Source organism: Streptomyces griseus subsp. griseus (assembly GCF_003610995.1).
Lineage (GTDB): Bacteria > Actinomycetota > Actinomycetes > Streptomycetales > Streptomycetaceae > Streptomyces.
The window spans coordinates 1,892,170-1,948,184 of the sequence record NZ_CP032543.1 but is presented as its reverse complement, the minus strand read 5'-3'; the positions used below and the strand labels follow the sequence as shown (position 1 = coordinate 1,948,184).

General features: G+C 71.9%; 53 protein-coding genes, 1 tRNA gene and 2 pseudogenes (2 of these 56 only partly in view). 32 read left to right on the top strand and 24 right to left on the bottom strand.

Annotated features, from left to right (window positions below):
* The 4 genes in view from D6270_RS09020 to D6270_RS09005 are tightly spaced (at most 59 nt apart) and all read left to right on the top strand, a layout consistent with a single transcriptional unit that may run on beyond the window.
* Nucleotides 1–10, top strand: the 3' end of a protein-coding gene (locus D6270_RS09020) for a pirin family protein (RefSeq protein WP_109165891.1). 647 nt of this gene lie to the left of the window's left edge; only the last 10 of its 657 coding nucleotides appear in the window; the start codon falls outside the window, past its left edge; it ends in the stop codon at nucleotides 8–10.
* A gap of 59 nt (nucleotides 11–69) precedes the next feature.
* A complete protein-coding gene (locus D6270_RS09015) occupies nucleotides 70–405 on the top strand; it encodes a hypothetical protein (RefSeq protein ID WP_109167532.1) in 336 nt (111 codons plus the stop codon).
* A gap of 27 nt (nucleotides 406–432) precedes the next feature.
* Nucleotides 433–642, top strand: coding sequence for a hypothetical protein (locus D6270_RS09010; protein ID WP_109165892.1), 210 nt, complete (start codon nucleotides 433–435; stop codon nucleotides 640–642).
* Nucleotides 639–839 carry a hypothetical protein gene (locus D6270_RS09005; protein WP_109165893.1) on the top strand — a complete coding sequence of 67 codons (201 nt, stop codon included), beginning with the start codon at nucleotides 639–641 and terminating at the stop codon, nucleotides 837–839. The genes D6270_RS09010 and D6270_RS09005 overlap by 4 nt, the downstream gene beginning before the upstream one ends.
* Nucleotides 840–974: 135 nt before the next feature.
* Here the strand turns inward: D6270_RS09005 and D6270_RS33925 are convergent.
* Nucleotides 975–1,019: pseudogene (locus D6270_RS33925) on the bottom strand (hypothetical protein); the annotation flags it as partial.
* A 308-nt stretch (nucleotides 1,020–1,327) separates the two neighbouring features.
* Entirely contained in the window at nucleotides 1,328–2,143 is an 816-nt protein-coding gene (locus D6270_RS08995; protein WP_109165894.1) for a serine hydrolase domain-containing protein, read from the bottom strand.
* 146 nt (nucleotides 2,144–2,289) lie between these two features.
* Between D6270_RS08995 and D6270_RS08990 the strand changes: the two genes are divergently transcribed.
* The 3 genes from D6270_RS08990 (at nucleotide 2,290) to D6270_RS08980 (ending at nucleotide 4,538) form a co-directional block, all read left to right on the top strand.
* Complete coding sequence (locus tag D6270_RS08990) at nucleotides 2,290–2,841, top strand: hypothetical protein (protein ID WP_109165895.1); 552 nt, start codon at nucleotides 2,290–2,292, stop codon at nucleotides 2,839–2,841.
* Between the two features lie 144 nt (nucleotides 2,842–2,985).
* On the top strand, nucleotides 2,986–3,498 hold the full coding sequence (locus D6270_RS08985; protein ID WP_109167533.1) for a MerR family transcriptional regulator: 513 nt from the start codon (nucleotides 2,986–2,988) through the stop codon (nucleotides 3,496–3,498).
* Nucleotides 3,499–3,512: 14 nt separating this feature from the next.
* Nucleotides 3,513–4,538 (top strand): aldo/keto reductase, encoded by a 1,026-nt coding sequence (locus tag D6270_RS08980; protein ID WP_204117222.1) that lies wholly within the window; start codon nucleotides 3,513–3,515, stop codon nucleotides 4,536–4,538.
* Between the two features lie 98 nt (nucleotides 4,539–4,636).
* Here the strand turns inward: D6270_RS08980 and D6270_RS08975 are convergent, their stop codons facing one another.
* From D6270_RS08975 to D6270_RS08945, 7 genes are all read right to left on the bottom strand, one after another.
* On the bottom strand, nucleotides 4,637–5,896 hold the full coding sequence (locus D6270_RS08975) for an acyltransferase family protein (RefSeq protein WP_109165897.1): 1,260 nt from the start codon (nucleotides 5,894–5,896) through the stop codon (nucleotides 4,637–4,639).
* Nucleotides 5,893–6,951, bottom strand: a complete 1,059-nt coding sequence (locus D6270_RS08970; protein WP_109165898.1) for an alpha/beta hydrolase — start codon at nucleotides 6,949–6,951, stop codon at nucleotides 5,893–5,895. The genes D6270_RS08975 and D6270_RS08970 overlap by 4 nt, the downstream gene beginning before the upstream one ends.
* Nucleotides 6,952–7,116: 165 nt before the next feature.
* Nucleotides 7,117–7,806, bottom strand: a complete 690-nt coding sequence (locus D6270_RS08965; RefSeq protein ID WP_109165899.1) for a response regulator — start codon at nucleotides 7,804–7,806, stop codon at nucleotides 7,117–7,119.
* Nucleotides 7,803–9,173: a sensor histidine kinase gene (locus D6270_RS08960; protein ID WP_109165900.1), complete on the bottom strand. Its 1,371-nt coding sequence runs from the start codon at nucleotides 9,171–9,173 to the stop codon at nucleotides 7,803–7,805. The genes D6270_RS08965 and D6270_RS08960 overlap by 4 nt, the downstream gene beginning before the upstream one ends.
* A gap of 116 nt (nucleotides 9,174–9,289) precedes the next feature.
* Nucleotides 9,290–10,258: a DUF4429 domain-containing protein gene (locus D6270_RS08955; protein ID WP_109165901.1), complete on the bottom strand. Its 969-nt coding sequence runs from the start codon at nucleotides 10,256–10,258 to the stop codon at nucleotides 9,290–9,292.
* 86 nt (nucleotides 10,259–10,344) lie between these two features.
* Nucleotides 10,345–11,553 (bottom strand): alpha/beta hydrolase, encoded by a 1,209-nt coding sequence (locus D6270_RS08950; RefSeq protein WP_109165902.1) that lies wholly within the window; start codon nucleotides 11,551–11,553, stop codon nucleotides 10,345–10,347.
* A 96-nt stretch (nucleotides 11,554–11,649) separates the two neighbouring features.
* On the bottom strand, nucleotides 11,650–12,339 hold the full coding sequence (locus tag D6270_RS08945; protein WP_109165903.1) for a TetR family transcriptional regulator: 690 nt from the start codon (nucleotides 12,337–12,339) through the stop codon (nucleotides 11,650–11,652).
* Nucleotides 12,340–12,454: 115 nt separating this feature from the next.
* Between D6270_RS08945 and D6270_RS08940 the strand changes: the two genes are divergently transcribed.
* Both D6270_RS08940 and D6270_RS08935 read left to right on the top strand, forming a co-directional pair.
* Nucleotides 12,455–14,074 (top strand): MFS transporter, encoded by a 1,620-nt coding sequence (locus D6270_RS08940; RefSeq protein ID WP_109165904.1) that lies wholly within the window; start codon nucleotides 12,455–12,457, stop codon nucleotides 14,072–14,074.
* A gap of 207 nt (nucleotides 14,075–14,281) precedes the next feature.
* Nucleotides 14,282–14,701 (top strand): peptidase inhibitor family I36 protein, encoded by a 420-nt coding sequence (locus D6270_RS08935; protein WP_109165905.1) that lies wholly within the window; start codon nucleotides 14,282–14,284, stop codon nucleotides 14,699–14,701.
* A 77-nt stretch (nucleotides 14,702–14,778) separates the two neighbouring features.
* Here the strand turns inward: D6270_RS08935 and aceE are convergent, their stop codons facing one another.
* A complete protein-coding gene (aceE, locus tag D6270_RS08930; RefSeq protein WP_109165906.1) occupies nucleotides 14,779–17,511 on the bottom strand; it encodes a pyruvate dehydrogenase (acetyl-transferring), homodimeric type in 2,733 nt (910 codons plus the stop codon).
* A 508-nt stretch (nucleotides 17,512–18,019) separates the two neighbouring features.
* On the opposite strand from aceE, the gene D6270_RS08925 reads away from it, so the two are divergent.
* From D6270_RS08925 to D6270_RS08895, 6 genes are all read left to right on the top strand, one after another.
* Nucleotides 18,020–18,457 (top strand): DUF3052 domain-containing protein, encoded by a 438-nt coding sequence (locus D6270_RS08925; RefSeq protein WP_093693918.1) that lies wholly within the window; start codon nucleotides 18,020–18,022, stop codon nucleotides 18,455–18,457.
* A 219-nt stretch (nucleotides 18,458–18,676) separates the two neighbouring features.
* The gene (locus tag D6270_RS08920; RefSeq protein WP_109165907.1) at nucleotides 18,677–19,135 is read left to right on the top strand and encodes a peroxiredoxin; all 459 of its coding nucleotides are present in this window, start codon (nucleotides 18,677–18,679) and stop codon (nucleotides 19,133–19,135) included.
* Nucleotides 19,136–19,273: 138 nt separating this feature from the next.
* Entirely contained in the window at nucleotides 19,274–19,849 is a 576-nt protein-coding gene (locus tag D6270_RS08910; RefSeq protein WP_109165908.1) for a TerD family protein, read from the top strand.
* Between the two features lie 172 nt (nucleotides 19,850–20,021).
* Complete coding sequence (locus D6270_RS08905) at nucleotides 20,022–20,597, top strand: TerD family protein (RefSeq protein WP_109165909.1); 576 nt, start codon at nucleotides 20,022–20,024, stop codon at nucleotides 20,595–20,597.
* A gap of 68 nt (nucleotides 20,598–20,665) precedes the next feature.
* Complete coding sequence (locus D6270_RS08900) at nucleotides 20,666–21,826, top strand: DUF475 domain-containing protein (RefSeq protein WP_109165910.1); 1,161 nt, start codon at nucleotides 20,666–20,668, stop codon at nucleotides 21,824–21,826.
* Between the two features lie 147 nt (nucleotides 21,827–21,973).
* Nucleotides 21,974–22,708, top strand: a complete 735-nt coding sequence (locus D6270_RS08895; RefSeq protein WP_109165911.1) for a TerD family protein — start codon at nucleotides 21,974–21,976, stop codon at nucleotides 22,706–22,708.
* A 67-nt stretch (nucleotides 22,709–22,775) separates the two neighbouring features.
* Here D6270_RS08895 and D6270_RS08890 read toward each other — a convergent pair whose 3' ends face one another.
* Nucleotides 22,776–23,666, bottom strand: coding sequence for a TerD family protein (locus D6270_RS08890; RefSeq protein WP_109165912.1), 891 nt, complete (start codon nucleotides 23,664–23,666; stop codon nucleotides 22,776–22,778).
* Between the two features lie 233 nt (nucleotides 23,667–23,899).
* Here D6270_RS08890 and D6270_RS08885 point away from each other — a divergent pair, with 233 nt between their 5' ends.
* From D6270_RS08885 to D6270_RS08870, 4 genes are read left to right on the top strand one after another with little or no spacing between them, the layout of a single operon-like run.
* Nucleotides 23,900–25,072, top strand: coding sequence for an HpcH/HpaI aldolase/citrate lyase family protein (locus D6270_RS08885; RefSeq protein ID WP_109165913.1), 1,173 nt, complete (start codon nucleotides 23,900–23,902; stop codon nucleotides 25,070–25,072).
* Between the two features lie 49 nt (nucleotides 25,073–25,121).
* Nucleotides 25,122–27,635 carry a phosphoribosyltransferase gene (locus tag D6270_RS08880; RefSeq protein ID WP_109165914.1) on the top strand — a complete coding sequence of 838 codons (2,514 nt, stop codon included), beginning with the start codon at nucleotides 25,122–25,124 and terminating at the stop codon, nucleotides 27,633–27,635.
* Nucleotides 27,632–28,453: an HAD family hydrolase gene (locus D6270_RS08875; RefSeq protein ID WP_109165915.1), complete on the top strand. Its 822-nt coding sequence runs from the start codon at nucleotides 27,632–27,634 to the stop codon at nucleotides 28,451–28,453. Before D6270_RS08880 ends, D6270_RS08875 begins: the two co-directional genes overlap by 4 nt.
* Before the next feature lie 55 nt (nucleotides 28,454–28,508).
* The gene (locus tag D6270_RS08870; RefSeq protein WP_109165916.1) at nucleotides 28,509–29,168 is read left to right on the top strand and encodes an O-methyltransferase; all 660 of its coding nucleotides are present in this window, start codon (nucleotides 28,509–28,511) and stop codon (nucleotides 29,166–29,168) included.
* 27 nt (nucleotides 29,169–29,195) lie between these two features.
* Here D6270_RS08870 and D6270_RS08865 read toward each other — a convergent pair whose 3' ends face one another.
* The 3 genes from D6270_RS08865 to D6270_RS08855 all read right to left on the bottom strand — a co-directional run bounded on the left by D6270_RS08865 (nucleotide 29,196) and on the right by D6270_RS08855 (nucleotide 32,089).
* Nucleotides 29,196–29,411, bottom strand: coding sequence for an FmdB family zinc ribbon protein (locus D6270_RS08865; RefSeq protein WP_093693929.1), 216 nt, complete (start codon nucleotides 29,409–29,411; stop codon nucleotides 29,196–29,198).
* 348 nt (nucleotides 29,412–29,759) lie between these two features.
* The gene (locus tag D6270_RS08860; protein WP_204117139.1) at nucleotides 29,760–31,217 is read right to left on the bottom strand and encodes a hypothetical protein; all 1,458 of its coding nucleotides are present in this window, start codon (nucleotides 31,215–31,217) and stop codon (nucleotides 29,760–29,762) included.
* 71 nt (nucleotides 31,218–31,288) lie between these two features.
* Nucleotides 31,289–32,089 (bottom strand): DUF4097 family beta strand repeat-containing protein, encoded by an 801-nt coding sequence (locus D6270_RS08855; RefSeq protein ID WP_109165917.1) that lies wholly within the window; start codon nucleotides 32,087–32,089, stop codon nucleotides 31,289–31,291.
* Between the two features lie 276 nt (nucleotides 32,090–32,365).
* On the opposite strand from D6270_RS08855, the gene D6270_RS08850 reads away from it, so the two are divergent.
* From D6270_RS08850 to D6270_RS08815, 7 genes are all read left to right on the top strand, one after another.
* Nucleotides 32,366–32,437, top strand: a tRNA-Val gene (locus D6270_RS08850).
* A gap of 433 nt (nucleotides 32,438–32,870) precedes the next feature.
* The gene (locus D6270_RS08840; protein WP_109167535.1) at nucleotides 32,871–33,263 is read left to right on the top strand and encodes a TraR/DksA family transcriptional regulator; all 393 of its coding nucleotides are present in this window, start codon (nucleotides 32,871–32,873) and stop codon (nucleotides 33,261–33,263) included.
* Nucleotides 33,264–33,326: 63 nt separating this feature from the next.
* Nucleotides 33,327–33,968, top strand: a complete 642-nt coding sequence (locus D6270_RS08835) for a GNAT family N-acetyltransferase (RefSeq protein ID WP_109165918.1) — start codon at nucleotides 33,327–33,329, stop codon at nucleotides 33,966–33,968.
* Nucleotides 33,969–34,043: 75 nt separating this feature from the next.
* Nucleotides 34,044–34,277: a hypothetical protein gene (locus tag D6270_RS08830; RefSeq protein ID WP_093693945.1), complete on the top strand. Its 234-nt coding sequence runs from the start codon at nucleotides 34,044–34,046 to the stop codon at nucleotides 34,275–34,277.
* 208 nt (nucleotides 34,278–34,485) lie between these two features.
* Entirely contained in the window at nucleotides 34,486–34,935 is a 450-nt protein-coding gene (locus D6270_RS08825) for a DUF7144 family membrane protein (RefSeq protein ID WP_109165919.1), read from the top strand.
* A 2-nt stretch (nucleotides 34,936–34,937) separates the two neighbouring features.
* On the top strand, nucleotides 34,938–36,317 hold the full coding sequence (locus D6270_RS08820) for a DUF1254 domain-containing protein (RefSeq protein ID WP_204117140.1): 1,380 nt from the start codon (nucleotides 34,938–34,940) through the stop codon (nucleotides 36,315–36,317).
* Nucleotides 36,318–36,399: 82 nt separating this feature from the next.
* Complete coding sequence (locus D6270_RS08815; protein ID WP_109165920.1) at nucleotides 36,400–36,636, top strand: DUF2277 domain-containing protein; 237 nt, start codon at nucleotides 36,400–36,402, stop codon at nucleotides 36,634–36,636.
* A 56-nt stretch (nucleotides 36,637–36,692) separates the two neighbouring features.
* Here the strand turns inward: D6270_RS08815 and D6270_RS08810 are convergent, their stop codons facing one another.
* Entirely contained in the window at nucleotides 36,693–37,502 is an 810-nt protein-coding gene (locus D6270_RS08810; protein ID WP_109165921.1) for a VTT domain-containing protein, read from the bottom strand.
* Between the two features lie 201 nt (nucleotides 37,503–37,703).
* Between D6270_RS08810 and D6270_RS08805 the strand changes: the two genes are divergently transcribed.
* Entirely contained in the window at nucleotides 37,704–38,432 is a 729-nt protein-coding gene (locus D6270_RS08805; protein ID WP_391039269.1) for a superoxide dismutase family protein, read from the top strand.
* Between the two features lie 217 nt (nucleotides 38,433–38,649).
* Here D6270_RS08805 and D6270_RS08800 read toward each other — a convergent pair whose 3' ends face one another.
* The 3 genes from D6270_RS08800 to D6270_RS08790 form a co-directional block, all read right to left on the bottom strand.
* Nucleotides 38,650–39,096: a DoxX family protein gene (locus D6270_RS08800; RefSeq protein ID WP_109165923.1), complete on the bottom strand. Its 447-nt coding sequence runs from the start codon at nucleotides 39,094–39,096 to the stop codon at nucleotides 38,650–38,652.
* A gap of 113 nt (nucleotides 39,097–39,209) precedes the next feature.
* Complete coding sequence (locus tag D6270_RS08795) at nucleotides 39,210–40,889, bottom strand: alkaline phosphatase D family protein (protein WP_109165924.1); 1,680 nt, start codon at nucleotides 40,887–40,889, stop codon at nucleotides 39,210–39,212.
* A gap of 105 nt (nucleotides 40,890–40,994) precedes the next feature.
* Complete coding sequence (locus D6270_RS08790; RefSeq protein WP_109165925.1) at nucleotides 40,995–41,639, bottom strand: HNH endonuclease family protein; 645 nt, start codon at nucleotides 41,637–41,639, stop codon at nucleotides 40,995–40,997.
* Between the two features lie 263 nt (nucleotides 41,640–41,902).
* Between D6270_RS08790 and D6270_RS08785 the strand changes: the two are divergent.
* A pseudogene (locus tag D6270_RS08785) lies at nucleotides 41,903–42,626 on the top strand (ABC transporter permease).
* A gap of 18 nt (nucleotides 42,627–42,644) precedes the next feature.
* Here D6270_RS08785 and D6270_RS08780 read toward each other — a convergent pair.
* On the bottom strand, nucleotides 42,645–43,307 hold the full coding sequence (locus tag D6270_RS08780) for an HAD-IA family hydrolase (RefSeq protein ID WP_109165926.1): 663 nt from the start codon (nucleotides 43,305–43,307) through the stop codon (nucleotides 42,645–42,647).
* A 163-nt stretch (nucleotides 43,308–43,470) separates the two neighbouring features.
* Entirely contained in the window at nucleotides 43,471–44,625 is a 1,155-nt protein-coding gene (locus D6270_RS08775; protein ID WP_109165927.1) for a peptidoglycan-binding domain-containing protein, read from the bottom strand.
* Between the two features lie 145 nt (nucleotides 44,626–44,770).
* On the opposite strand from D6270_RS08775, the gene D6270_RS08770 reads away from it, so the two are divergent.
* Nucleotides 44,771–46,903 (top strand): MDR family MFS transporter, encoded by a 2,133-nt coding sequence (locus D6270_RS08770; protein ID WP_225976797.1) that lies wholly within the window; start codon nucleotides 44,771–44,773, stop codon nucleotides 46,901–46,903.
* 54 nt (nucleotides 46,904–46,957) lie between these two features.
* On the opposite strand, the gene D6270_RS08765 is transcribed toward D6270_RS08770, so the two are convergent.
* The gene (locus tag D6270_RS08765; RefSeq protein ID WP_109167537.1) at nucleotides 46,958–47,446 is read right to left on the bottom strand and encodes a GNAT family N-acetyltransferase; all 489 of its coding nucleotides are present in this window, start codon (nucleotides 47,444–47,446) and stop codon (nucleotides 46,958–46,960) included.
* A 61-nt stretch (nucleotides 47,447–47,507) separates the two neighbouring features.
* Between D6270_RS08765 and D6270_RS08760 the strand changes: the two genes are divergently transcribed.
* Nucleotides 47,508–48,629 carry a serpin family protein gene (locus tag D6270_RS08760; RefSeq protein WP_109165928.1) on the top strand — a complete coding sequence of 374 codons (1,122 nt, stop codon included), beginning with the start codon at nucleotides 47,508–47,510 and terminating at the stop codon, nucleotides 48,627–48,629.
* 155 nt (nucleotides 48,630–48,784) lie between these two features.
* A complete protein-coding gene (locus D6270_RS08755; RefSeq protein WP_109165929.1) occupies nucleotides 48,785–50,854 on the top strand; it encodes a bifunctional glycosyltransferase 87/phosphatase PAP2 family protein in 2,070 nt (689 codons plus the stop codon).
* A gap of 121 nt (nucleotides 50,855–50,975) precedes the next feature.
* Here the strand turns inward: D6270_RS08755 and D6270_RS08750 are convergent, their stop codons facing one another.
* Nucleotides 50,976–52,229, bottom strand: a complete 1,254-nt coding sequence (locus D6270_RS08750) for a cytochrome P450 (protein ID WP_109165930.1) — start codon at nucleotides 52,227–52,229, stop codon at nucleotides 50,976–50,978.
* A 291-nt stretch (nucleotides 52,230–52,520) separates the two neighbouring features.
* Between D6270_RS08750 and D6270_RS08745 the strand changes: the two genes are divergently transcribed.
* Nucleotides 52,521–53,699, top strand: coding sequence for a steroid 3-ketoacyl-CoA thiolase (locus D6270_RS08745; RefSeq protein WP_109165931.1), 1,179 nt, complete (start codon nucleotides 52,521–52,523; stop codon nucleotides 53,697–53,699).
* A gap of 41 nt (nucleotides 53,700–53,740) precedes the next feature.
* Here D6270_RS08745 and D6270_RS08740 read toward each other — a convergent pair whose 3' ends face one another.
* Both D6270_RS08740 and D6270_RS08735 read right to left on the bottom strand, forming a co-directional pair.
* Nucleotides 53,741–54,580 (bottom strand): ECF transporter S component, encoded by an 840-nt coding sequence (locus D6270_RS08740; RefSeq protein WP_109165932.1) that lies wholly within the window; start codon nucleotides 54,578–54,580, stop codon nucleotides 53,741–53,743.
* Nucleotides 54,577–56,015, bottom strand: partial view of an ABC transporter ATP-binding protein gene (locus tag D6270_RS08735; RefSeq protein WP_109165933.1) — the 3' portion only. 271 nt of this gene lie beyond the right edge of the window; only the last 1,439 of its 1,710 coding nucleotides appear in the window; its start codon lies off the right edge, out of view; its stop codon occupies nucleotides 54,577–54,579. The genes D6270_RS08740 and D6270_RS08735 overlap by 4 nt, the downstream gene beginning before the upstream one ends.

Sequence of the window (56,015 nt, the reverse complement as noted above, 5' to 3'; positions counted from 1 at the left end):
GCTGCGCTGACGGCGGTCGGCGCGAGCCCTCACACGGGCGGCGGTGGCACCAGCGGGCAGTATGTCCCTGTGACCGTCACCATTGTCGAGATACACGTGCCGATGCCGCCGACGCCGGACCCGCCGGACGGCTCCACCCCGTACCCCTGGATCGACCGGGTCGAGGACTTCCTGGTCGGCCTGGAGGACGAGGGCGGTATCGAAGTCCACGACGAGGGCGAGGAACACGAGGACGCCTACGTCTTCCTCGTCACCGGAGCCGCTGACGAAGAACTCCTGGCGGTGGCGTCCCGCGTGGCCACGCTGCCCGGGATCCCCGCAGGCGCGTTCGCGGTCTTCGGCGATGATGAGACCGAGGAGTTCGGTCAGGGGCGACGCATCGCGCTTCCGCCGCCCGGAGTGTGACCTGTCCGGAGCTTGAGGGGGCGAACGGTGAAGCTGTCCGATGTGTTGATCATCATCGGTGTCCTGGGCGTGGCCGCTGCGGTGGCCGCCCTGCCTGCGGACGGCTGGGCGCGTCAGGCGCTGCCGCCGCTCGCGGGTGGAGGGGCTGCCGCGCCCGTCGGGGAGCGGGTCAGGGACCGGCGTAAGCGGCGCGGCGGACCCACGATGCGCCGCCCCGGGCGGAAGGTCCGGCCGTGACCAGGAGATGGTGGGCCGTCGAGTCGCCCGGCTACATCGTGCTGCTGGCCATCTCCGGCTACTGGACAGCGGCGAGTTCGGGCTCTTCTGCTTGCCTCAGGGTGCTCGGAGGGGTGTTCGGAACGTTCTGCGTGGTGGGGCTGGCCGTTGATCTCGTCAAGGAACGGCGGCGGAAGCGGGCGGCTGCCGATCTCTGACAGCAGCAGCAGCGGTGTGGGGGCGACTCGCCTCCGCACCGCCGGTTGTTGCTCGGTGAGCGTGGCATCTCGGTGCAGGCCGTCGACGAACGCCTGCCACGCGGGGGCGCCGATGGTGATGGCGGGGCCGGTGGGGTTCTCGCTGTCCCGGACGGGGACGGAGCCGCAGAGGGGGGCCATCTCGACGCACTCGCCGCCGTTGTGGCCGTGGTGCGGCACGTGCCCGGTCGCCGCTGCCAGGCCTTCATCTTCCGGCTGCCGACCGGGGACGGCCCACGCGCGGAGGTCGCGGGCGGAGGCCACGGACAGCTGCCCGGCGATCCCGCTCGCGATCCGGCGCGACGAACTCGACGACGGTGGGCGGGGGTTGATTCTGGTCAAAGCCGTCACCGGCGACTGGGGTGTGGTGAAGCCCTGGGACGGAACGGGGAAGGCGGTGTGGTTCGAGTGCGTCGACCGGAGGAACGCGACGGGCGACCGCGCCCGGTTCAGCCCGCGACCTCCGACAGGACCGCGTCCGTGAACGGGGGCCACGCCTCCGTCGCCCACGGCCCGAAGGCCCGGTCGGTCAGCGCCACGCAGGCGACCCCGGCCACCGGGTCGATCCACAGGAACGTGCCCGACTGGCCGAAGTGGCCGAAGGTCGCCGGGGAGGAGGAAGCGCCCGTCCAGTGCGGGGACTTGGAGTCGCGGATCTCGAAGCCGAGGCCCCAGTCGTTCGGGCTCTGGTGGCCGTAGCCCGGCAGGACGCCCTTGAGACCCGGGTGGACGACGCTCTGGGCTTCGAGGACCGTACGGGGGTCGAGCAGGCGGGGGGCCTGCACCTCGGCGGCGAAGCGGACCAGGTCGTCCACGGTGGAGACGCCGTCGCGGGCGGGGGAGCCGTCCAGGCCCGTGGACGTCATGGTCAACGGCTCCAGGACGGCCTGGCGCAGGTACTCCGCGAACGGGATATCGGACGCCTTGGCGATGTGGTCGCCCAGCACCTCGAAGCCCGCGTTGGAGTAGAGGCGGCGCTCGCCGGGCGGAGCCGTCACCCGGTGCTCGTCGAAGGCGAGGCCGCTGGTGTGGGCCAGGAGGTGGCGGACCGTGGAACCCTCGGGCCCGGCCGGCTCGTCCAGCTCCACGGCCCCTTCCTCGTACGCCACCAGCGCCGCGTAGGCCGCGAGCGGCTTGGTGACCGAGGCGAGGGGGAAGCGGTGGGAGGTCGGGCCGTGCGTCCCGAGGACGGTGCCGTCCGCCCGTACGACGGCGGCCGCCGCGGTCGGGACGGGCCAGGTGTCGATGATCCGCAAGCTCTCCATGGACCCGAGCCTAACGTTCACGGCAGCGGCCCCCGTACCGCGTCCGAAAGGTGACGAAGTCACCCACTCCCACCGACTCGGCCGACTACTGTGCGGAGGCGAAGCGCTGCGCACCGCAGCCGCCAGAGGAGGCTTCCGTGTCAACCGTGCCATCGGCCTACGGCCCCCAGCACGCTCCCGCCGGCGACGTGGGCGCGGCACTCATGCTGATCGACTCCCGGCTCCGGAGCATCCACGCGGGCGGCCCGGAGGACGATGCCGACGCCGATGCCGAACAGCGGGCGATGATGGCGCAGTTCACCGAGTCGCTGGGTCCCGACGGGGCCGAGGACCTGCTGGACGGCGTCTGCACGCTGATCTACATGTTCATGACCTGGCTGCGTAAGGCCCACGAGGACCACGACAAGGACGTCGTCGAGTACGTGGTCCCGACCCTGGTGGCTTCGATGCGCATGATGCCCAAGAGCATCCGCCCCGAGGCCGTCCCCACCATGGCCGGTCTGGTCATCGCCGCGGGCACCGGCCTGAGCCCCAGCCTCTGGCGCAAGCAGTACGGCGACTGGACGGAGGCGGAGATGACCCCTCTGGAGGCCACCGCCTTCCTGCTCGCGGAGCACATCAACCGCATCACCGACGACCCGGACTTCGCCACCCGGGTGATCACCGAGGCGCTGTCCAGGGCGGAGGAAGAACTGTGACGTCCCCTTCCGGCTGATCCGACCGATCCGGCCGATCCGACCGATTCAGCTGATACGGCTGATCCGGTCCGATCTCGCTGATCTTGCCGATTCCCCTCGGCCTCGCTTGCTTCGAGTGCACTCCAAGGATTTAGCGTGGAGGACATGACGGTGATCGACGGAACCTCCCGGAGCACTCCCGCGACCGCGACCAGCAGGCCACGACAGCCGCAGCCCTCCTCGGGGGTGAACGCCTGTACGGCGCTTCCCAAGCCGCACCCCCGGCCCGCGGGCAAGGACAGCTACACGATCAGCGAGGTCGTCGCCTTCACCGGGCTCTCCGCGCACACCCTCCGCTGGTACGAACGGATCGGGCTGATGCCCCACGTCGACCGCTCGCACACCGGCCAGCGCCGCTTCTCCAACCGCGACCTGGACTGGCTGGTCTTCGTCGGCAAGCTGCGGCTGACCGGGATGCCCGTCGCCGACATGGTGCGGTACGCCGAGCTGCTGCGTGAGGGCGAGTCCACCTTCGAGGCGCGCCAGGAGCTGCTGGAGTCGACCCGCCGCGATGTGATCACCCGGATCGCGGAGCTCCACGACACCCTCGCCGTCCTCGACCACAAGATCGAGTTCTACGCTGGCGCCCGCACGGCGCCGGAGAGGCACAGCGCCTGATGACTGACAACGAGATGACCGGCAACGACAGGACACCCATCGCCACCGTCGAACTGGGCGGCGCCGGCGGCCCGGCGGTCGGCGTCCAAGGCCTCGGCTGCATGGGCATGAGCGAGTTCTACGGCGACACCGACGAGCTCTCCGCCCGGGACACCCTCGACGCCGCGCTGGAGTCGGGCGTCACACTCTTCGACACCGCCGACGTCTACGGGCGCGGGGCCAACGAGGAGTTCCTCGCCCCCTTCGTCGGGGCCCACCGCGACGAGATCACCCTCGCCACCAAGTACGCGCTCGTACGCTCCGACAACCCCGGCCACCGGGCTGTGAGCAACGACCCCGCCTACATCCGCACCTCCGTCGAAGCGAGCCTCCGCCGGCTGAACACCGACGTCATCGACCTCTACTACATGCACCGGCACGACCCGGCCGTCCCGTTCGCCGAGTCGATCGGCGCCATGGCGGAGCTGATCCAGCAGGGCAAGATCAAGCAGATCGGACTGAGCGAGGTGACCGGCCCCGAGCTGCGCGAGGCATACTCCGTGCACCCGATCGCCGCCCTCCAGTCGGAGTGGTCGCTCTTCAGCCGGGACGTCGAGAAGAGCGCGCTCGGCGCCGCGGTGGAGCTCGGCGTCACGCTCGTGCCCTACTCGCCGCTCGGCCGGGGCTTCCTCACCGGGTCCTTCACCGACGCGGGCAAGGACCTGTCCGAGGGCGACTTCCGCAAGCATCAGCCCCGCTTCACCGGCGACAACGCCCGCGCCAACGCGGCCCTGCTGGAGCCGGTCCACAAGATCGCCGCCGCTCGCGGGGTGACGGCCGCGCAGGTGGCGCTCGCCTGGGTGCAGCAGCGGGCCCGGGTGCACGGCCTGGCCGTGGTCCCGATCCCGGGCACCCGCAAGCGCAGTCGCCTCCTGGAGAACGTGACGGCGACCCGGCTGACGCTGACCTCGGAAGAGCTGGCCCTGCTGGAGCCGATCGCCGACCAGGTGGCGGGCGACCGCTACCCCGACATGAGCCTGACGTCGGCGGCGCGGGAGTAGGCGCGGCGAGGGGGCGCCCACGGCCGGCCACGTGGTCATCGCCTGGTTCATGAAGGTCATCACGACCAAGGGCCCGCCCCCCTCGCGCCGGCTCTCGTTCACGCCAGCCCCAGTGCGAACACCGCGAACCCCGCCGCCAGCACCCCCGCCAGCGCGCGGCGGGCGCTGGCGGCGCGCGTGTCCGTCTTCCACGGGGCGTCGAAGCGGCGGGCGTACCGGGCTATCAGCACCAGCAGCCCGGCGAACACCGGCAGCCACGCGGTCCGGGCCAGCACCCAGCCCACCGTGTCCGGCCCGGCCGTCAGCCCCGCCACCGCCGCCGTACCTCCGTCCAGCAGCGAGGCCGGGACGGCGGCGGCCAGCATCGCGCTCTGGTGCCAGCACAGGATGGTCATCGCCGACAGGTTGACCACGACGACCGGCGCCCACAGCAGCGGCCTGCGCAACGCCCGCCCCAGCCGGTCCCGCACCAGGATCGCCGCCCCGCTCTGCGCCGCCGCCAGCGCCACCACCAGCAGCGACGGCGGGTGCGAGTTGGTCCGCGCCTCGCCCGGTACCCCGACCATCGACGCCGGGTAGTGGAACGCCAGCAGCAGTACCGCGAAGAGCACCCCGCCCCCGACGAGCAGCAGCCGCGCCCCCCGCTTCCCGATCCGCCCCTCGCCCCACGAGACACCGAGCTGATAGGCGAAGAGCCACCCCGGCAGGATGTTCAGCACGCTCAGCCAGGACGGCATCCCCTCGGCGAACGGCCCGTACCGCAGGAAGTCCACCACCGCGACCGACCCCAGCAGTGGCAGCGCCGCCCATCCGCCGAGCTTCCGCGCCAGTCGTATGCAGAGCGGGGTGAGCGCGGTGACCAGGGTGTACACCCCGACGAACCAGAGCGGCTGGATCACCAGCGTCGACCCTGTACGCAGGGTGCCGCCCGGCACGCCGAGCCAGGACAGCGCGGCCAGCAGCACCGCCCACACAGCGGTCACCCCGAGCACCGGCCTGCCGAGCCGGACCAGCCGCCCGCGCAGCCAGGCCGCCGTGGTCGAGGGGCGGCGGTGGTAGGAGAGGACCGAGGCGTACCCGCCGACCAGGAAGAAGATCCCCAGCATCTGGAGCACCCAGCTGAGCGGGGCGAAGGCGCCGAACGTCGAGAGCGGGCTCGCGTTGTGCAGGCCGTCCTCGTCGAGACGGAAGCCGCCCAGCATCCAGTGCCCGAGCGGCACGGCGAGGAGCGCGAGGGCGCGCAGGCCGTCGACGGCCCGGTCCCGGTGCGCGGGGGTGGCGGCCTCGACGCGGGCGGCGAGCTCATGGGCACGGGTGCGGGCAGGGGCCTGCGTACGGGTGTGTGTACGGGACTTCATCGGGGTGCGCCTCCCACCGAGGTCCCCCGTGCGATCGACGCGAAGGTCCGGAGCGAGTCCGTGCCCGGGGTGAAGTAGCCGGTGTGGCCCCGGGCTTCGTCGGCCGGTATACGACGGGCTCCGAAGGCCGGGTCCGTGGGGTCGGTGCCGTGGCCTAGCCCGGCGAACCGCACGCTCGGCACGTCGTCGATCCAGTCGGTCGGGTCCTTCGCCGCCCACACCGTCGCCCGGGTCCGCAGCGCGTCCACATCGTCGGCCCGCATCCCGGGGGAGCCGAGAACCACCAGGTCGGTGGCGGGCAGCCGGTGCGCGGCTAGCCCGCAGACGACGGAGCCGTAACTGTGGCAGAAGACGGCGGGCTCGGGCAGCCCGTCCGCCACCAGCCCCTCCACGAACCGGGTCAGCCGCCCCGCGCCCGCCTCCGCGAGCCGCCCGGTCGCGGCGTCGATGCCGACGCCCACGGGGGTGGTGTACCCGGTCCAGGCGATGACGGCGGTGCCCGGACCTGCCTCCGCGTACAGGGACTTGGCCATACCGGCGGGCGTCCCGTACACATCGTTGGCCCGGTCGAAGGTCCCGGCGTCGTTGTCGGAGCCGGGCACGACCACCGAGACCCGGCGTGCCGAGCGCAGCTCCCCGAAGACCTCGGCGACCTGGCCGCGTCCTCGCGGGTCGAACGCGAGGATCCGGCGGCCGGCTGCGGCGAGCGAGCGGTAGCGAGGGTCGTCGGTGGCGGTCAGGGCGAGGGAGTTCGCTCGGTAGCGCAGCTCCAGCGGGGCGCCGTCGAGGTTGCCGACGACGGACGGGTGGCGGAGGAGCAGGAGTTGCTGCTCGGCCGTGCTCAAACGGCGGAAGAACGCCGCGACTTCCGTGGGAGTCGCGCGCGCCGGATCCGGCAGCCTCGACCCCAGCACCCGGTCCGCCCGCCACGACGTGGTGCCCGGCGGCGGCCCGGTCAGCGTCTGCTGCGCATCCCCCGAAACCCAGCCGGCCGTCCCCGTCACCACGCTCGTGGCCAGTGCGAACGCGACCATGGTCCGCGCGTATCGGCGCATCGTTCCCTCCCTCTCCGCTGCCGCACCGAGCGGCGCGAACGTGAGGAAGGTAGGAAGAAGACGGGTGAGGGAGCGTCACACCGGGGAGCCAACTGCGGGATGCTACTGGGGTAGGGGGTGGAGGAGACGGCTCCGTACGGAGGAGGGCGCCCCCGGGGCCGGGGGTCAGACTCCCGCGTCCCCCGGCGTCACGAGCCCCGACTCGTACGCGAAGATCACCGCCTGCGCCCGGTCCCGCAGGTCCAGCTTGGCCAGCACCCGCCCGATGTGCGTCTTCACGGTCTGCTCGGCCAGCACCAGCCGCCCCGCGATCTCCTGGTTCGACAGCCCCCGGGCGATCAGCTCCAGCACCTCCGTCTCGCGCGGCGTCAGACCGTTCAGCCGCAGGGCCTGGCCGCCGCGCGTCGCCCCCGAGGGCCGCTGTGCCGCGAAGTCCGCGATCAGCCGCCGCGTCACCGACGGCGCCAGCAGCGCGTCGCCCGCCGCCACCACTCGTACCGCCGCGATCAGATCGGCGGGCGGGGCGTCCTTCAGCAGGAACCCGGAGGCCCCGGCGCGGAGCGCCTCGTACACATAGTCGTCCACGTCGAACGTGGTCAGCATCAGCACCTTCGGCCGGTGCACCACCCCGACCGGCGGGTTCAACAGCTCGCGGGCGGCGGCCAGTCCGTCCATCTCCGGCATCCGCACATCCATCAGGACCACATCCGGGTGCTGATGACGGCTGACCTCCACGCCCTGCCGGCCGTCCGCCGCCTCGCCGACCACGTCGATGTCGCTCTGCGCCGACAGCAGCGCCGCGAACCCCGCCCGCACCATGGCCTGGTCGTCGACGATGATCACGCGGATGGTCACAGGTCCTCCGGAGGCAGGGGAGCGGGTGGTGCGGCCGACGGCGAGGTGGTCGGCGCCGTGGCCGGGGGAAGCGGCATCCTGGCCGCGACCCGGAACCCGCCGTCGGGCAGCGGACCGGTGTCCAGCGTGCCGCCGGTCAACCGTACGCGCTCGCGCATCCCTATCAGCCCGTGCCCGGTCCCGCTCGTCTCAAGCGGCGAACCGCGGGTGGCGGCAGGTCCGTTGACGACGAGCACCAGGAGGTGGCCGTTGTCCGGCGCGACGAGGACCCGGGTGTGGGCCCCCGGCGCGTGCCGCACGACATTGGCCAGGGCCTCCTGCACGATCCGGTACGCCGACAGGTCCACCGCCGGGGGCACCTCGCACCGCCCCGAGCTCAGCTCCGAGCTGAGCGCCAGCTCCGCCGGCAGCCCCGCCCGCACGGTCGCCTCCACCAGCTGCTGGAGCCGGTCCAGGCCCGGCTGCGGTGCCCGGTCGCCCTCCGTCCCCTCGCTCCGCAGCACCGACAGCAGCCGCCGCATCTCGCCCAGCGACTCCCGCGCCGCCGTCGCGATGGCCGTGAACTCCTCCTCGGCGGCCTTCGGCAGGCCGCTGATCCGGTAGGGAGCCGAATCGGCCTGCACGGTGATCACCGACATGTGGTGGGCGACCACGTCGTGCAGCTCGCGCGCGATCCGGGTCCGCTCCTCCAGCAGCGTGCGCTGGGCCCGCTCGGCCTCGCTGATCGTCTCCTGCTCGGCGAGCCGGCGCTGGGCCACGCCCCGCTCCCGTACCGCCCCGCCGATCACCAGCACCACCCCGCCGAGGATGGTCAACAGCAGGGTGCTGCCACCGCTGCGGTCCGGTGCGATCAGGTGCAGCACGGCTCCGGCGGCGCCCGTCACGGCCCAGACGCCGATCACGGTCCGCCGGGTCTCCCGCAGCCCGAGCGCCAGCAGCAGGAAGAGGTAGGCCACGATCGCCGGCGGGGTCCACGGCCAGACGTCGTGCGGATCGGCGGGCCGCGCCAGCAGGACCAGTGCGCCCAGGACGTCGGCGGGGAAGATGATCCACCACGCCTGGAGGGGACGGTGGGCCAGCATCACCAGCGGTGCCGCCTGGGCCACGCCGAGCGCCCCCGCCAGCGCGCCGGGCACGCCGTACTGCGTGATCAGGTTGGTGATGGTGACCGGGATGAAGGTCCCGACCAGCGCGAGGACCACGACGTACGGAAGGAGCCGCTGCCACAGTCTGGGAGCGTGGGCCAGCAACGGCGTGGACGGATGGGACGCGTGGGACAGCCCGAGGGCGAGCTCGCGCAGATTGCGGCGGGCGGCGCTCAGCAGGCCGTCGGCGGGCGGCTGGGGCCCGGCGGGGGAAGTGGACATGGCCGGGCCAGCCTAGGAGGGCGACCGCCGCCGGGACGTCATACCGGGGTGCCGAACGCCCACCCGCCCCCTGATACCCCAGTACGGGGTGTCGCCGGTACGAGACCGCTCCGGCCTCACAGCTCCGCGAGCAGCTGCGCCTTCTTCGCGCTGTACTCGTCGTCCGTCACCAGCCCCGCCTGATGCAGTTCGCCCAGGTGATGTATCCGCTCGGCGATGTCGGCCGGGTCGCGCCGCCCGGCGTTCACCAGGACCGGGGCGGGGACGGCCGGCGCGCTCTGGGTCCGGCGTACGGATTCCAGTACGGCGGCGGCGAAGGGCAGCGACTCGTGCACCGGCCCGTAGCCGAGGCCGAAAAGCACCGCCGCCGGATCCTGGTCCGCGGGGGCGCGGCTCACGGTGGCCGGGGCGCCGTCCACGGCGACGCCCGCCCTATCGGGACCAGGGGTGACAGGCCCGTGCAGGTCGCCGAGGCTGCCGCCGGTGCGGTGGTCCGCCGGGGCGGCCGCGCGTGGCAGCAGACGGAGACAGCCGTCCAGGCCTTCGGGGGAGCGCCACTCAATTCCGGCCAGTTCGCTCGCGCGGTACGTCTGGTCACCGGCCTTCCACTTCGCGCTGGAGGCCCCCGTCCAGAACCACCGGAAGGAGACCCGCTCGCCGTCGAAGGAGGCCCGCCCGTCGTACGCCTTGAACTGCATCGGCGCCTCCGGGGCGGCGACCAGGAAGCGGTCGGCGGGCTCGTCGGACGCGGGGTCCAGACAGGACCGCAGCTCGTCCGCGTAATACTCCGCGAGCAGCTCCCGCTCCGCCGGAAGTACCAGGCGGTAGGGGTCGCACCCCTCCTTCAGCTGCCCCGCGGCAGCCTCCCAGAGCGGGTCGGCACCCGGTCTCGGGACGACACGCAGCACCACCGTGTCCCGCTTGCCCGGGGTCAGCGTCACCGACGACATCGCAGCGTGCGGGATGCGGCGCTCCCGCAGGCTCTGCAGCAGCTTCGGTGTGCGGATACCCCGTTCGAAGCGGATGAGCACGGAGTCGGTGTCGAACTCCCAGGTGGCATGAATTCCGGCCAGCACATCACCCATGTGCCTCATCGTATGCGGCACAGGCTCGCACGTCCCCCCTCGGCGTAAGTCGCAATTAATCGGCCAGTCACGCTGCTCTACGCGCGTCAGCCCTCCCGCTCGCCGGAAATACCACTGTGGCAAGCGCCATCGGCCGTTGCGCAGCTGACCGATTCATATGCGCCGACACCGATCGCGGCGAAGTTGCCGAGGCTCTCGGTGCCGGGTTCGAAGTAGCCGCTGTGGCCCGAGGCCCCGGCCGCCGAGACCAGCCGGGCGCCGAAGGCGGGGTCGACCGGGTCGGCGCCGTGGCCGATGCCGCCGAACTCCAGATGCGGCACGTCCCGGATCCAGTCGTCCCGGTCCCGCATCGCCCAGATCCGGGCGCCGGTGTCCAGCCGCGCGGCGTTCTCCGCCCGCATGCCGGGGGACCCGGCGACCGCGATGTCGGCCACCCGGCCGGGCGCCTGGCCGGCGGCCACCCCGCACACCACGGAGCCGTAGCTGTGGCAGAACAGCGAGACCGTGGACGTCCCGGGCAACGCCCCCACCAGCGCGTTCAGCCGCAGGGCCCCCTCCGCCGCGAGCCCGCCGAGCGCCGCGTCCATGCCGAGACCGGCCGGGGCCGTGTAGTCGGCCCAGGCGATGACGGCGGTACGGGTCCCCGGGGAGGCCGCGCGCTCCGCCCCGTACAGGGACTTCGCCATGCCGACGGGCGCGGAGTTGACGCGGCGGTTCCGCTCCAGCGTGAGGAGGTTGGTGTCGACGCCCGGGACCACCACCGAGACGCGGGAGGCCCGGTCGAGGTTGCCGAACACCTCGGCGGCACGGCCCCGCCCGGACGGGTCGAAGGCCAGGATCTGCCGGTCCCCGGCGAGCAGCGACCGGAAGCGGGCCACCCGCTGGGCCGCCTCGCTGCGGCCGCCCGCCGAGAGCCCTTCGTCGTACGTCCGCCGCTTCTCCTCGGCCGTCGCCTGCTTCAGGGCCAGCCGGTTGGCGTGGTAGCGCAGGGTGACCGGCACGCCGTTCAGATTCCCCACGACCGAGGGGTATCTGTCCGCGAGCGCGATCTGCTGTCCCGAGGTGAGCGTGGCGAAGAAGTGGGCCGTCCGATAGGCCGGAGCCCCGACGTCCGGAAGTGAACGGCCCGCTATCCGGTCCCGCGCCCAGGAGGCGAGGGCCAGCTCACGTGGCCCGTCGGCGTGGTGGTCCCGTACGGCGGACCAGCCCGTCGTCGCCAGCATCACGAACACGACCGCCACGGCGAGCAGCGCGCGCCACGCGGTCAGGGTGGGGGAGGAGTCGAAAGAAGTCACTGCGCCACACCCTAGGAGACGTGCGCGCGGGACCGTGATCCAGGTGAGGGACATCACCCGGCTGCTAAGGATTCAACCGAATTTCTTCACACAGCGTCATGGCCGGCAGCTGTCCGCCCGCGCCGACTGGTCACCGTGCTGGCGCCAGTCGCCCGCAAGCGCCGGGACGAGCTGGTCCAGATACTCCTCGGTGAGGTCGCGCAGCGCCTCCACGCTCGAATCGTGCCCCCGGCCCCACAGCTGGCCGGTCACCCGCATCACCCCGGAGAAGGCGGCGACGGCCACCCGCGGCCGGGGGTCCCTCGTGACGTCGAGGCCCTCGCGCTCCGCGATCAGCTGGGCGATCTGCTTCTCCAGGGCGATCCCGCGCCGCATATGGGCGGCGAGCAGGGAGGGGGTCGACTCGATCATCTGGTACGTGCGCATATGGAGGTCGACCGTGATGACCTCCTCGATCGCCTCGCCGATGCTGTTCCAGGCGGAGAGCACGGCCCGGCGCATCGCCTCGAACGGGGCTTCGCCGGGCGGGCGGCGGCGCAGCTCCGCGATGAAGCGGGACTCGACCATCTCCTGTACCGCGAACGTGGTGTCCTCCTTGCTCGCGAAGTAGCGGAAGAAGGTGCGCTGCGAGACGTCGACCGCCTCGACGATCTCGTCGACGGTGGTCTGCTCGTACCCCTGGGTGGTGAAGAGTTCGAGGGCGGCGCGCAACAGTGCGTCACGGGTGCGCCGCTTCTTCCGCTCCCGCAGCCCGGGCCGGGGCGCGCCTCTCTGCCCGTGGGTCACGTACCGGTCCTCTTTTCCCTCGTTTGTCCAGGTCAGCTTACCTGTGAGCTACGCGACAGCTACTGGCTCGTGAATGCGTTTGTCAACTGTCAGCGGCTGTCATTAGTCTCCGCGTATGACTAGTCAGACCACCGTCGAGAAGGCGCCGCGGGAACCGGAAGACGGCCCCGTACCCGCCGCGGCCAAGGGGCTTCGCGGCCACCCCTGGCTGACCCTTTTCGCCGTAGCCATCGGCGTGATGATGGTCGCGCTCGACGGCACGATCGTCGCCATCGCGAACCCCGCGATCCAGCGGGACCTCGGCGCCACGCTCGCCGACGTCCAGTGGATCACCAACGGCTATCTGCTCGCCCTGGCCGTCGCCCTGATCACCGCGGGGAAGCTCGGTGACCGCTTCGGCCACCGCCAGACCTTCCTGATCGGCATCGCGGGCTTCGCCGCCTCCTCCGCCGCGATCGGCTTCTCCAAGGAGATCGGCCTGGTCGTCCTCTTCCGCGTGCTCCAGGGCCTCTTCGGTGCCCTGCTGATGCCCGCCGCGCTCGGTCTGCTGCGGGCCACCTTCCCCGCCGAGAAGCTGAACATGGCCATCGGCATCTGGGGCATGGTCATCGGCGCGTCCACCGCGGGCGGCCCCATCGTCGGCGGTCTGCTCGTGGAGCACGTCAGCTGGCAGTCGGTCTTCTTCATCAACGTGCCGGTCGGCATCGTCGCGCTCGTCTTCGGCCTGGTGATCCTCAAGGACCACCGCGCCGCCAACGCGCCGCGCTCCTTCGACATCCTCGGCATCGTGCTGCTCTCGGGCGCGATGTTCTCCCTCATCTGGGGCATCATCAAGGCCGGTGAGTCCTGGGGCTGGGGCGGCGCCTGGACCTGGTTCTTCCTCGTCCTCGCCATCGCGCTCTTCCTCGCCTTCGGCCTCTGGCAGACCCGGGTACGCGAGCCGCTCGTCCCGCTGGCGATGTTCCGCTCCATCCCGTTGACGGCCGGCGCCATCCTCATGGTGCTGATGGCGTTCGCCTTCATGGGCGGTCTCTTCTTCGTGACGTTCTTCCTCCAGGGCGTCCACGGCCTCAGCCCCGTCGACAGCGGTCTCCACCTGCTGCCGCTGACGGCCATGATGATCGTCTCCTCGCCGGTCGCCGGGCTGCTGATCACCAAGTTCGGCCCCCGCGTCCCGCTGGTCGGCGGCATGGTCTGCACGGCCACCGCCATGTTCGGCATGACGACGCTCAGCGAGTCCACCGGCACCTTCGCCATGTCCCTCTGGTTCGCCCTGCTCGGCTGCGGCCTGGCCCCGGTCATGGTCGGCGCCACCGAGGTCATCGTCGGCAACGCGCCCCTGGAGCTCTCCGGCGTGGCCGGCGGCCTCCAGCAGGCCGCCATGCAGGTCGGTGGCGCCCTCGGCACCGCCGTCCTCGGCGCGGTCATGTCCTCCAAGGTCAGCGCGGAGTTCGCGGGCAACTGGACGGACGCGGGCCTGCCCGGCACGCCCGATCCGGGGCTGGAGAAGGCCGCCGAGTTCGGCATGGTCCCGGTGGACGCCCTCTCCAAGGCCCCCGGTATGACGCCGGAAGTCGTCGACACCATCGGCAAGGTCATCCACGACACGTTCATGTCCGGAATGGGCCTGGCCTTCACCGTCGCGGGCGTCGTCGCCGTCGTCGCGGCCGGGGTCGCCACCCTCACCAAGCGCGGTGCGAACGCCGAGGCGGGCGCCGGAGTCGGCCACATCTGACCCCGGGCCCTGGGCCCCTGGCCCCGGGAATCCGTCAACACAGCGCACGTCACAGCCCCGCCGAATCCTTTCGGCGGGGCTGTCGCCTATCAGGGTGGCGTGGACCGCCCTCCTCTTCCCCGAGCCCCGCCGCACTGGTCAGGGTGGTCAGGACAGAGCAGCGCGCCACCACACGGCGCGGCACACGACTACGGGGGTTGATCCACCATGCGTACGACCATGCGCAAGAACCGCACGACCGCTCTCGCCGCAGGCCTGGCCGTCACGGCACTCACCGCGCTCATCCCGCAGGCGCTCGCCCAGGACCGGGCGGCCGCCGCCCCGAAGACCTCCTCGGATATCCGGCTCGGCACCTGCGAGGCGGGCCGGCTCTGCCTCTGGAAGAAGCCCGACTTCGCCGGCGCCCGGCAGACGTACGAACTCTCCACCGTCGACATCGAGAGCTGCACCCCGCTCCCCAAGGGCGGCGACGCCCAGTCCCTCGCCAACCGCACCGGGCGGCCCGTCACCACCTACCAGTCGGCCGAGTGCCGGGAGACGGGCGAGTTCGAGACGTACCCGGGCGGCGGGACCTGGCTGCCCCGCTCCCCGTACCAGGTGCGAGCCTTCAAGATCTGGGAGAACTAGCGGCCGCCTCCGGACACGCCGAAGGGCGGCGACGCACGCGCGTCGCCGCCCCTCGGACCCGTACAGCGGCTCTACGGCTACGCGTCGCCGCCGGCGGCGCCCGGATCGGCCGCGGCCACATCCAGGAGGTCGTAGCGGTCCAGCGCCGTCTTCAGGGCCGACCGGTCGATCTTCCCCTCCTTGGCGAGCTCGGTGAGCACCGCGAGGACGATCGACTGCGCGTCGATGTGGAAGAACCGGCGGGCCGCACCACGGGTGTCGGCGAAGCCGAAGCCGTCGGCGCCCAGCGACTGGTACGCACCGGGCACCCAGCGCGCGATCTGGTCCGGCACCGAACGCATCCAGTCGGAGACCGCCACGAACGGGCCCTCGGCCCCGCCCAGCTTCTGCGTCACGTACGGGACGCGCTGCTCCTCCTCCGGGTGGAGCAGGTTGTACCGCTCCACGTCCACGGCCTCGCGCCGCAGCTCGTTCCAGGAGGTGGCCGACCAGACGTCCGCCTTGACGTTCCACTCCTCGGCGAGGATCTTCTGCGCCTCGACGGCCCACGGGACCGCCACACCGGACGCCAGGATCTGCGCCGGGATCTCGCCCGCCTCGCCCTGCTTGAAGCGGTGGACACCCTTGAGGATGCCGTCCACGTCCACGTTCTCGGGCTCGGCCGGGTGCTGGATCGGCTCGTTGTAGACGGTGAGGTAGTAGAAGACGTCCTCGTTCGCCTCGCCGTACATCCGGCGCAGCCCGTCCTGCATGATGTGCGCGATCTCGTACCCGAAGGCCGGGTCGTAGGCGACACAGCCCGGGTTGGTGGAGGCGAGCAGCTGCGAGTGGCCGTCCGCGTGCTGGAGCCCTTCACCGGTCAGCGTCGTACGCCCGGCGGTCGCGCCCAGTACGAAACCGCGCGAGAGCTGGTCGGCCATCTGCCAGAACTGGTCACCGGTGCGCTGGAAACCGAACATCGAGTAGAAGACGTACACCGGGATCAGCGGCTCGCCATGTGTCGCGTACGCCGAACCGGCGGCGATCAGCGAGGCCGTACAGCCCGCCTCGGAGATGCCGTCGTGCAGCATCTGGCCGGTCGGCGACTCCTTGTACGCGAGCAGCAGATCGCGGTCCACCGCCTCGTACTGCTGGCCCAGCGGGTTGTAGATCTTCGCGCTCGGGAAGAACGCGTCCATGCCGAACGTGCGGTACTCATCGGGCGCGATCAGCACGAACCGCTTGCCGATCTCCTTGTCCCGCATGAGGTCCTTCAGGATGCGGACGAACGCCATGGTGGTGGCGATCGACTGCGAACCCGAACCCTTCTTCGCAGCCGCGTACGTCTTGTCCTCGGGCTGCGGCAGGGGCTTCGCACGCACCACCCGGGTCGGCACATAGCCGCCCAGACTGTTGCGGCGGTCGTGCATGTACTGGATCTCCTCCGAGTCGCGGCCCGGGTGGTAGTAGGGCGGGTAGCCCTCGTCCAGCTGCTTGTCGGTGATCGGGATGTGCAGCCGGTCGCGGAACCGCTTGAGGTCCTCGACCGTGAGCTTCTTCATCTGGTGGGTCGCGTTGCGGCCCTCGAAGTTCGGCCCCAGCGTCCAGCCCTTGACCGTCTGCGCGAGGATCACGGTCGGCTGGCCCTTGTGCGCCTTGGCCGCCGCGTAGGCCGCGTAGACCTTCCTGTGGTCGTGCCCGCCGCGCCCCAGGTGCAGGATCTGCTGGTCGGTCATGTCCTTGACCATCTCGCGCAGCCGCGGGTCGTCACCGAAGAAGTGCTCGCGGATGTACTCACCGGTCTCGGTGGCGTACGTCTGGAACTGGCCGTCCGGCGTGGTGTTCAGCCGGTTGACCAGGATGCCCGTGCGGTCCTGCGCCAGCAGCGGGTCCCAGGAGCGGTCCCAGACCAGCTTGATGACGTTCCAGCCGGCGCCCCGGAACTGCGACTCCAGCTCCTGGATGATCTTGCCGTTGCCGCGCACCGGGCCGTCGAGGCGCTGGAGGTTGCAGTTAACGACGAAGGTCAGGTTGTCCAGGCCCTCACGGGCTGCGATGGAGAGCTGCCCCAGCGACTCCGGCTCGTCCATCTCGCCGTCGCCCAGGTAGGCCCACACATGCGACTTGGAGGTGTCGGCGATGCCGCGCGCCTCCATGTAGCGGTTCATCCGCGCCTGGTAGATCGCGCCGAGCGGGCCGAGGCCCATCGAGACGGTCGGGAACTCCCAGAAGTCCGGCATCAGCCGCGGGTGCGGGTAGCTGGAGAGGCCGTTCGGCGCCTTCGACTTCTCCTGGCGGAAGGCGTCCAGCTGGGCCTCGCTCAGCCGGTCCAGCAGGAACGCGCGGGCGTAGATCCCGGGGGACGCGTGCCCCTGGAAGAAGATCTGGTCGCCGCCGTCGCCCTGGTCCTTGCCGCGGAAGAAGTGGTTGAAGCCCACGTCGTACAGCGAGGCGGAGGAGGCGAAGGTGGCGATGTGGCCGCCGACACCGATCCCGGGACGCTGCGCCCGCGAGACCATCACGGCCGCGTTCCAGCGGGTCGCGTTGAGGACCTTGCGCTCGATCTCCTCGTCGCCCGGGAAGAACGGCTCGTCCTTCGTGGCGATCGTGTTCACGTAGTCCGTGCTGCGCATCTCCGGCACCGCGACACGCTTCTCACGCGCGCGCTCGATGAGCCGGAGCATCAGGTAGCGGGCCCGCTCACGGCCTCGCTCGTCGACGGCGGCGTCGAGGGAGTCGAGCCATTCCTGGGTCTCCTCCGGATCAAAATCCGGGACCTGGCTCGGAAGGCCGCCAATGATGATCGGGTTGCGATCGGATCCGGAAGCCACACTGTTCCTTCGCTGTTCGGTGGTGCTCTGCGGGGTCTGTTACGGGGAACGTACCCCCGGGACAACTGTGTGCGCGCCGCCTCCATCGTGCTACCGCGAGGGCCCGGACGTCATCTCTACCGTGGGGTAACTCCGAGGTTCCGAAATTTCTCCGGCGGGGCACGAGTATGGGCAGTACGCGGCGGGGTACGGGCAAACCGCAACCTTACGCCCAAGCCGTCCAAGCGTTCCCAAAGGTCGTTCGAATCCGATTGGCGGAGCGAAACGGCATAAGCTGAGGAAGGACGTAAACGGATGGGGTGACCTTGCGGAACCCCCGGAGGGACCGGCCCAGGCCCCGGGAGAGAGCTGCCGGAGCCTGCGGTGACGTGGCAGGGAACGTCACCGTTTAGGCGGTCTCGTACGCCGGGTACTTGCGCGATTCGCCGGGCCCGTGTGGACTACGGCCTACGCCCCGCGCACGCGCGTGGCTGCAGCATTTTCCGAAGACATGATCAGGAGGCAACCCGTGAGCGCGACCGCGGACCACGCGGAGGAGCGGACCAACCCGGCGACACGCCTGGGGTTCGAGCCCGGACAGGTGGTCCAGGAGATCGGCTACGACGACGACGTCGAGCTGGAGCTCCGTGAGGGCATTGAGGCCATTACCGGCCAGGAACTCGTCGACGAGGAGTACGACGATGTCGCAGACGTCGTCGTCCTCTGGTTCCGCGACGAGGACGGCGACCTTACGGACGCGCTGGTGGATGCCATTGGTCTGCTCGAGGACGGCGGTACGGTCTGGCTGATGACGCCGAAGACCGGCCGTGACGGCTACGTCGAACCGAGCGACATCAATGAGGCTGCCCAGACGGCCGGTCTCGCCCAGACCAAGAGCATCAGCGCGGGCAAGGACTGGACGGGCAGCCGTCTGGTCACCCCCAAGGGGGCCAAGGCCAAGCGCTGAACCACTCGCTACACCACCCGGGGCCTCCGGACGGCGCTCAGGCGCCGCCGGGGGCCTTCGTACGTGCCCCGTCGGCCCGTGCGTAGGGTGGGAGTCACCCGGACGGCCGGACACGCACGTACGGATACGCGTGTGTCACGTACGGACACGTGCGTGTGCGTACGGACACGTGCGAGCGGAGGCCGGGAAGTGGGAAGCGGCGGAAGGGATACCTGTTCCATGACGATCGAGGTCGGCACCGAGGCCCCCGATTTTGCACTCAAGGACAACCACGGGCGGACCGTACGGCTCTCGGACCTCCGGGGCGAGAAGAACGTGGTGCTGCTCTTCTACCCGTTCGCCTTCACCGGCGTCTGCACGGGCGAGCTGTGCGCGCTCCGCGACGAGCTGCCCCGCTTCGAGAACGACGACACCCAGCTGCTCGCCGTCTCCAACGACTCCATCCACACCCTGCGCGTCTTCGCCGAGCAGGAGGGCCTGGAGTATCCGCTGCTCTCCGACTTCTGGCCGCACGGGGAGGTCTCGCGCGCCTATGGAGTCTTCGACGAGGACAAGGGCTGCGCGGTGCGCGGCACCTTCGTCATCGACAAGGCCGGCACCGTCCGCTGGAGCGTCGTCAACGGCCTGCCGGACGCGCGTGACCTCAACGACTACGCCAAGGCGCTCGAAGCGCTCTGAGACGATCTCCTGGTGGCGCCCCGCCAAAAGCCTGTTTTGGCCGGGAACCGCTCACTAGGATCCAATCGTTGATCCGATGCCAACGAACGACGGGGACGCTGGTGTCTGCCGGCCCCTGAGAAAACTACTGGAGGACTCGTGGGAGTCAGCCTCAGCAAGGGCGGCAACGTCTCGCTGACCAAGGCCGCGCCCAACCTGACCGCGGTCATCGTCGGTCTGGGCTGGGACGCCCGCACCACCACCGGCGGCGACTTCGACCTCGACGCCAGCGCGCTGCTGGCGAACGCCGAGGGCAAGGTCGCGGCGGACGGCAATTTCGTCTTCTTCAACAACCTGAAGAGCCCCGACGGCTCCGTCGAGCACACCGGTGACAACCTCACCGGTGAGGGCGAGGGCGACGACGAGGTCATCAAGGTGAACCTCGCCGGTGTCCCGGCCGACGTCGACAAGATCGTCTTCCCGGTCTCGATCTACGAGGCCGAGACCCGTCAGCAGAGCTTCGGCCAGGTCCGCAACGCGTACATCCGCGTGGTGAACCAGGCCGACAACAGCGAGCTCGCCCGCTACGACCTGAGCGAGGACGCCTCGACGGAGACCGCGATGGTCTTCGGCGAGCTCTACCGCAACGGTGCGGAGTGGAAGTTCCGCGCCATCGGCCAGGGCTACGCCTCCGGCCTGCGCGGCATCGCACAGGACTTCGGCGTCAACGTCTGAGGACCCGCACGACCGGGCGCGGCCTTCGAGGGCTCACACAGCGCCCGCGCACCACTCGTCCGGCGCCGCATCCTGTGCGGCGCCGGACGCGCTCAACCGGGCGCTTTCGGACGCCCGAGCACGGGCGCCCGAAGGCGCCCGGCAGCGTTTCCACGACTCGGGGAGGACACACATGGGCGTCACGCTCGCCAAGGGAGGCAATGTCTCCCTCTCCAAGGTCGCACCCAACCTCACCCAGGTGCTGGTCGGGCTCGGCTGGGACGCACGCTCCACCACCGGAGCCGATTTCGACCTCGACGCCAGCGCGCTGCTGTGCCAGTCGGGCCGGGTGCTCGGTGACGAGTGGTTCGTCTTCTACAACAACCTCACCAGTCCCGACGGCTCCGTGGAGCACACCGGTGACAACCTGACGGGTGAGGGCGAGGGCGACGACGAGTCGGTCATCGTCCGACTCGACCAGGTCCCCGCCCACTGCGACAAGATCGTCTTCCCGGTCTCCATCCATGAGGCGGAGATCCGGGGCCAGGCGTTCGGCCAGGTCAGCAACGCCTTCATCCGTGTGGTCAACCAGGCCGACGGCCAGGAGCTGGCGCGCTACGACCTCAGCGAGGACGCCTCCACGGAGACCGCGATGATCTTCGGCGAGCTCTACCGCTACCAGGGCGAGTGGAAATTCCGTGCAGTAGGTCAGGGGTACGCGTCGGGGCTGCGCGGCATCGCTCTAGACTTCGGCGTCAACGTTTCGTAACGCCGCGCACGGCGCGGGGAGCCCCGTACACACCGGGGGAGACCCTTACATAACACGATGGGGTACCAGTGGTTCTGAAAACCTTCGGCTGGTCGTTCGCGGTCACCGCGCTCGGCCTGGTCGCAGCCTTCTTCTACGGGGGGTGGCAAGCCTTCGGCATCGTCGCGATCCTGACGATCCTGGAGATCTCGCTCTCCTTCGACAACGCGGTGATCAATGCCGGAATCCTGAAGAAGATGAATGCCTTCTGGCAGAAGATCTTCCTCACCGTCGGCATCCTCATCGCCGTGTTCGGTATGCGGCTGGTGTTCCCCGTCGTGATCGTGGCCGTGAGCGCCCAGCTCGGGCCCATCGAGGCCATCGACCTCTCCTTCAACGACCCCGACAGGTACAAGGAACTGGTGACGGACGCCCATCCGGCGATCGCCGCCTTCGGTGGCATGTTCCTGTTGATGATCTTCCTCGACTTCATCTTCGAGGACCGTGACATCCAGTGGCTCCGCTGGATCGAGCGCCCGCTCGCCAAGCTCGGCAAGGTCGACATGCTGTCGGTCTGCGTCGCGCTCGTCGTGCTGCTGATCACCGCCCTGACCTTCGCCACCCAGGCGCACCAGCACGGTGGCGCGCACGTGGACAAGGCGTCGACCGTCATGCTCTCGGGGATCGCGGGTCTGATCACCTATCTCGTCGTCGGCGGGCTCTCCGGATTCTTCGAGGGCAAGCTCGAAGAGGAGGAGGAGCGCGAGCACGAGGCCGAGGAAGAGGCCAGGAAGAAGGGCAAGCCCGTCACCGGGGTCGCCCTCGCCGGAAAGGCCGCGTTCTTCCTCTTCCTCTACCTGGAAGTCCTGGACGCCTCCTTCTCGTTCGACGGCGTCATCGGCGCCTTCGCCATCACCAACGAGATCGTGCTGATGGCCCTCGGCCTCGGTATCGGCGCCATGTACGTCCGTTCGCTCACCGTCTACCTGGTCCGCCAGGGCACGCTGGACGACTACGTCTACCTGGAGCACGGCGCGCACTACGCGATCGGCGCGCTCTCGGTCATCCTGCTGGTCACCATCCGGTACGAGATCAACGAGATCATCACCGGCCTGATCGGCGTCGTCCTCATCGCGCTCTCCTTCTGGTCCTCGGTCCGCCGCAACAGGGCCATCGCCGCGGCGGGCGGAGACGACGGGGACACCGGAGGAAGCCCGGGTCCCAAGGCCGAAGTCCACTCCGGGGTGTGACCCGGTAGGGATTGAGGAACGCTCTCTGCGGGGCGGCCCACACGGCGACGGCTCTCCGGGACTCTCCCGGACCCGGCCCGGTGGCCGCCCCGCAGTGGTGTGCGGGGCCCGCGACAGGGCGGACAAGGCGAACAGGTGGGGGTTGGGATGGGATTCTTCGACGGCCTGTGGCCGGGGCGCGCGGCACAGTTCGACTCGGGCAACGGCACATCGAGCGCCATCGTGCTGTCGAAACGCAATGCCACGGTCTCGCTCAGCAAACAGGGCGCTCTCTCGGGCAACCTCAGGGTCAATCTCTCCTGGCGGATGCGCACCTCGGACATCGAGGGCCGCTCGCGCCAGAGCGGCCGGCTGCGGCGCCCCCTCCAGCTCTTCCAGCCCGAGGTGGTCCAGGCGCACACCCAGGGCGTCGTCAACGTCGACCTGGACCTCGGCTGCATGTACGAGCTGACGGACGGCACCAAGGGGGTCGTGCAGCCCCTGGGCAACTTGCTCGGTGATCTGAACGCTCCGCCCTACATCCGGCTCAGCGGGGACGACCGCTTCGGCGCTCCTTCGGGGGAGACGGTCTACGTCAACCTCGACCAGCGCGACCAGTTCAAGCGACTGCTGTTCTTCGTCTACATCTACGACCGGACGCCCGCGTTCGACCGTACGCACGCCAAGATCACGCTCTACCCGGGCAACGGCCCCCGGGTCGAGATCGAACTGGACGAGCGCGCGCCGCAGGCCCGTTCCTGCGCGGTGTTCACCATGGAGAACGTCAAGGACGAGCTGATCGTGCGGCGCGAGGTGAAGTTCGTCTACGGATTCCAGTCCGAGCTGGACCGGCTCTACGGCTACGGCATGCAGTGGGGGCGGGGCTACAAGTCCCGGACCTGAGCGCCCGGTCCCCTACCGCCGCGCTCCGGTCCCAGGACCGCCGGAAGAGCCGGAACCTTCAGGACCTTCAGGACCGGATGAACTGCGGGCCCTGCGGAGGCAGGACGAAGTGCGGGTCGGGCGCGTGGGCGGCGGCCGCCGCGGGCTGCGGATAGCCGTACGCGGGCGGCGCACCGGCCCCCTGCGGATAGCCGTACGCGGGCTGGGCGGGCTGCGGTGCGGGTACGGCGGGTGCCGGGGGTGCGACGGGTGGCGGGTAGCCGTAGGCGGGCTGCCGGTGCAGGACCGTGGCCTGGGAGTCCGGGTCCGGCGCGGAAGCGGCGTGGGTGGGTGCGGCGGGCTCGGTGACGGCGTGCGCGGGCGCCTGGGCGGCCCCGGCGGGCTCCTCCGCCCCGCCCCCGGCCTCCGAATCGTCGACGGAGATCCCGAAGGCGGTGGCGAGACCGATCAGCCCGGTCGGATAGCCCTGGCCGACCGCCCGGAACTTCCACCCCTCACCGCGCCGGTAGAGCTCCCCGCAGATGATCGCGGTCTCCTCACCGGTCTCCGGCCGCACATCGAAGACGGCCAGCGGCTCCCCGTCGGCGAACGCGGCATCGAAGAGAAGTATCCGCAGGTCCGGCACCTGCTGGAAGGCATCGCCGTCGGAGGAGGCGGCGATCACCACTTGGTCCACCGATGCGTCGAGGGCGCCGAGATCCGCCTCGATCGTGTCCGTGAGCCCGTCGGCGACACTGCGCTTCGGCAGCCGTCGGACCAGCCCGGAGGGATGGCGCGGCTGGTTGTAGAAGACGAAGTCCTCGTCGGATCGCACACGGCCCGCGGCGCCGAGCAGCAGGGCGGAAGCGTCCACGTCCGGAACGCCGGCCCCCGGGGTCCAGCGCAGCACGGCCCGCACGGCCACGGCGTCGACCGGGACGTTCGAGCCCTTCAGCATCGTGTGCGTCATGGGCGTCATCCTGCCTGCTGGCAGCACGCGCGGACAACGCGGGGGCGGCAAAGAGCCTGGCCTGTCGCGTCCCTGCCGGGCCGGAGAGGGAAAGGAGGAGGGCCGGACGGTACCGCGAGAAGTGGCCCGGTGAAGGGCGGGTAACCGGAAGTTCATGTACATCGGGAACTGTTGACACTCGCCCGTACGTACTATTACCGGCCATACGTTGTCCGGCCGGTCAGGCAGTTCGGGGGAAACTCATGCGTCACTTCGGGTATATATCGCCCGCTGCCCGGGAGGGCCTGTTCTTCAGGGAGCCGTGTGACTTCGACGCGGCCTCGCCCGCGAGCCTGCTCTCCGTCGCCCTGGGCGCCACGCTCTACTCGCCGGCGACCCGGACCACCTTGGCCGACGACGTCCTGAAGCAGGCCAGGCGTGGCGTCGTCTCCATGGTGCTGTGCCTGGAGGACTCGATCGACGACGCCGAGGTGGTCGGCGCCGAGGCCAACCTGGTCAGGCAGTTCGCGGCACTCGCGGAACGGGAGGCGGCGGGCGCCGAGCTGCCGCTCCTGTTCGTACGGGTCCGTGAACCGGGCCAGATCACCGACCTGGTCGAACGGCTCGGCGCCTCGGTCCGGACATTGTCCGGTTTTGTACTTCCCAAATTCACCGAAGAGCGCGGGGCCCTCTTTCTGGAGGCCCTGACGGAAGCCGAAGCGGCCTGCGGACGACGGCTGTTCGCCATGCCCGTCCTCGAATCGCCCGAGCTGCTCCATCTGGAGACGCGCGGTGAAGTCCTCCAGGGAATCGCGCGCTCCGTCGACAAGTACCGGGACCGGGTGCTCGCCCTGCGGCTCGGCGTCACCGACTTCTGCTCGGCCTACGGACTGCGCCGCGCGCCCGACATGACGGCGTACGACGTCCAGATCGTGGGCTCCGTCATCGCCGATGTGGTCAACGTGCTGGGCCGGGCCGACAGCACCGGCTTCACGATCACCGGCCCGGTGTGGGAGTACTTCCGCCGCCAGGAGCGCATGTTCAAGCCCCAGCTGCGCCGCAGCCCCTTCCTGGAGGGCAGCGCCGAGGAGCTGCGTACGGCACTGATCGAACACGACCTGGACGGCCTGCTGCGGGAGATCGAACTCGACCGGGCCAACGGCCTGCTCGGCAAGACCTGCATCCACCCGTCGCATGTGGCACCCGTCCACGCACTCTCCGTGGTCAGCCACGAGGAGTTCACCGACGCGCAGGACATCCTGCGGCCCGAGCGCGGGGGCGGCGGGGTGCTGCGCTCGGCGTATACGAACAAGATGAACGAAGTGAAGCCCCACCGGGCCTGGGCCGAGCGCACGCTCCGGCGGGCCGAGGTCTTCGGGGTGGCGAGCGAGGACATCGGCTTCGTCGACCTGCTGGCCGCCGGCCTGACGCAGTGAGCGCCCGTGGCGGCGTGAACCGATGACCGAGCGTAGTGAGCGCGTACCGATGAGCGGGCGCGCCGGGAGAGAAGAGACCGTGGACGTGGTGTGGTCGGGCGACTGGGTGGCCGAGCGGCTGGGAGTGGCCCTGGAGGGCGACGGGGAGCTCCAGGAGCTGCTGGGCCTCGCCCTGCGGCGTAACCCCAAGCGAGCCCACCTGCTCGTCTCCAACGTGCTGGGCAAGCATGTGCCCCAGAAGCCTTCCGTCGTGTACGGAGTCGGGTACGGGCTCGGCGAGCGCGTGCGGGCCCTCCTCGGCGCCGACGACGCCCGCCGCGCGGTCGTCCTTGGATACGCGGAGACGGCCACCGGCCTCGGCCACGCCGTCGCGGACGGCCTGCGGGACGCCTCGTACCTCCACTCCACCCGGCGGCCCGTCGCGGGCGTCGCGCAGGCGGGCGGCTTCGAGGAGGCCCACTCGCACGCCACCTCGCACCTGCTGCTGCCGGAGGACCCGGAGCTCCTGGCGGGCGGAGCGGAGGCGTCCACTCTCGTGCTGGTCGACGACGAGTTCTCCACCGGCAACACCGTGCTCAACACCATCCGCGCGCTGCACGAGTCGCATCCGCGCGAGCGGTACGTCATCGTCGCGCTGGTCGACATGCGCTCACCCGCGGACCGCGACCGGCTGACCGCCTTCGCCGCCGAGATCGGCGCCCGCGTCGATCTGGTGACCCGCTCCTCGGGCACGGTCGCGCTCCCCGAAGGCGTGCTGGAGCGGGGTCAGGCCCTGGTCGCGGCCCAGGAGGCGGAGCAGGCGGGCCGGGCCGACGCGGCTGTCGAGGGAGCCGGCACCCCCGTCACCCGGGTCGGTCTGGACTGGCCGGCGGACGTCCCCGACGGCGGCCGGCACGGCTTCACCCCGGCCCACCGGGCGGCGCTCGAAGCGGCGCTCCCGGGCATGGCGGAGCGGATCGCGGGCGCTCTGGAAGGCCGGGTCCGCCGGGTGCTCGTCCTCGGTTTCGAGGAGCTGATGTACGCGCCGCTGCGCCTGGGCACCGCCCTGGAGGAGGCGCTGGGTACGGGCACCGAGGTCTGCTACTCCACCACCACCCGCTCGCCCGTCCTCGCCGTCGACGACCCCGGCTACGCGATACGCACCCGCCTGGTCTTCCCGGCCCATGACGACCCGGCGGACGGCCCCGGCGACCGGTACGCGTACAACGTGGCGGGAGCCGGCTTCGACGCGGTGGTCGCCGTCGTCGACTCCCTCGCCGACACCCCCGAACTCCACGCCCCCGACGGCCTGCTGGCCCGCCTGGCGGCCCACACCGGCCAGGTCCTCCTCGCGGTCGTCCCCTCGTACACCCCCGCACCCGTTCCCCACCGGCAGGAGCCCGCCGTGCTGCCCGAGCCCCTCCGAGGCCCCGACTTCTCCAGTTACGCGCCCGAGGACGTCGGCTGGCTCCTCCAGGACCTCTCGGACACCGAGCTGGAGGCGCCCACCGAGGAGCGCGAGGAGGCGATCCAGAGCGGCGGCGCGCACTACGCGGAGTCGCTGCCCGTGGAGTACCAGCCGAGCGCCGGGTACCAGGCCCTGTTCACCGCCGCCCTGGACGCCTCCGCCGCGCGCATCGCCCGCGCGGTGGGCACCGTCACCGAGACGGTCCTCGCCGAACGCGGCCCGCGCCCGGTCCTCGTCTCGCTCGCCCGCGCCGGGACGCCCGTCGGGGTGCTGATGCGCCACTGGGCCCGCCACCGGCACGGCCTGGACCTGCCGCACTACGCCATCTCCATCGTCCGGGGCCGGGGCATCGACGCCACCGCCCTGCGCTGGCTCGCCGCCCACCACGACCCGGCCGACGTGGTGTTCGTCGACGGCTGGACGGGGAAGGGCGCGATCACCCGCGAACTGGCGGCGGCGATCGAGGAGTTCGAGGCGGCGGGCGGGCCCGGCGGCGCCGCGGGCCCGATCGGCTTCAACCCGGAGATCGCGGTGCTCGCCGACCCGGGCGGCTGCGTCCGCACGTACGGCACCCGCGAGGACTTCCTGATCCCCTCGGCCTGCCTCAACTCCACGGTCTCCGGCCTCATCTCCCGTACGGTGCTCCGCGCCGACCTCGTCGGACCCGACGACTTCCACGGCGGGAAGTTCTACCGCGAGCTGGCGGACTCCGACGTCTCCGGCGACTTCCTGGCCGCGGTGTCCGCCCGCTTCGACGAGGTGGCGGACCAGGTGGAGGCGGAGACCAAGGAGCTGCTCGCCGCCGACCGGGCGCCGACCTGGGAGGGCTGGGCGGCTGTGGAGCGGATCAGCGAGGAGTACGGCATCCACGACGTCAACCTGGTCAAGCCGGGCGTCGGCGAGACCACCCGGGTCCTGCTCCGCCGGGTCCCCTGGAAGATCCTCGCCAAGCGCGGCGCGGGTGCGGACCTCACCCACATCCGACTGCTGGCCGAACAACGCGGCGTTCCGGTCGAGGAGGTCGGCGACCTCCCCTACAGCTGTGTCGGGCTGATCCATCCCCGGTTCACCCGGGGCGCGACGGGCGCGGACGGCAAGGCGGTGCAGGGCGCATGAGCGAGATGGCGACGACCACGCTGGTGGCGAGCGACCTCGACCGCACGCTCATCTACTCGGCGGCCGCACTCGACCTGTCGATGCCGGACGCGGACGCCCCCCGGCTCCTCTGCGTCGAGGTGTACGGCCGCCAGCCCCTCTCATACATGACGGAGACGGCCGCCGCCCTCCTCACCGAGGTGGCCGGCTCCACGGTCTTCGTGCCCACCACCACCCGCACCCGCGAGCAGTACCACCGCATCCACCTCCCCGGCCCCGCCCCCCGGTACGCGATCTGCGCCAACGGCGGGCACATCCTGGTCGACGGAGTCTCCGACCGGGACTGGCAGGCCCAGGTGGAGGCCCGCATCGCCGCCGAATGCGCCCCCCTCACCGAGATCCGCGCCCACCTCGCCACCACCGCCGACCCGGCCTGGCTCCTCAAGGAGCGGGTGGCCGAGAACCTCTTCGCCTATCTGGTCGTCGAACGCTCCCTGCTCCCCGAGGAGTGGGTGAAGGAGCTGGCGGTCTGGGCGCAGGAGCGCGGCTGGACGGTCTCGCTCCAGGGCCGCAAGATCTACGCCGTCCCGGTGCCGCTCACCAAGAGCGCCGCGATGAACGAGGTCGCCCGCCGCTCCGGCGCCACCCGCACCCTCGCCGCCGGGGACTCCCTCCTCGACGCGGACCTGCTGCTCGCCGCCGACCTCGGCTGGCGCCCCGGCCACGGCGAACTGGCCGAGAACGACTGGCGCGCCCCGCACGTCGTGGCGCTGGACGAGCGGGGCGGGGCGGCGGGGGAGGAGATCCTACGCCGGTTCCTGGCGGCTTCGGCCACGTGAGTCCGGCTCCGGGCGTTCGGCTGCGGGAGAGCCTGGGGTGGGGAAGGCTGGGGCCATGACCAAGGGCAACGAGACCACGATCACTGCCGAGCTGTACGCGTACATGCTGGCCCACAACCCGCCGCTGGACCCGGTCCAGCGGGAGCTGGTGGAGACGACTTACGACCGCTTTCCCGACCACGCCGGCATGGTGTCGGCCGAGGAGCAGGCCCCGCTGCTCGCCTTCCTCGTCCGGCTGGTGGGCGCCCGGCACGTGGTGGAGGTCGGCACGTTCACCGGGTTCAGCGCCCTGGCGATGGCCCAGGCGCTGCCCGCCGACGGCACGCTGATCGCCTGCGACATCTCGGAGGAGTGGACGGCGTACGGCCGTGAGGCGTGGGAGAAGGCGGGCGTCGCGGACCGGATCGACCTGCGCATCGCCCCGGCCCTGGACACCCTGCGCGCGATGCCCGCCGAGCCGCACATCGACTTCGCCTACCTGGACGCGGACAAGGGCGGCTACATCGGGTACTGGGAGGAGTTGGTGCCCCGGATGCGGCAGGGCGGTGTGATCGCCGTGGACAACGTGCTCTTCCACGGCGGTGTCACGGATCCGCGGGCGACCGGGTCGGCGGCGGCGATCAAGGAGTTCAACGACCATGTGAGCGCCGACGCCCGGATGGACAGTGTGCTGCTGGCGGTGGCGGACGGACTGACGCTCGCGCGCAAGAAGTAGCGCCCGTCTCCGCCCAGTTGGCTCGGCTCAGCCGCAGCAACCGCCGCCGCAGCAGCCTCCGCCCCCACCGCCGGACGGTGCGGGTGCGGACGCGGCGGCGCCGCCCACGGCCACGGCGGAAAGCAGCTTGACGGTGTCGTCGTGGCCTGCGGGGCAGGAGGCCGGGTCCGAGGACTGGGCCATGGGGCGACTGAGCTCGAACGTGTCGCCGCAGGTGCGGCAGCGGAATTCATAGCGAGGCATGGCCTCAGGCTAGAGCCATCGCCGCCCGGCGGCTACGGCCACCTGAGCAGCGGTGCTCCGGTCGCGTGGGAGCGGCTCGGCTCCGGCTGCTCGGGACAGCGGGGCTCCGGCCATTGGGGGACGGCTCGACTCCGGCCACTTGGGGCGGCGGGACTCCGGCCACTTGGGACAGCGCGGCTCCAGCTAGATGGGACAGCGGAGCTTCGGCCACTTGGAACGGCTCGGCTCCACGTACGTGGAACAGCGGGACTCCGGCCACTTGGAACGGCTCGGCTCCGCCTACATGGAACAGCGTTGCCGCGACCACGCGGGGCGGCGGGGCTCCCGGCCAGCTGGGGCGGCGCGGGCTCAAACCCCGCTGCCGCGCTCCTCGCGGATGTCGGAGACGACCCGGGCGGCGGTCTGCCGTACGGCCTCGGTCTCGGTCAGGAAGTGCCAGTAGTCGGGGTGGCGGCCCTCCAGATCGGCGATGGCCCGGTCCAGCCGCGCCACGGAGTCGTCCAGCGGCCGGGCGTGCCGGGGGTCGGGCGTGTGCCGGCCGGCCATGGCGAGGCGCTGCGCGTCCCGTACGGCGAACCGGGTCCGCTCGATCTCCTGCTGCGGGTCCTTCGCCACGGCGTCCAGCCGCTGGAGCCGGTCCCCGGCGGCGGAGACCGCCTCGTCCACCGCGTTGAGCAGGGCGCGGACCGTGGAGAGCCGCGATGTGGCATCCGCCCAGCGCTGCTCGTCCCGGGCCTTCGCCGCCTCCGCGAGCTTCACCTCCGCCTGCCGCACATTGACGGCGGCCTGCTCCGGCACCTGCTGGAGGTCCTGCCAGCAGGCGGCCGAGAAACGCCGCCGCAGCTCGCTGAGGACCGGCTCCACCGAGCCCGCCCGCGTCGTCAGGGCCTGGGCGCGGGTCCGCAGCGACACCAGCCGCCGGTCGATCTCGGCGGCCCGCTCCGGCAGCCGCTCCGCCTCGGCCCGCAGGGCCTCCGCATCGCGCAGGACCACATCGGCCCGCTGGAGCGTCTCGGCGACCCCGTGCTTCCCCGCACCCTGGTTCAGCTTGGTCAGCTCCGGGGCGAGGGCGGCGAGCCGGGCCGCGAGCTCATCGGCGCGCAGCCCCGCCGCACGTACGGCATCGAGTGCGTTGCTCGCCCCGAGCAGCGCCTGCCGGGCCCGCTCCACGGCGGGGGCCAGCCGGGCGAGCTGGGTCTCCGCACTGCCCAGCAGCGTCCCGAGCCCCTGCCCGAACCGGTCCAGCTCGCCCTTGACCCGTACGAGATCGTCCTTGGCCCGGGTCAGCTCCGTGCGGGCGCTGGCCGCTACGGAGGGCTCCAGATCGTCCCGGTCCAGGTCATGGCTGTCGACGGCGGAGATGTAGGCGTGGCTGACCTCGTCGATCCGCCGCCCCAGCGCGGCGAAGTCCTCCGCAGCCTTGCGGCCGCGCGGAGAGTTGTCGACGGCGTTGATCGTCTCTATGGAGATCTTCAGGTCACGCTGGGCGGTGTCCAGCTCGTAGAACGCTTCGGCGGCCGCGTCCCTGGCCGCCTGGGCCTCGGCACGCTGGCTCTCCCCACGCCCGCCGAACCACCGCCGCGTACCGCCCCCGGCGAAGGCGGCGGTCAGCGTGACGGCGAGCAGGGGCATAGGCAGCAACGCGAGGGCCAGGACGTCCCGGAATCCCCGGCCCGCCTGCCGCCTGCCCCTGGCCTGCCGCTCGCTCCCGTACCGTTCGTCCTGTCCGCCCCGGGCACCGGAGACGCTCTCGACGGCGGAACTCCCACCCGCTCCTGCCTCTGGCCGCGTGTGTGTCGCCGTCACATCCCTCTCCCGTGCTGTTCCGCCCCTGCCGGTACATTCTCCCACCAGGTAAGGACGAACACACGGGCCCGTTAGTTCGCGGTTCGAACCTTCACTTCCCCGTTGTCGCTGCGGGCCTTCACCACATGGGTGCTGGCGTCGCTCCGCGGCACCCCGATGCTGACCTCCCCGTTGTCGGCGCTCGCGTTCACGGCGTACTCCTGTCCGCCCGGCGGCAGATCGATGACGATGCTCCCGTTGTCGCTGACGGTGTCCACCAGATCGGGCACACCGCTGAACCCCAGCCGGATCTGCCCGTTGTCCGCGCGGGCCACCACGGACTTGGTGCCTATCCGCTCGGCGAGGACGGACCCGTTGTCGCTCTTGAGGTCCAGCGGTCCGCCGGAGTCCCGTACGACGATGTCGCCGTTGTCGGCGGAGAGGCGCAGCGGGGTGTCGAACCCGGCCGCGGTGACCCGGCCGTTGCCCGCGTCGGCCTTCACGGTCACGCCGCGCGGCACCTTCACCTCATGGTGCGCGGCACAGTTGTTGATCATGGCGTCGCACTTCACCCGGAGCGTCAGGGTGTCGTTCTCCATCTTCCAGACGGGATCGGGACCGCTCCCCAGCACGACCCAGCCGTCGACCTGCCGCTCGACCTCGACCTCGTCCACATCGGCCGGCACGAGGGCCACGGTCGAGTCCTCTGCGTCGATGGTGAGCGTCTTACCCGCCAACGCGAACGACTTGCGCTCCACGGGCGCGTCATCGACATCGGCGCTGCCGCACCCGGCGAGACCCAGAGCGAGCAGCGCGGCCCCGCTCCCCACGCCGAGCACCCGGCCCGGGGCCCTGCGGCGCTTGCGGGGCGGTGCGCTGGTACGGATATCCACGGTGATCGGTCCCCCAGGAAATACAGCCGGACGGTGCCACCGGTCGTCGCTGCCGGTGTACTGCAAACCGTATGCACCGGGGCCGGGGCAGGGGCATACGGACGGCTACCGTCTCCGGGGTGGGGTTAACCCCCGGCCCGGCCCGGCGCTCGCGGTTCGGCGCAGCCTCGATCGCCCCCCGATCGCTTCCCCATCGTCCCCCCATCGGTTCCCGTCGGTTCCCGATCCGGTTTATGACCAGGGGGTCCGGCCCATGTACGCTGTTGCCTCATCCACGGGTGCGTAGCTCAGGGGTAGAGCGCTGCTCTTACAAAGCAGATGTCGGCGGTTCGAAACCGTCCGCGCCCACCGTGTGATGTGCGAAGGCCCCGACCGTCACGGTCGGGGCCTTCGCGCATCTCCGTTCCTGCGGGCGGCTTCTTCCCGAGGGCGGTGAACGGCGTGCCCGGCCAGGGCGCACACTGGGGGCATGGCCCTACCCAGAACGCATCACTGCTCGGCCTGCTCGGACGGCTCCGCAACCGACGTAACCCTTCACGAGGATCTGGTGATCGGGGCGCCGCTGTCCATGGAGGAGCTGACCGACGCGCAGCGTCTCGACCGGTTCGCGCTCAAGCTCACGACGGCTGCCAGGTCAGAGAGGTCCGGCAGGTTCCGCACGACACCCTCAGTGGTTACGCGTGGTCCGTCCGCTTCAGCGAGGGTTCGTAGCGGCTATATCCGTGACGGCTACAGAGGAGTGGCCTGGAATGGCCGCTTCCGGTCCGGCGTTGTGGAGTCGATGACCGAGCACACCGGCGATGAACCGTCCGTACCGCCCGAACATCGGGCGGTCCGGCGACGGCTCCTGGCCGACCACGCCGACACGAGCGCGCGGATGGCGGCGCTGAGCCGTGACTTCGAGGCCATCGTCGAGGCGAACGCCCTGGTGGCCGTCGATGACGAGCATGACCCCGAGGGGTCGAGTACGGCCTTCGAGCGTGCCCATGTCGCCTCCCTGCTGACGCAGGCGCGTGAGCACCTGGCCGAGCTGGACCTGGCCGTGGAACGGCTGGAGAACGGCGACTACGGGCGCTGCGAGGTGTGCGGAGAGCTCATTCCGGCCGCCCGCCTGGAGGTACGGCCGGCGGCTACGGCCTGTGTCGGCTGCGCGGGCGCGGAGCGTCGCCGTTGAGCGCGGCGGCCGACAGGGCGGGTGCGGGTGGCGCCCTGGTGGAGAACGGGGAGGGGCACAGGCGTGGGGCAGAGTCTTGCGGAGATCCTGGAAGGGGCGGCACACGGCCGGTTTCCGGCGGCCGACGGAAGAACCACCGTGGTGGAGGCGCCGAGCGGGCGGGACAGTGGCGTGATCGCCTTCACCGCGCACTCGGTGGTGTTCACCGACGAGGATCCCGCGTGGGTCCACGCGACCCTGGCGGCCCTCGACTGCGACGCGCTGGCGGCCACGATGCACCCGGGCTTCCTCCACGCGTTCCTGGAGCGGACCGGCCGGACCACCGAAACGATCGACCTCCTCACGGTCGCGCCCGCGCTGCCCGGGGAACCTCCGCTGGAGCTGCGGGAAGTCACCGATCCGGTTCATCCGCGGGCGGTGAGCGCGCGCAGGAGGCGTGACGGGGTGCGGATGTGGGCGGTCGACGGCGGGGTGCTGGTCCTGGGCCGTGGCGTGGCCGGACGCTGGGAAGTGGCCGTCGAAGTGGACGAGGACGCCCGCCACCGGGGCCTCGGGCGCGCCCTGGCCACCGCCGCCCGCCATCTGGTGCCCGACGGCCGGCCCCTCTGGTCCCAGCAGGCCGCGGGCAACGCGCGCAGCATCAGGGCGTTCCAGGCCGCCGGGTTCCGGCCGGTGGGCTCGGAGATGTTGCTGCTCGGCCGGTAGGGGTGCGCCTCCGGGGGGCTCCTGCCGGTCTTCTCCCGGGATGCGCTCCCGCGACCCCCAAGGCACCGTGGAGACATGGCCGCGCATCCTCCTGTGATCGTCCACCCGCCCTCCGCCACCGGAGCGCGGCGCGTGACCGTGCACGGGCAGATCGTGGGGCTGGCGCACGGGCGGGGCGAGGTGGCCGCGCTGCTGCGGGCCGCGGGGTTCGCGCCCGGGCCGGACGAGGCCGTCGAGTTGGACCGGCCGGGGCTGATCGAATGGCGCGGCGGCGACCTCGACACCTGGAGCCCGGCCGTGAACCCGTAGACCCCGCACCCGTGCCCTCGGAAACCCGTGCACTCGTCAATCGGGGAACGTGGGAACCCGTGCGAGTGGCCCGTGAGCCTTCACCCGAACGGGTGCGTCCAAGTGGCTGGCCGGACCGGCCGCAGGGAACGTCGGAGCTGATCTGCACGCACCATCAGCGCAGGTCAGGACCGCAGGCACCCGTGTCTGCCCCGGCCAAGGAGTCTCCATGTCCCAGTCCAGCACACCGACGCCCGGCACCTCCCGCCCCGCCGCGTCCTCCTCGGACCGCGGCTCCGCCAACCCGTGGGCCGGCGGCGGAACGCTGTTCGCCGGTTTCCTGCTCCTCGTCGACGGTGTCCTCGGAGTCATCAAGGGCGTCGCGGGGATCGCCACCAACGATGTGTACGCGGCGGTCAACGACTACGTCTTCAAGTTCAACGTCACCACATGGGGGTGGATCCACCTCATCCTCGGCGTCGTCCTGATCTTCGTCGGCTGGGGCATCCTCAGGGGCGCCACCTGGGCCCGGGCCGTGGGCATCGCCCTTGTCGCCCTGAACCTGATCGCCAACTTCATGTGGCTGCCGTACACGCCGATCTGGGCCATCGTCACCATCGCCATCGACGTCTTCATCATCTGGGCCCTGTGCACCGACCGCTCCCAGCCGGCGGTCTGACGGTGGCCGACAGCCCCGGGACGGGGACCGACAGCCCGGGGACCGATCTCGTGGATCTCGCCGCCGAGGCGTACATCTACGGATACCCCCTGGTCTACGACCTCTCCATGGTCGCAACCTCGCTCCATAGAGGGTTCGGAGGGATGCCGGCCGCACCCTTCAACCGGTTCGCCCACTCCGAGCACCTCGCCGACCACCGTACGGAATTCGTCTCCGTCAACAACGACACCGCCTACTCCGTGGCCCAGCTCGATCTGTCCGGCGGGCCGCTGCGCCTTCATGTCCCCGACACCGGCGGCGCGTACTACGTGCTCCAGTTCATCGATGCCTGGACGAACAACTTCGCGTACGTCGGCCGACGCGCCACCGGTACCGGCGAGGGCGAGTGGCTGATCGTGCCGCCCGGCTGGGCGGGCGGCGTCCCCGACGGCGTACGCGGGGTCATCGACGCGCCCACCTCCGTCGTGACCGTGGCGGGACGTTACGCCTGTGACGGCCCCGACGACCTGCCGCGTGTCCGGGCGCTCCAGGAGCGGCTCACCCTCACCCCCCTCGACGGCAGGCCCCACCGCACCGGACTGCCCGCGCCCGAGCCCGGCGTACCGGAGGAGCTGCGGTTCTTCGAGGAGCTGCGGGTGTGGACGGCCGACTTCCCGCCGTCCGCGGCCGACCGGGCTTACCAGGACCGGTTCCAGCCGCTCGGGCTGCTGGAGGAGGGACCCTCGCCGTACGCCACCGCCGGCCCGGCCCTCGTCGACGCGCTGGCCAAGGGTCTGGAGCGGGGGCGGGCCCGGGTCGAGGGGGTCAGCCGCGCCGGGGCGGGCGGCGGAGGCGGGCAGCCCGGGAGCTGGACCATGGACCCGCACGCGTTCGACTACAACCTGGACCACTTCGGTGTCGGCACCATCGACTCGCCGCAGTGGCGGACCCCCGACCGGGAGGCCTCCTACCTGGCCCGCGCGGTGGCGGCCCGGGTCGGGCTGTGGGGGAACCATGGGTACGAGGCGGTGTACGCCCAGACCTTCCAGGACAGCGAAGGGCGGCAGCTGGACGGGGCGCACTCCTATGTCCTGCGCTTCCCGGAGCCGCCGCCCGTCGGGGCGTTCTGGTCGGTGACGATGTACGGCATCCCGGACTACCACCTCATCGAGAACCCGGCCGGGCGGTACTCGATCGGGGACCGTACGCCCGGTCTCCTCCACGCGGACGACGGCTCGCTCACCCTGTACCTCTCCCACGGCCGGCCCGCCGACCCCGCCCGGGCGGCGAACTGGCTCCCCGCGCCCGCCGGAGAGTTCCGGCCCATGCTGCGGCTGTACACACCGGGGGCCGCCGTCCTCGACGGGACGTACGAGATCCCCGTCATCGAGCGGGTCGACTGACGGGCCGGGGAGGGGGCACCGGTCGCGGGACGGTGCGGGGCGACGCCGGGCCGTTGTCAGTGGTGCGGTCCACACTGGAGACATGTGCCGCAGCATCAAGACCCTTCGACCGCCCGCCCTCCCCGAAGAGGCCACCGAGGAGGACATGCGGGCCGCAGCCCTTCAGTACGTACGCAAGGTGTCCGGCTTCCGCGCGCCCGCCGCGCACAACAGGGAGGTGTTCGACCGTGCCGTCGACGAGATCACCGAGGCCACGATGAAGCTGCTGGACGGCCTGGAGATACGGGGCGTGGCCGCCCGGAGCAACGCCGGGAGCTGAGCCGGCGGGGAGGACGGACCGGGGAGCGGACCGGAGGACGGACAGCCGGGAACGGCTCAGGGGGAGACCGGCGCCGGTGATGTGACCGGCGCGGGGCCGTTCGGCTGGCTGGAGACGGTGCCGGACGCGGTGCCGGAAACAGCGTCCTGGGCGGAATCGTGGCGGGTGCTCCGGGACTTGGCGTCCTGGGCGGGCACGGCCGCCGGTGCGGAGGAGCCCTGGAGCGCCTCCGCCGTCGCCGCATCCCGCACGGCGGCCGGGCGCTTCACGACGAACGCGGCCAGCGCGCCCGCCATGAACAGGGCCAGCACCGAGACGGCCGTCCCGAACCAGGTCGACCCGAGCCACCGGCCCCCGAAGTAGCCGAGCCCCACGCTGTAGCCCGCCCAGGCCAGGCCCGCCAGCGCCGACCACGGCAGGAAGTCCCGCACCCTGCGGTGGGCGGCGCCCGCCCCGAGGGAGACCACCGAGCGGCCGGCGGGCGCGAACCGGGCGATGACCACGAGCGCCCCGCCGCCCCGGCTCAGCGCCGCGCCGAGACGTTCCTGCGCCTTGGTGAGACGGCGTGAGCGCGCGATCGCCCGGTCCAGCCGGTCGCCACCGCGCCAGGCCAGGCGGTACGCGACGAGGTCACCGAGCACCGAGGCGGTGGCCGCACAGAGGATGAGGACGACGAGGGAGGGCACTTCACCGGACGCGTTCCCGGCGCCGTTGACGCCGGTGGAGCCGGCGGCGGCCGCGGTTGCGGCGGTGATCACGAGGACACCACTGGGCAGCAGGGGGAGGAAGACGTCCAGCAGCACCGAGACGGCGACCACCACATAGATCCATGGGCTGCTGGTCAGTGCGGCCACACTCTCAAGCACCCGTCGACTCCCCGATCGTGTCAACGCCGCGACGTCGCAGGGGAGCGGCATGGGCGGCAGGTTCAGCTGTACAGCGTACGCGTGAGGGCTCCGCACAGATCGCTCAGGGTCGGGTGATGTTGTGCGGATCGTGTACACCTCGCGGGCGGTACGGGCGTTAGGCAGGCCGCAACGACCGGCACGAGCGAGGAGCGGCAGCGCATGGCAGCAGCACAGGTGGGCCCGGACACGGAGACGGCAGCGGCGGCAGAGGTGGCCGGGGCGGACGGTGCGTCCCGGGCGCCCGGGACCGTACGGAGGAGGGTGCTGGTGGGGGCCGCGGCCCTGGTGATGCTCACCGGCGGTGTCTCGATCGCCCATGGGGCGGCGGGCTCGGACGGCGCGCCCGCTCCGGACGGCGGAGGCCACGCGGCCCACAGCACCGGCGCCGGAGCGGCGAGCGGTGCAGAAGAGGCGGGCCCGGTCGGCGGCGCCTCGCGGAGCGGCGGGCTCTGGATGCGGGCCGACGGGGTGTTCTCGCCGCCCGGCTCCTTCGTGCCGTCCGACGCGCTGACGTACGACACCGCCCTCGTGCCGGCGGCCGCGCGGATCGAGATCACGCACAACGCCGACCGGACCAGCCACCGCGTAGGCACCCGGCTGCGCGGCCTCGTCCCGAACCGTGCGTACGGGATGCATGTGCACACCTCGCCCTGTGCGGCCGACCCCGCGTCGGCGGGGCCGCACTACCAGCACCGGACCTCGGCCACCGCGGACCCGGACAACGAGGTGTGGCTGGACTTCCGCACCGACGGCAAGGGCAACGGCGAGGCGGAGGCCCGGCACGAGTGGGGGTTCCGGGACGGCGGTGCCCGCTCGGTGATCGTCCACGACGCCCAGGGCGGCGCGGGGAAGCGGGTGGCCTGCTTCACGGTGCCGTTCGCGCCCTAGCCGTAGGTCTGTACCGAGGTACTTCCTGGCCGTATGCCTGTACCGAGGTAGGCCGTGACTGTATGCCCGTACCGAGGTAGTCCGTGGCCGTGGTCCCGTACCGAGGTGCGTCCTGGCCGTACTTCCGTAACGAGGTAAGGGAGCACGGCGGTGCCCCGCCCCTTCGCGTCCGTCGCGCGGGGAGCGGGGCACCGTGTCGTCCGGGGTGTGCCGGGTGTCAGACCGAGACGGCGGTGGCCGGCTCGCGGCGGGACTGCTCGGCGGGGGTGCGCTCGGTGCGCGACCCGAAGAACCGGTCCAGGGCCACGGCGCCCGGGCCGGTGAAGACCAGCAGCAGGAACGCCCAGCAGAAGAGGGCCGACGCCTCGCCGCCGTTGCCGACCGGGGTGAGCGCCTCGGGCTGGTGGACCACGAAGTACGCGTAGGCCATCGACCCGGAGGCGAGGAGCGCGGCGATTCGGGTGCCGAGGCCGAGGGCGACCAGGGTGCCGCAGACCAGCTGGATCAGGGCGGCGTACCAGCCCGGCCAGGCTCCGGCCTCGGCCTCGCGGCCGCCGAACAGGCCGAAGATGGTGGAGGCGCCGTGGATGGCGAAGATCAGGCCGATGACGAAGCGGAAGAGGCCGAGCGCATAGGGCTGGGCCCCGTTCAGGCGACTGGACATGGGGGTGGGCTCCTTCGGTCTGGGTGGGGACGTGAACCGACTGAGCGCCTCAGGTTAGGGAAACCTCACCATTACTTGCAAGTTCAACATTTTGCCGCCTGGCTGAAAACCGATCACGGCTCCTGGGTGAGTGAACGCTCAAGAACGCTCACTAGCTGGTTGCTGCCGCCTGTCGACTTGGCCTGGACCAATGTCAGCGCAGAGTTCCGGCCACGCAGGGTCAGCGTCATGAGCTGGTTGCCGAACCAGGGGCCGCCCGCCCTGCTCCAGGTGACGGGCGAGGGTTCCGTACGCCCGTGGCGGGTCAGCAGCCGGCCGATGCGCCGGCCCGCCCGGCTCCAGCCGAAACGGAATCCCATCCGGATCGACCGGGGCACCGAGTTGTGCACAGGGGAACACGTCAGCTGGAGGATGCGGGCCGCCGGGGCGCCGTCGGGGGTGGCGTCGGGCCAGTGCGGCTCGGCGAGGTAGGCGTGGTGCACGTCCCCGGACAGCACATATACCGTCGCCGGGGCGTCCGGCCCGCTCCCGGCGCGGCGGAGCAGCTCCGTGAACCGGCCGAAGGATTCGGGGAACGCGGCCCAGTGCTCCAGATCGGCCGCCCGGCGCACCTTCTCGCCGAAGCGCGCCCAGCGCCCGCCGCGAACTCCCGCGCACAGACCCGCGTTCCAGGTCTCCACATCGTGGATGAGCGGCGGCAGCAGCCACGGCAACGAGCTGCCGATCAGAAGATGGTCGTACGCGGAGGGGTTCTCCAGCACCTTCTCCCGGAGCCAGCGGGCCTCGCCGTCGTCCAGCATCGCCCGCCGCCCCTCGGCCAGGACACGGGCCGCCCGGGTGTCCACCATGAGCAGTTGTACTCGGCCGAAAACGCGCTGATAGCTCCAGCGGGTCCGGGCCGGATCCGCATCGGCCTCCGCGGCGAACCGGCGCAGCGTCTCGGTGCCGTCGGGGGAGGCCCGCACGGCGGCGTACACGGAATCCTCCGCCAGCTCGGCGGGGGAGAGGTTGCCCAGGTGCTGGTAGACCCAGTACGACATCAGCCCGCTGACGATCCGCTCGTTCCACCAAGGAGTGGCGCGCATCTGCTCCTGCCAGGCGGCACTGGTGTTCCAGTCGTCGATGACGTCGTGGTCGTCGAAGATCGCACAGCTGGGCACGGTGGAGAGCAGCCAGCGCACCTCGGGGTCGCGCCACGATTCGTCGTACAGGCAGGTGTACTCCTCGTAGTCCGCGACCTCCGCGCCCGGCGGCTCCCGCAGATCGCGCCGCGTCGCCAGCCTCCGCCGCGTCGCCGCCGATGTCTCGTCCGCGTACACCTGGTCGCCGAGCAGGAGGAGGACATCGGGGCGTTCGGCGGCCGGGTCGGCGGCGAGACGGGCGGCCAGGGTGACCAGCGCGTCCGGGCCCGCCGGATCGTGCCCGTCGCCGGGGGCGGCGGCCCAGCGGCACGAGCCGAACGAGATCCGGACCCCGGGCCCCTCCGCCGCGGCTGCCCCCACCGGGGGCGTGGTGATGGTGCTCGGCGGCAGGCGGGAGTCCTCGGGCGGCCACACGCGCCGCTCCCCGATCACCACCTCGTACGCGGTCGTGGTGCCGGGCGTCAGCCCCTCCACGACCACCAGCGCGTAGTGGTGCCCGCCCACCGAGAAGGTCGGGGACGTCCCCGAGGCGCCGTCCGCGCACCGGACCTCCACGGTGCACGGACGGCTCGCCTCGACCCAGACGGTCGCCACGGCCCCCGACTCCCAGTCGACGTACCGCAGCAGTGGACCCAGACGCAGTCCGGCCATGTCGTGCCCTCCTCGCGCCTCGGTCACGGATGGGCTCCGAACGTACAGAACGACGGGCGTGGGTGCACGGGGTTCGGGTGCGGGTCCGGGGCCGATGGGCGATTCTCAGCAGCCGTTCAGGGCTGTCTGCAGGGCGCTCTTCTCGGCCGAGTCCACGCTCAGGCCGTAGTAGTGCTTCACGTGCACCCAGGCGCGGACATAGGTGCACTTGTACGCCGCGCGCGGGGGCAGCCACTTGGCCGGGTCCTTGTCGCCCTTGGACTGGTTGACGTTGTCGGTGACCGCGATGAGCTGAGGGCGGGTCAGGTCGTTGGCGAAGGACTGGCGCTGGGCGTTGGTCCAACTGCTCGCACCGGAGCGCCAGGCCTCGGCGAGCGGGACCATGTGGTCGATGTCGACGTCGGATGCGGCGCTCCAGGTGGCGCCGTCGTACTGCGAGTACCAACTGCCGCTGACCGCCGCACAGGCGGCGTCCTGCTGGACGTTGGTGCCGTCGCGCTTGAGGACCACCTCGCGGGTGTTGCAGGTGCCCGACTGGGTGATCCAGTGCGGGAACTTGTCGCGGCTGTAGCCGCTGGACGAGCCCTCGGCGGCGACGGTGAGCTGACCGAGGTAGGTGCGGGCCGTCGCCGCGCTGACCGGGGTGGGGAGGGCGGCCTGGGCGGTCGGGGCGGTGAGCAGGACCGAGGTGGCGGCGAGGGTGGCGGTCGCGGCGGCGACGGCCGAGCGACGCGCGTAGATACCGAACATGCGAACTCCCTTGGGGTGGGGGGTGCTTGGGCGGGCGGCATGTGGAGCCCGGCCAGCGTGTCGGCGCCAGGTTTCTGGGGGGTGGGCACCAGGTAACAGGGTGACGACATGTTCACGTCACATCAAGAGGTGTGACGGGGCGTGTGGGAGTGAACCGACCGCCCGCTGTGTGAAGGGAGTTGCGCGCACAGGGAGCGGGACGGGGGTTTGCGGTGTGGCGCAGTGCCGGCCGGAGGGGCGGCGGGCGGATCCGTCGTCGCCTCGTGCCGCTTCCGGTCGCGCCCGCCCTCGGGGCCGTCCTCGTCGTCCTGATGGCCCTCGCCGCCGCCGTGGCCGCCTGGGCCGCTCGCGCGAGATCCTGGTGGCCGGGGTGCGGGCCACGGCCCAACTCGCCGCCGTCTCCCTGCTCATCGGCCGGGTGGCCCAGCGGCTCGGGCCGCTGCTGGGGTTCCTGGTGCTGGTGTTCGCCGTGGCGGCGTGGACTGCGGGGTGCCGCGTCACCCCCGACCGCGCCTGGTGGTGGGCGGCGTTGCCGATCGCGGCGGGGGCCTTCCCGGTGATCGGGCTGCTGCCGGTGACGGGGCTCGTGCCGGTCCGGGGGCGGCACTCATCCCGGTGGCGGCCATCCTCATCGGCGGGGCGCTCACCGCGACCGTGCTCGGTGGGCGGCGCGCGCCGGACGGACTCACGACCCGTTACGGGGAGGTGGAGGCGTATGCGGCGCTCGGGCTGCTCGACCGGGACGCGCGGCCGGAGAGCGTGCGGCCCGCCGCGTCGGACGCGCTGCTGCCGGGGCTGGACCGGACGCGGACGGTGGGGCTCGTCACGTCGCCGGGGGCGTTCGTGGGGATGCTGCTGGACGGCGCCTCACCGGTGGAGGCGGGCGCCGTGCGGCTCTTCGTCCTGGTGGCGTTGGCGGCGGCGCGGGTGGTGGCCGTCGCGGTGGTGCTGGAGCTGGTCGCGCGGGGGTGGCCGCACCAGGGGTGAGCCGGGTGCCCGAGGGGCTCAGGCCGCGCTGATGTGCAGGCGGATCGTGCCGTCGCCGGCCGCCTCCACCCGCACCCGTGTCAGATCCTCGACATGCGCGTCCGGCGACAATGCCGCCGCGCGCGGGCCGACGCCCACCACGCGCATCCCGGCCGCCCGGCCCGCCGCGACACCCGCCTCGGAGTCCTCGAACACGATGCAGTCCGCCGCCCCGAAGCCCAGCTCCGCCGCGCCCTTGAGGAAGCCCTCGGGGTCCGGCTTGCTGGCGCCGACCTGTTCGGCGGTGACGCGGACGGCGGGCATCGGCAGCGCGGCCGCCCCCATCCGGGCCGTCGCCAGCGCGCTGTCGGCCGAGGTCACCAGGGCGTGCGGGAGGTCGGCGATCGCGGCCATGAAGGCGGCGGCGCCACCGATCGGAACCACGCCGTCGACGTCGGCGGTCTCCTCGGCGAGCATCACGCGGTTGTCCGCGTAGTTCTCCTCGACCGGGCGGTCCGGCAGCAGGACGGCCATCGTGGCGTACCCCTGGCGGCCGTGGACCACCTTGAGGGCGGCCTCGGGATCCAGTCCGTGCTTCAGGGCCCACCGGCGCCAGCAGCGCTCCACCACCGCGTCGGAGTTCACGAGGGTGCCGTCCATGTCCAGAAGGAGGGCGCTTGCGGTGAGGACGGTGGCCGACATCGGCTGGCTCCAGGGCGCGGGGGTGGTGGTGCGGTACAAGAGCAGCCCCGCCCGCCGGTCAGGGAGTGCGGGCGGGAGCTACTTTGTTCCACGAACATACAAAAACCTGGGGCGGAAAGCCAATCCCGCAGGTCCGCCCCCGCCCCGGGGCTCGTACGGCCGGTCAGCCGCGCCCCTGCCCGGTCGTCTCCGCCTCCAGCGCGCGCCGGGTGTTCGGCCCGTACACACCGGCCGGGTCGCCCTGGATCGCCTTGTACGACTGGTAGATCCGCACGGCGTTCTCCACGCGGTCGTTGAAGTTCCCGTCCGTGTCGCCGTGGTAGAGCCACACCTCCTTGAGCCGGTTCTGCAACACGGTCACCTGCGGGCCCTGGTCGCCGCGCCGCAGCGAGGAAGGGGCCAGCTCCGCCGGCGGCGCGGCGGACGGCAGCACCTCGCCGCCGGTCGCCGACGCGGACGGGGTGCCGGGGGCCGGCGTCGCCGGGGCGGAGGCGGCCGGGCTCGGCTCGGCGCTCTCCGAAGGGGAGGCGGAGGCGGACGGGGAGGCGGATGCGGAGGGGGTGGGCGAGGCCGACGCCTCACGGGACGGAGCGGCCGAGGGGGAGGGGGACGGGGCGACGGAGGCCGCCGCCGGTTCGTCCGCCGTGTCCGGGGCGCTCGTGGTCGCCTCCGGCAATGCCTCGTCCTGGCTCCCGTCCCGGTCGAAGAGCCCTCCGGCGAAGGCCGCCGTGCCGACCGCCGCCGCCACGGCCGCCCCCACGGCCAGGACCGCTAGGGGGCGCCTGCGGCGCGGCTGCACGGGGTCGGGGGCGCCGAGGCCCGTGCCGGGGGCCGTGGTGCGCCGCCTGCTCTCGTCGGCGGCCGGGGGAGCGCCGGGGGCGGACGGCGGGGCCGTACCCGCGCCCGTACGGAAGTCAGCTCCCGGGCCGACGCTCGTACGGGAATCAGCGCTCGCACGGGAGCCATCCCCCGTGCCCATGCCCGGACGGGAATCCGCGCCCGGCCCCACCCCGCCGTCCAGAGGCAGCGGCATCGTGGTGGCCGCGTCGTCCACGGATTCCTGCACGGGCCCACCGGCACCGGCACCGGCATCCCCGCCCCCAGGCGCGGCGCCGTCCCCCAGCGTCACGTACGGCCTGATCCGCAGCGGGTCGAAGTCCTCCGCCGCCGCCATCTCCGCCGAGCGGGCGGCGCGCAGCTCGTCCCCCGTGAGCGGCGTCGCGCCCGTGTCCGTACCGCACCGGCAGGGCACCCGGTGCTCCGTGCCGGGCTCGCCTGCCGTCCGTCTGCCGCACTCCGGGCATGCGTGTCCGGTCATCGTGGGTCCCCTCCCCTTGAACTGCCTGCGATTATGCAGCCCGCTCCGGCGAAGCCCAATGCCCCACCGGTGCCCGACAGGCCATAACAGGGCGGAACGGCCAGGATGGGGGTGTAGTGGATCAGCGCGGATCGAGGAGACGCCCATGGCCCAGCAGTTGAGCCCGCCCATGGTCCCCGGCGAGGGGCAGTCCCGCCGGACCGTCCTGGTGGCGATCGGCGCACTGCTCCTCGGCATGCTGCTCGCGGCACTCGATCAGACCATCGTCTCCACGGCGCTGCCCACGATCGTCAGCGAGCTCGGCGGCCTGGACCACCTCTCCTGGGTGGTCACCGCCTATCTGCTGGCGGCGACGGCGGCGACACCGCTCTGGGGAAAGCTCGGCGACCAGTACGGCCGCAAGAAGCTCTTCCAGACCGCGATCGTCATCTTCCTGATCGGCTCCGCCCTCTGCGGCATGGCCCAGAACATGCCCCAGCTCATCGGCTTCCGCGCTCTCCAGGGGCTCGGCGGCGGCGGGCTCATGGTGCTCTCGATGGCGATCGTCGGAGACCTCGTCACCCCCCGCGAACGCGGCAAGTACCAGGGTCTCTTCGGTGCCGTCTTCGGCGCGACGAGCGTGCTCGGACCGCTGCTCGGCGGGTTCTTCACCCAGCACCTCAGCTGGCGCTGGGTCTTCTACGTCAACCTGCCGATCGGCGTGGTCGCGCTGCTCGTCATCGCGGCCGTGCTGCACATCCCGGTCCGCCGTGAGAAGCACACCATCGACTACCTCGGCACCTTCCTCATCGCCTCCGTCGCCACCTGCCTGATCCTCGTGGCGTCCCTCGGCGGCACCACCTGGGCCTGGGCATCGGCCCAGATCATCGTGCTGGCCGTGCTCGCCGTGGTGCTGCTGATCGCGTTCGTCGCCGTGGAGCGTCGGGCGGCGGAACCGGTGCTGCCGCTGAAGCTCTTCCGGATCAGGACCTTCAGCCTCGTCGCCGTCATCAGCTTCGTCATCGGTTTCGCGATGTTCGGCGCGATGACCTACCTGCCCACCTTCCTCCAGGTGGTCCACGGGATCACGCCGACCATGTCCGGTGTGCACATGCTGCCGATGGTCCTCGGCCTGCTGCTCACCTCGACGGCCTCCGGCCAGATCGTCAGCCGCACCGGCCGCTGGAAGGTCTTCCCGCTCGCGGGCACCGCCCTCACCGCCGCCGGCCTGCTGCTCCTGCACCGCCTCACCCCGGACAGCTCGACCTGGGACATGAGCCTCTGCTTCTTCGTCTTCGGCGCCGGGCTGGGCCTGGTCATGCAGGTGCTCGTCCTCGTCGTGCAGAACGCCGTCTCCTACCAGGACCTCGGCGTCGCCACCTCCGGCGCGACGTTCTTCCGCTCCATCGGGGCCTCGTTCGGCGTGGCCATCTTCGGCACCCTCTTCACCAACCGGCTCACCGGCCAGCTCGACCGCGCCCTCGCGGGCCGGTCCGTGCCGCCGGGCGCCGACGCCGAACGGCTGGCGGCCGACCCCCGGGCCATCCAGACGCTCCCGGCCGACCTGCGCCCCACGATCCTGGAGGCGTACTCCACGTCCATCACGGACGTCTTCCTGTACGCGGCACCCGTCGTCCTCATCGCCTTCGTGCTGGCCTGGTTCCTCCGGGAGGACAAGCTCCGCGGCTCGGTGACCGCCCCCGACACCAGCCAGACGCTCGCCTCGAACCCGGTGGAGCGCTCCTCGTACGACGAGTGCGCCCGCGCGCTCTCGGTGCTCGCCACCCGGGAGGGCCGCCGCGAGATCTACGAGAAGATCACCGCGCGCGCCGGGTACGACCTGCTGCCCGCCGCCAGTTGGCTGCTGCTGCGGATCAAGCGGCACGGCACGGTGGAGCCCGCCCGGCTCGCCGAGGTGGCCCCCGTACCGCTCCGGGTGATCACCGAGGCGGCCCGGCAGGTGGAGGGGCGCGGGCTGGTCCGCCGAGAGGGGGTCCAGATGATCCTCACCGAAGCGGGGGCCGAGGCCGTCGTCCGGCTCTCCCAGGCCCGGGAGGAGTCCCTCGCCGAGCTGCTGGGGGACTGGTGGGGGCCCGAGCGCCCCACCGACCTGGTCAAGCTGGTCGCCGAGCTGACCGCGGAGGTCAGCGGGTCCAGCAGGGAACGCCCGCACCTGCCGGCGCAGCCCCGCGACCACGCGGCGGACCGGCACCACGACATCGACCACCCGGACCACCTAGGGCACAGGGACCACCCGGACGGCCGTGACCACCCGGACGGCCCGGACCCCCGGCCCTGACCGACCTGGGCCGCCCTTCGGCGGGCCGCGCACGGGCAGGCCGCGCCCCGGGAGTCACAGCTCCTTCGCGAACCAGACCTCCGCATACGGGTTGCGCCGGTGGAAGGCCGGAACCTCCGCGTAACCGTGCTTCGCGTACAGGCCGCGCGCCTCGACCAGGTCGAGACGGGTGTCCAGCCGGAGCAGCCGCACCCCGAGCGCCCGCGCCTCCTCCTCGATCGCGGCCAGCAGCACCCCGCCGCCGCCCGTGGACCGGACCGCCGGGCGGACGTACACCCGCGTCAGCTCCGCCGAACCCGGTGCGGCCTCCTCCGTCAGCACCAGCCCGGCGCAGCTCGCGGCCTTGCCCTCGTGGCGGCCGACGACGAACTGACCGGTCGGCGGCGCCAGCAGATCCGCGCCGTCGTCGGCGAGCCCCTCGGCTATCTCCGCTTCGGTGGCGGGCCGCTGCCAGTAGCGGCTCGCCACCTCGTCGTAGTAGTCGCGGCGCAGCGCGGTGGCGTCGGGGGAGTCGAATCGCTCGGCGGTCACGGTCCAGGTCATGTGCGGCATTCTTGCTCTCCCACGGCCGAAGGACGACGTGATTTATCCCCAGGGGGCAGCGATGAACGGACCCGTCACCGACACCACGACCAGGGCCCGGGCCGTCCAGCACCTGGCCGACCGCTGGATACGCGACGCCCTGGCCACCGGAGAGCGTGCGGACGGCGGCAGCTTCGTCTGCTCGCCCGCCGGGCTGTGGCTGGCGCTCGCCGCCGTGGCCGCTGGGGCGCGCGGCGGGACCGCCCGGGAGCTGCGGGCGCTGCTCGGTACGGCGGACCGGGAGGCGGCGCCCGTCGTGACGGCGGCGGCCCGCGAGCTGGCGCTGACCGGTGCGCTGGGGGTGGCGACCCGGGTGTGGAGCCGGGTGCCGGTGGAGCGCGCGTACCGGGATGCGCTGCCGGACGTCCGCTTCGACGCGATGGACGCGGCGGCCGTCGACGCCTGGGTGTGTGAGGCCACCGGCGGGCTGATCGAACGGCTGCCCCTGGAGATCACGGACGAGACCCTGCTCGCCCTCGTCAACGTCCTGGCGCTGAAGGCCCGCTGGGAGAGGCCGTTCGATGCCCGGCGGACCCGCGACCTGCCGTTCACCGACGCGTCCGGGACGACCCGCCCGGTGGCGACCATGGCCCGGGACGTACCGCTCGCCGATGTCCGGGCGGTGGACGGTGCGTACGTCGTCGAGTTGCGCTGCGCCGGAGGGGCGGGCGGCGGGGCCCGGGTCAGGTTCGTGCTGGGGGAGCCGGGCGCGGGCGCCCGCGATGTGCTGCCCGCCGGATGGGCGGACCGGGCGGCCGGTGCCCGGCCCGAGGCGGACCGGGTGAGTATCGCGCTGCCGCGCCTCACCCTGCGTACGCGCATCGCCGTCACCGGACAGCTGCCCGCCCTCGGCATCCGGCTGGCCACCTCCGACGCGGCCGACTTCTCCGGACTCTCGCCCGAGCCGCTCGCCCTCTCCGCCGTGGTCCAGGAGGCCGTGCTGAAGGTCGCCGAGGAGGGGGTGGAGGCCGTGGCGGTGACGGTGGTCGCGGCGCGGGCCGCGGGGGCGATCGCGCCGCCGCGGCGGCTCCTGCACCTCGCCTTCGACCGTCCGTTCGGCATCGTCGTGCTGCCGGCCGACGGCGAGGTACCGCTCTTCACCGCCTGGCAGGCGGACATCCCCTCCGACCTGCCGGAACGCTGACAGATCCCCCCGCACCGACCCCGGACCGGCCCCGGTCCCGCGTTCTTCCGGACGAAAGCATGATGACAGTCAGGCAAAGAGGGGGTTGATTGTGTCTACCTCGTAGGGCAATGCGAGGCTTCATCCGGCACTGCCCCGAGTCGAAGGGGCGGGGCATGGAACGGTGGGAGGGTCGGCGCAGCGTGGCAAATGCGGATCACAGTGTGCGCGGTGACGCGGTGGCGGACGCCGGGACGAGGACCGGGCTGACCCGTGCCCTGCTCTGGCTGATCGTGGCCGTGCTGGCGGTACGGCAGATGGCGGTGGTGCTGCGGCAGCCGCCCGGGGAACGGCTCACCGATCTGGAGACCTGGACCGGGGAGAACGGCGTCCTCCATGTGACGGGCTCGCTCTACGAGGGCGGCCGCTTCACCGGGACGCCCTTCGCCGGTCTGGTCCTCAAGCCGCTCACCGCCTCGGCCGAAGCGGCCCTCGGCATCGCGTGGACCTTCGGCTCCCTGCTCCTCGTGGTCGCCCTCGGAGTCGTCGCCGCCCGCGCCCTGCCCGCACCGGTCAGCCGCCGTACGGCGCTGCTCGCCGCGCCCGTCGCGATCACCCTGCTCATGCTGTCGCTGCCGGTCCGCAACACCCTCCACCTCGGCCAGACCAGCATCCTGCCGGTGCTCCTGGTGCTGCTGGCCTGCTTCGCCGCCCGGGACCACCGGCTGCAAGGCGTGCTCGTCGGCCTCGCGGCCGCCCTGCAACCGGCGCTGCTGCTCTTCGCCGCGCTGCTCTGGCTGACCGGGAAGCGGCGGGCCTCGGCGGTCTCCCTGGCCACCTTCGCCTTCTGCACGGCCGCCGCCTGGGCCGCGGTGCCGAAGGACTCGTGGGCGTACTGGGTGCACCATGCCGCGGGCGCCGGGCTCGGTGAGCGGCCGGACAGCCTAGCCAACCAGTCCCTGCACGGCGCGCTGCTCCGGCTCGGCTTCGAGGGACCGGGTGAGATCGCCCTGTTCCTCGTCCTCGCCGCCGCGGTCACCGTCATCGGCGTACGCCGCGCGGTCCGCTACGCCCAGGACGGGCAGCTGCTCCTCGCCGTCGCCGTGACCGGATGCGTCGTCGTGGCCGTCTCACCGACCGCCTGGCAGCACCAGCTCCTGTGGGTGCTGCTGGCCGTCGTCGGCAAGGTCGGCAGGCGCGCCTCCGACCGGCTGGTCTGGCCCGCCGTCGTGGCGCTCGTCATCATGCTCCCCGCCAAGATGCTGCTCCCGAACGTCGGCCTGGTCATCCCCGTACGGGACAACGTGCTGCTCCTCGTGGCGCTCGGAGCGGCCTGCTTCGCCCCGTTCCTGCTGCGCACATCGCCGTACTGGCAGCGGCCGGTCCCCACCGACCACGCGAAGCCGGTCGCCGCGCGCTTCAGACGCGTCCCGCTCCTGCCGTTCTGGCGCCGGGTGCTCCACCGCCCCAACCTCCTGCTGGAACTCCTGCTCATCCGCGTCGTCTACTCCGCGTACGCACAGGTCCGCCTCGCCGCCACCGCCGGCCGCCCCCTCGCCGAGGAGCACGGCCGGCAGATCCACGCCATCGAGCAGTGGCTGCACATCGACATCGAGCTGTGGGTCAACCACACGGTCGTGCAGATCACCTGGCTGCGGGAGTTCTTCGACTACTACTACCTGACCTTCCACTTCGTCGTCCCGCTGACGATCCTCGGGGTGCTGTACGCGCGCCGCCCCGCCGACTACCGCTGGGTCCGCTCCTCCATCGGCTTCGCCACCCTGCTGGCCCTCGTGGGCTTCTGGCTCTACCCGCTGGCCCCGCCCCGGCTCATGCCCGGGCTCGGCTTCATCGACACCGTCCACGGGGTGCAGGACTTCGCGAAGCCCGACTACGGGACGCTGACGACGGTCACCAACCAGTACGCGGCGATGCCGTCACTGCACTTCGGCTGGTCCCTGTGGTGCGGCGTGGTCATCGTGATGCTGGCCCCGAAGCTGTGGATGAAGGCGCTCGGCCTGCTCCACCCGCTCCTCACCATCGCGGCGATCGTGGCGACGGCCAACCACTGGGTGCTGGACGCGGTCGGCGGGGCACTGGTGGTCTCGCTGGGCTTCGGGCTGACGTATCTGCTGTCAGGCCCGCGGAAGTTGGTGGCCGGGGAGAAGGAGACGGCCGCGGAACCCGTGAAGGCGACGGCGGAACCCGCGCCCGAACCCGTACGCGCCGAGGCGGTCGGCAAGTAGCGAACAGCCCGAAGGGGCGCCGGGACGGTCTATGCCGCCGTCCCGGCACCCCTTCGGCATGGATCGCCGCGTCCTCACGTGGTCCGCCCGCCGCGCCACCCCCGCCACTCGTAGGGCGGCCTCACGAGGGGAGCGCACTCACCTGAAGCTGCTTGATCCCGTTCAGCCAGGCCGAGCGCAGCCGCCGCGGGTCCTCCAGCAGCCGCAGGTCGGGCAGCACGTCCGCGATGGCGTTGAAGATCAGGTCGATCTCCATCACGGCCAGCGACTTGCCGAGGCAGAAGTGCGGGCCGCCGCCCCCGAAGCCGAGGTGCGGGTTGGGGTCGCGGGTGATGTCGAAGGCCTCCGGGGCGTCGAAGACCTCGGGGTCGTTGTTGGCCGAGGAGTAGAACAGCCCGACCCGCTCGCCCTTCCGGATCCGCTGACCGCCCAGCTCCACGTCCTGGGTGGCGGTCCGCTGGAAGGAGACGACGGGGGTCGCCCAGCGCACGATCTCCTCGGCGGTCGTCCTCGGCCGCTCCCGCTTGTAGAGCTCCCACTGCTCGGGGTGGGTGAGGAAGGCGTGCATGCCGTGGCTGATCGCGTTACGGGTGGTCTCGTTGCCGGCCACCGCGAGCAGGATCACGAAGAACCCGAACTCGTCGGAGGACAGGTTCCCTTCGCCCTCCGCCGCGACCAGCTGGCTGACGATGTCCTGGGCCGGGCACTCCTTGCGCGCCGCCGCCAGGTTCATCGAGTACGCCACGATCTCCATCGCCGCCTCGGCGCCGACCTCCTCGGTGATCGCGTACTCGGGATCGTCGTACGCGGCCATCTTGTTGGACCAGTCGAAGATCCTGGACCGGTCCTCCTGCGGTACGCCGATGAGTTCGGCGATCGCCTGGAGCGGCAGCTCCACCGCGATGTTCGTGACGAAGTCGAACGAGCCGTCGGCCCCGGCGGCCGTCGCGTGGGCGGTCTCGACGATGGACCGGGCCCGCGCCCGCAGCGCCTGTTCCAGGGAGCGCACCGCGCGCGGGGTGAAGCCGCGCTGGACGATCTGGCGGACCCGGGTGTGTTCGGGCGGGTCCATGTTGAGCATGATGAGTTTCTGGACCTCGATCTGGTCGCGGCTGATCGTCTCGTTGAAGCGGATGACCGCGGTGTTGGTGTTCGAGGAGAACAACTCGGGGTGCGTGGAAACGTACTTGACGTCCGCGTGCCGGGTGACGACCCAGTACCCCTCGTCGCCGAAGCCGGAGATGTTGGCGGGCTGGGTGCACCACCACACCGGCGCGGTCTGCCGCATCAGCGCGAACTCCGGGTGCGGGACCCGGGCTTGGAGAAGGTCGGGGTCGGTGAAGTCGAACCCGTCGGGCAGATGGGGGCAGCGCATGGGCACCTCTCCACTCCGAGCCTGTGTCTGACGCTCCATCAGAATCTGTCCGCAAGGTAGTAACGAGTTCTACAAGTCGCAAGGGTCCTGGCCGGATCTGTTCCCCGCGGGGGGTGCGTGCAGTCGGCACCCCTGAAGCGGGGGCGCGCGCAGGGGGTGTACGCGGTCGGTGCACGCCCCTTGCGCAGCCGGGCCGCCGTCACGAGACTGCTTGCATAACTAGAACGCGTACTAGTTCCTTCCGTGGGCGCCGGGACGCCCCCGACGGAAGTGCGAGGAGAGGACGAGCTCATGGCCGCGGAACCCGTCATCGTCGAAGCCGTACGCACTCCGATCGGCAAGCGCGGAGGCGCGCTCGCCAATCTGCACCCCGCCTACCTGCTGGGCGAGACCTACCGTGAACTTCTCGGCCGCACCGGCATCCAGGCCGACTGCGTCGAACAGATCGTCGGCGGCACCGTCACCCACGCCGGGGAGCAGTCCATGAACCCGGCCCGCAACGCCTGGCTGGCCGTCGGCCTGCCGTACGAGACCGCCGCCACCACCGTGGACTGCCAGTGCGGCTCCTCGCAGCAGGCCTCGCACATGGTCGCCAACATGGTCGCCGCCGGGGTCATCGACGTCGGCATCAGCTGCGGCGTCGAGGCCATGTCGCGGGTCCCGCTGGGCAGCGGCTCCAAACACGGGCCGGGCAAGCCCTGGCCCGACGAGTGGAACGTCGACCTGCCCAACCAGTTCGAGGCCGCCGAGCGCATCGCGCGCAAACGCGGCCTCACCCGCGAGCGGGTCGACGCCCTCGGCCTCCTCTCGCAGCAGCGGGCGGCCGCCGCCTGGGCCGAGGAGCGCTTCAAGCGCGAGACGTACGCCGTCCAGGTCCCCACCACCGAGGAGGAGCAGGCGGCCGGCCAGGGCATGTGGCGGCTCGTCGACCGGGACGAAGGGCTGCGGGACACCTCCCTGGAGGCGCTCGCGGGCCTGAAGGCGGTCATGCCGAGCGCCGTCCACACCGCCGGCAACTCCTCCCAGATATCCGACGGGGCCGCCGCCATCCTCTGGTCCTCGAAGCGGATGGCCCGCGCCCTGAAGCTCAAGCCCCGGGCCCGGATCGTCGCCCAGGCCCTCGTCGGCTCCGACCCGCACTTCCACCTGGACGGCCCGATCGACGCCACCCGGGCGGTGCTCGGCAAGGCGGGCATGTCGCTGAAGGACATCGACGTCGTCGAGATCAACGAGGCGTTCGCGTCGGTGGTGCTGAGCTGGGCCCAGGAGTTCGAGGCGGACCTCGACGGCCTGGAGAAGGTCAACGTCAACGGCGGCGCGATCGCGCTCGGCCACCCGGTCGGGGCGACGGGCGCCCGCCTGATCACGACGGCCCTGCACGAACTGGAACGCCGCGACAAGGAGTTCGCGCTCATCACGATGTGCGCGGGCGGGGCGCTGGCCACGGGGACGATCATCCAGCGGTTGTAGCCCCTCCCGGGGTTCTCGGGAGCCCAGGGGCCGTCCTCCCCTCAAGGCTCCTGCGACCGGTCGTCCTCGAACCCCACGCGCGCGTCGAACGCCGCCCGCCGGGTCGCCCGCCGCAACGCCTTCAGCAGCGTCGGGCCGATCGTCAGCGTCAGGACGACCGTGAGCACCGCCCGGCCCAGGTCCCACCCCAGCGAGGTCGCCGCGCAGTAGGCGAGGAAGCGCACCAGGTTCTCGTGGAGCGGGTCGCCCGCGACGAACGAGATGCCCGAGCCGAGCCCCGGGATGATCGTCCACCCGTACAGATTCATGATCGTGCCGTACGCGAACGCCGCCACGGACCCGTAGACCGCGAGCATCGCCAGCTCGGCCCGGCCACGCAGCCGGTCCGCGCCCGGCAGCAGCCCCGCGCCCATCGTGAACCAGCCCATCGACAGCATCTGGAACGGCATCCACGGCCCCACCCCGCCGGTGAGCAGAGCGGACGCGAACATCGTCACCGAGCCGAGCACGAAGCCGAAGCCGGGCCCCAGCACCCGTCCGCTCAGCACCATCAGGAAGAACATCGGCTCCAGCCCCGCCGTCCCCGCCCCCAGCGGGCGCAGCGCGGCCCCGACCGCCGCCAGCACACCGAGCATCGCGACGGCCTTGGCGTCCATCCCGGACTCCGAGATCGTCGCCACCACCACCGCGACCAGCAACGGCAGCAGCGCGGCGAACAGCCACGGCGCGTCCTGGGCATGCGCGAGCCCGGACCCGGCACCGGCCAGCAGCGGCCACCCGAAGGCGACCACCCCGACCCCGCTCACCAGCACCAGCGCGGCCACCGACTTCGGCCCGAGCCGCACGGGCCGGGGAGCCCGCGCCCTCTCCGTGACGCTCACGCGCCCGCCTCCAGCGCGCCGCGCACCTGGGAGACCGTCAGCCACTCCTGCGGGGCCAGGATCTTCGCCGTCTGCGGGGCGAAGGCGGGGGAGGAGACGACCACCCGCCCGGTCGGGCCGTCCGCGACGACCTCCCCGTCGGCGAGGATCACCACCCGGTGGGCCAGCTCCGCCGCCAGCTCCACATCGTGCGTGGCCAGGACGATCGCGTGGCCCCCGGCCGCCAGCGACCGCAGTACGCCGACGAGCCGCCCCTTCGCCGCGTAGTCCAGGCCCCGGGTGGGCTCGTCCAGCAGCAACAGCGGCGGGCGGGCGGTCAGCACCAGCGCGAGGGCCAGGGCGAGCCGCTGCCCCTCGGAGAGGTCGCGCGGATGCGTACCGTCCTCGACGCCCGGCAGCAGCTCGGAGACCAGCGCCCGGCAGGTGCCCGCGTCCGCGCCCGCGTCCCGGTCGGCGGCGGCGCACTCGGCGGCCACGGTGTCCGCGTACAGCAGGTCGCGCGGCTCCTGCGGGACGAGGCCGACGCGGCGGATCATGGCGCGCGGATCGGTACGGGCGGGGGCCAGGCCACCGACGCGCACGGAACCCGAGGTGGGCTCCACCATGCCGACGAGGGAGCCCAGCAGCGTGGACTTCCCGGCCCCGTTACGGCCCATCAGCGCCACGGTCTCGCCGGGCGCCACAGTGAGCGTGACGCGCCGCAGCGCCTCGATCCGCCCACGCCGCACGCCGAGGGACTCGACCCGGGTGACGGGGTCGGCGGGGCCGGGCGCTTCCACGGCCTTCGTACGGCCCAGGAGCCGGGCGATCCGCCCGGGGCGGAGGCCGGGGGATACGGGCGGGGGCACGACGGACACGTTCGCGTTCAGGGGAGGCCCCGGCGGCGAGGCCGACGCCAGCCGGGCCCGCAGGTCACCGGCCCCCCGCCGGGCATCGCGTACGGAGAGCGGCAGCGGGTCCCACCCCGCCAGCAGCCCCAGCTCGGCCACCGGCGGCCGGACCGGCGAGAGGGCCATCATGTCGGCGGGCGCGCCCATCACCGGGGCGGCGCCCGGCGCGGGCAGCAGGACGACCTGGTCCGCGTACTGCACCACCCGCTCCAGCCGGTGCTCGGCCATCAGCACGGTCGTCCCCAGGTCGTGCACCAGCCGTTGCAGCACCGCCAGGACCTCCTCGGCCGCCGCCGGGTCCAGCGCGGACGTCGGCTCGTCGAGGACCAGCACCTTGGGGTGCGGGGTCAGCACCGAACCGATCGCCACCCGCTGCTGCTGGCCGCCCGAGAGCGTCGCGATCGGCCGGTCGCGCAGCTCGGCCAGGCCCAGCAGATCGAGCGTCTCCTCCACGCGCCGCCGCATCACATCCGGCGCCAGGCCCAACGACTCCATGCCGTAGGCGAGTTCGTCCTCGACCGTGTCCGTGACGAAATGGGCCGCCG

Bases quoted from the DNA above. Each gene is read 5' to 3' on its own strand.
- D6270_RS08995 (WP_109165894.1), bottom strand. From the start codon at position 2,143: ATGGAGAGCTTGCGGATCATCGACACCTGGCCCGTCCCGACCGCGGCG.
- D6270_RS08985 (WP_109167533.1), top strand. From the start codon at position 2,986: ATGACGGTGATCGACGGAACCTCCCGGAGCACTCCCGCGACCGCGACC.
- D6270_RS08980 (WP_204117222.1), top strand. From the start codon at position 3,513: ATGACCGGCAACGACAGGACACCCATCGCCACCGTCGAACTGGGCGGC.
- D6270_RS08975 (WP_109165897.1), bottom strand. From the start codon at position 5,896: ATGAAGTCCCGTACACACACCCGTACGCAGGCCCCTGCCCGCACCCGT.
- D6270_RS08970 (WP_109165898.1), bottom strand. From the start codon at position 6,951: ATGCGCCGATACGCGCGGACCATGGTCGCGTTCGCACTGGCCACGAGC.
- D6270_RS08960 (WP_109165900.1), bottom strand. From the start codon at position 9,173: ATGTCCACTTCCCCCGCCGGGCCCCAGCCGCCCGCCGACGGCCTGCTG.
- D6270_RS08955 (WP_109165901.1), bottom strand. From the start codon at position 10,258: ATGGGTGATGTGCTGGCCGGAATTCATGCCACCTGGGAGTTCGACACC.
- D6270_RS08940 (WP_109165904.1), top strand. From the start codon at position 12,455: ATGACTAGTCAGACCACCGTCGAGAAGGCGCCGCGGGAACCGGAAGAC.
- D6270_RS08935 (WP_109165905.1), top strand. From the start codon at position 14,282: ATGCGTACGACCATGCGCAAGAACCGCACGACCGCTCTCGCCGCAGGC.
- D6270_RS08920 (WP_109165907.1), top strand. From the start codon at position 18,677: ATGACGATCGAGGTCGGCACCGAGGCCCCCGATTTTGCACTCAAGGAC.
- D6270_RS08905 (WP_109165909.1), top strand. From the start codon at position 20,022: ATGGGCGTCACGCTCGCCAAGGGAGGCAATGTCTCCCTCTCCAAGGTC.
- D6270_RS08895 (WP_109165911.1), top strand. From the start codon at position 21,974: ATGGGATTCTTCGACGGCCTGTGGCCGGGGCGCGCGGCACAGTTCGAC.
- D6270_RS08890 (WP_109165912.1), bottom strand. From the start codon at position 23,666: ATGACGCCCATGACGCACACGATGCTGAAGGGCTCGAACGTCCCGGTC.
- D6270_RS08885 (WP_109165913.1), top strand. From the start codon at position 23,900: ATGCGTCACTTCGGGTATATATCGCCCGCTGCCCGGGAGGGCCTGTTC.
- D6270_RS08880 (WP_109165914.1), top strand. From the start codon at position 25,122: ATGAGCGGGCGCGCCGGGAGAGAAGAGACCGTGGACGTGGTGTGGTCG.
- D6270_RS08875 (WP_109165915.1), top strand. From the start codon at position 27,632: ATGAGCGAGATGGCGACGACCACGCTGGTGGCGAGCGACCTCGACCGC.
- D6270_RS08870 (WP_109165916.1), top strand. From the start codon at position 28,509: ATGACCAAGGGCAACGAGACCACGATCACTGCCGAGCTGTACGCGTAC.
- D6270_RS08865 (WP_093693929.1), bottom strand. From the start codon at position 29,411: ATGCCTCGCTATGAATTCCGCTGCCGCACCTGCGGCGACACGTTCGAG.
- D6270_RS08840 (WP_109167535.1), top strand. From the start codon at position 32,871: ATGACCGAGCACACCGGCGATGAACCGTCCGTACCGCCCGAACATCGG.
- D6270_RS08830 (WP_093693945.1), top strand. From the start codon at position 34,044: ATGGCCGCGCATCCTCCTGTGATCGTCCACCCGCCCTCCGCCACCGGA.
- D6270_RS08825 (WP_109165919.1), top strand. From the start codon at position 34,486: ATGTCCCAGTCCAGCACACCGACGCCCGGCACCTCCCGCCCCGCCGCG.
- D6270_RS08815 (WP_109165920.1), top strand. From the start codon at position 36,400: ATGTGCCGCAGCATCAAGACCCTTCGACCGCCCGCCCTCCCCGAAGAG.
- D6270_RS08805 (WP_391039269.1), top strand. From the start codon at position 37,704: ATGGCAGCAGCACAGGTGGGCCCGGACACGGAGACGGCAGCGGCGGCA.
- D6270_RS08800 (WP_109165923.1), bottom strand. From the start codon at position 39,096: ATGTCCAGTCGCCTGAACGGGGCCCAGCCCTATGCGCTCGGCCTCTTC.
- D6270_RS08795 (WP_109165924.1), bottom strand. From the start codon at position 40,889: ATGGCCGGACTGCGTCTGGGTCCACTGCTGCGGTACGTCGACTGGGAG.
- D6270_RS08790 (WP_109165925.1), bottom strand. From the start codon at position 41,639: ATGTTCGGTATCTACGCGCGTCGCTCGGCCGTCGCCGCCGCGACCGCC.
- D6270_RS08780 (WP_109165926.1), bottom strand. From the start codon at position 43,307: ATGTCGGCCACCGTCCTCACCGCAAGCGCCCTCCTTCTGGACATGGAC.
- D6270_RS08775 (WP_109165927.1), bottom strand. From the start codon at position 44,625: ATGACCGGACACGCATGCCCGGAGTGCGGCAGACGGACGGCAGGCGAG.
- D6270_RS08770 (WP_225976797.1), top strand. From the start codon at position 44,771: ATGGCCCAGCAGTTGAGCCCGCCCATGGTCCCCGGCGAGGGGCAGTCC.
- D6270_RS08765 (WP_109167537.1), bottom strand. From the start codon at position 47,446: ATGACCTGGACCGTGACCGCCGAGCGATTCGACTCCCCCGACGCCACC.
- D6270_RS08760 (WP_109165928.1), top strand. From the start codon at position 47,508: ATGAACGGACCCGTCACCGACACCACGACCAGGGCCCGGGCCGTCCAG.
- D6270_RS08755 (WP_109165929.1), top strand. From the start codon at position 48,785: ATGGAACGGTGGGAGGGTCGGCGCAGCGTGGCAAATGCGGATCACAGT.
- D6270_RS08750 (WP_109165930.1), bottom strand. From the start codon at position 52,229: ATGCGCTGCCCCCATCTGCCCGACGGGTTCGACTTCACCGACCCCGAC.
- D6270_RS08745 (WP_109165931.1), top strand. From the start codon at position 52,521: ATGGCCGCGGAACCCGTCATCGTCGAAGCCGTACGCACTCCGATCGGC.